The 53314-nt window shown below is 60.9% G+C and carries 62 protein-coding genes, 1 tRNA gene and 1 riboswitch (2 of these 64 running past the window's edge); of the genes, 21 read left to right on the top strand and 42 right to left on the bottom strand.

The features are described 5' to 3' along the window. A protein-coding gene (ispH, locus tag ACTS1Z_RS15105) for a 4-hydroxy-3-methylbut-2-enyl diphosphate reductase (protein ID WP_442625295.1) crosses the window boundary here: on the bottom strand, positions 1–597 show its 5' portion. Its footprint begins 354 nt before the window's first position; only the first 597 of its 951 coding nucleotides appear in the window; its start codon is at positions 595–597; the stop codon falls past the left edge of the window. 110 nt (positions 598–707) lie between these two features. Here ispH and ACTS1Z_RS15100 point away from each other — a divergent pair, with 110 nt between their 5' ends. The 8 genes from ACTS1Z_RS15100 to ACTS1Z_RS15065 all read left to right on the top strand — a co-directional run bounded on the left by ACTS1Z_RS15100 (position 708) and on the right by ACTS1Z_RS15065 (position 8014). Then, on the top strand, positions 708–1361 hold the full coding sequence (locus ACTS1Z_RS15100) for a hypothetical protein (RefSeq protein ID WP_442625294.1): 654 nt from the start codon (positions 708–710) through the stop codon (positions 1359–1361). Between the two features lie 5 nt (positions 1362–1366). Continuing rightward, positions 1367–2017 (top strand): MOSC domain-containing protein, encoded by a 651-nt coding sequence (locus ACTS1Z_RS15095; protein ID WP_442625293.1) that lies wholly within the window; start codon positions 1367–1369, stop codon positions 2015–2017. A 98-nt stretch (positions 2018–2115) separates the two neighbouring features. Next, a riboswitch (glycine riboswitch) is annotated at positions 2116–2204 on the top strand. Between the two features lie 145 nt (positions 2205–2349). Beyond that, entirely contained in the window at positions 2350–3480 is a 1131-nt protein-coding gene (gene gcvT / locus ACTS1Z_RS15090; RefSeq protein WP_442625292.1) for a glycine cleavage system aminomethyltransferase GcvT, read from the top strand. Positions 3481–3491: 11 nt separating this feature from the next. Next, entirely contained in the window at positions 3492–3863 is a 372-nt protein-coding gene (gene gcvH / locus ACTS1Z_RS15085) for a glycine cleavage system protein GcvH (protein ID WP_442625291.1), read from the top strand. Positions 3864–3895: 32 nt separating this feature from the next. Beyond that, complete coding sequence (gcvPA, locus tag ACTS1Z_RS15080; RefSeq protein WP_442625290.1) at positions 3896–5278, top strand: aminomethyl-transferring glycine dehydrogenase subunit GcvPA; 1383 nt, start codon at positions 3896–3898, stop codon at positions 5276–5278. Further along, positions 5275–6837: an aminomethyl-transferring glycine dehydrogenase subunit GcvPB gene (gcvPB, locus tag ACTS1Z_RS15075; RefSeq protein ID WP_442625289.1), complete on the top strand. Its 1563-nt coding sequence runs from the start codon at positions 5275–5277 to the stop codon at positions 6835–6837. The genes gcvPA and gcvPB overlap by 4 nt, the downstream gene beginning before the upstream one ends. A 58-nt stretch (positions 6838–6895) precedes the next feature. Further along, entirely contained in the window at positions 6896–7519 is a 624-nt protein-coding gene (locus ACTS1Z_RS15070) for a DUF938 domain-containing protein (protein ID WP_442625288.1), read from the top strand. A gap of 159 nt (positions 7520–7678) precedes the next feature. After that, on the top strand, positions 7679–8014 hold the full coding sequence (locus ACTS1Z_RS15065) for a PilZ domain-containing protein (protein ID WP_442625287.1): 336 nt from the start codon (positions 7679–7681) through the stop codon (positions 8012–8014). A gap of 65 nt (positions 8015–8079) precedes the next feature. Here the strand turns inward: ACTS1Z_RS15065 and ACTS1Z_RS15060 are convergent, their stop codons facing one another. After that, entirely contained in the window at positions 8080–8289 is a 210-nt protein-coding gene (locus ACTS1Z_RS15060; protein WP_442625286.1) for a hypothetical protein, read from the bottom strand. Positions 8290–8540: 251 nt separating this feature from the next. On the opposite strand from ACTS1Z_RS15060, the gene ACTS1Z_RS15055 reads away from it, so the two are divergent. From ACTS1Z_RS15055 to ACTS1Z_RS15040, 4 genes are all read left to right on the top strand, one after another. Continuing rightward, positions 8541–9704 carry a tyrosine-type recombinase/integrase gene (locus ACTS1Z_RS15055; RefSeq protein WP_442625285.1) on the top strand — a complete coding sequence of 388 codons (1164 nt, stop codon included), beginning with the start codon at positions 8541–8543 and terminating at the stop codon, positions 9702–9704. Positions 9705–9965: 261 nt separating this feature from the next. Continuing rightward, complete coding sequence (locus ACTS1Z_RS15050; RefSeq protein WP_442625284.1) at positions 9966–10418, top strand: hypothetical protein; 453 nt, start codon at positions 9966–9968, stop codon at positions 10416–10418. Positions 10419–10473: 55 nt separating this feature from the next. Then, entirely contained in the window at positions 10474–10677 is a 204-nt protein-coding gene (locus ACTS1Z_RS15045) for a helix-turn-helix transcriptional regulator (RefSeq protein WP_442625283.1), read from the top strand. After that, entirely contained in the window at positions 10670–12397 is a 1728-nt protein-coding gene (locus ACTS1Z_RS15040; RefSeq protein WP_442625282.1) for an AAA family ATPase, read from the top strand. The genes ACTS1Z_RS15045 and ACTS1Z_RS15040 overlap by 8 nt, the downstream gene beginning before the upstream one ends. Before the next feature lie 25 nt (positions 12398–12422). Here the strand turns inward: ACTS1Z_RS15040 and ACTS1Z_RS15035 are convergent, their stop codons facing one another. Continuing rightward, positions 12423–12650, bottom strand: coding sequence for a hypothetical protein (locus ACTS1Z_RS15035; RefSeq protein ID WP_442625281.1), 228 nt, complete (start codon positions 12648–12650; stop codon positions 12423–12425). Between the two features lie 42 nt (positions 12651–12692). Next, positions 12693–12911, bottom strand: a complete 219-nt coding sequence (locus tag ACTS1Z_RS15030) for a hypothetical protein (RefSeq protein ID WP_442625280.1) — start codon at positions 12909–12911, stop codon at positions 12693–12695. 152 nt (positions 12912–13063) lie between these two features. On the opposite strand from ACTS1Z_RS15030, the gene ACTS1Z_RS15025 reads away from it, so the two are divergent. Continuing rightward, positions 13064–13363, top strand: coding sequence for a hypothetical protein (locus ACTS1Z_RS15025; protein ID WP_442625279.1), 300 nt, complete (start codon positions 13064–13066; stop codon positions 13361–13363). Positions 13364–13546: 183 nt separating this feature from the next. On the opposite strand, the gene ACTS1Z_RS15020 is transcribed toward ACTS1Z_RS15025, so the two are convergent. Then, positions 13547–13936: a hypothetical protein gene (locus ACTS1Z_RS15020; RefSeq protein WP_442625278.1), complete on the bottom strand. Its 390-nt coding sequence runs from the start codon at positions 13934–13936 to the stop codon at positions 13547–13549. 350 nt (positions 13937–14286) lie between these two features. Further along, positions 14287–14589 carry a hypothetical protein gene (locus tag ACTS1Z_RS15015; RefSeq protein WP_442625277.1) on the bottom strand — a complete coding sequence of 101 codons (303 nt, stop codon included), beginning with the start codon at positions 14587–14589 and terminating at the stop codon, positions 14287–14289. A gap of 209 nt (positions 14590–14798) precedes the next feature. Here ACTS1Z_RS15015 and ACTS1Z_RS15010 point away from each other — a divergent pair, with 209 nt between their 5' ends. Further along, positions 14799–15182 carry a DUF5818 domain-containing protein gene (locus ACTS1Z_RS15010; RefSeq protein ID WP_442625276.1) on the top strand — a complete coding sequence of 128 codons (384 nt, stop codon included), beginning with the start codon at positions 14799–14801 and terminating at the stop codon, positions 15180–15182. 32 nt (positions 15183–15214) lie between these two features. On the opposite strand, the gene ACTS1Z_RS15005 is transcribed toward ACTS1Z_RS15010, so the two are convergent. From ACTS1Z_RS15005 to folK, 10 genes are all read right to left on the bottom strand, one after another. Continuing rightward, positions 15215–15991, bottom strand: a complete 777-nt coding sequence (locus ACTS1Z_RS15005) for a hypothetical protein (protein ID WP_442625275.1) — start codon at positions 15989–15991, stop codon at positions 15215–15217. Beyond that, positions 15975–16718 (bottom strand): DUF6339 family protein, encoded by a 744-nt coding sequence (locus tag ACTS1Z_RS15000; RefSeq protein WP_442625274.1) that lies wholly within the window; start codon positions 16716–16718, stop codon positions 15975–15977. Before ACTS1Z_RS15000 ends, ACTS1Z_RS15005 begins: the two co-directional genes overlap by 17 nt. Beyond that, on the bottom strand, positions 16715–17548 hold the full coding sequence (locus ACTS1Z_RS14995) for a hypothetical protein (protein WP_442625273.1): 834 nt from the start codon (positions 17546–17548) through the stop codon (positions 16715–16717). The genes ACTS1Z_RS15000 and ACTS1Z_RS14995 overlap by 4 nt, the downstream gene beginning before the upstream one ends. Then, positions 17545–19458 (bottom strand): hypothetical protein, encoded by a 1914-nt coding sequence (locus ACTS1Z_RS14990; protein WP_442625272.1) that lies wholly within the window; start codon positions 19456–19458, stop codon positions 17545–17547. Before ACTS1Z_RS14990 ends, ACTS1Z_RS14995 begins: the two co-directional genes overlap by 4 nt. Beyond that, positions 19455–19685 (bottom strand): hypothetical protein, encoded by a 231-nt coding sequence (locus ACTS1Z_RS14985; protein ID WP_442625271.1) that lies wholly within the window; start codon positions 19683–19685, stop codon positions 19455–19457. The genes ACTS1Z_RS14990 and ACTS1Z_RS14985 overlap by 4 nt, the downstream gene beginning before the upstream one ends. A gap of 82 nt (positions 19686–19767) precedes the next feature. Beyond that, positions 19768–20199 carry a very short patch repair endonuclease gene (locus ACTS1Z_RS14980; protein ID WP_442625270.1) on the bottom strand — a complete coding sequence of 144 codons (432 nt, stop codon included), beginning with the start codon at positions 20197–20199 and terminating at the stop codon, positions 19768–19770. After that, on the bottom strand, positions 20196–21752 hold the full coding sequence (locus ACTS1Z_RS14975; protein WP_442625269.1) for a DNA cytosine methyltransferase: 1557 nt from the start codon (positions 21750–21752) through the stop codon (positions 20196–20198). The genes ACTS1Z_RS14980 and ACTS1Z_RS14975 overlap by 4 nt, the downstream gene beginning before the upstream one ends. Further along, positions 21749–21919, bottom strand: coding sequence for a type II toxin-antitoxin system Phd/YefM family antitoxin (locus ACTS1Z_RS14970; RefSeq protein ID WP_442625268.1), 171 nt, complete (start codon positions 21917–21919; stop codon positions 21749–21751). Before ACTS1Z_RS14970 ends, ACTS1Z_RS14975 begins: the two co-directional genes overlap by 4 nt. A 183-nt stretch (positions 21920–22102) precedes the next feature. Next, positions 22103–22178 (bottom strand) — tRNA-Lys (locus ACTS1Z_RS14965). Positions 22179–22194: 16 nt separating this feature from the next. Beyond that, a complete protein-coding gene (gene folK, locus ACTS1Z_RS14960; protein WP_442625445.1) occupies positions 22195–22710 on the bottom strand; it encodes a 2-amino-4-hydroxy-6-hydroxymethyldihydropteridine diphosphokinase in 516 nt (171 codons plus the stop codon). A gap of 26 nt (positions 22711–22736) precedes the next feature. Between folK and ACTS1Z_RS14955 the strand changes: the two genes are divergently transcribed. Next, entirely contained in the window at positions 22737–23378 is a 642-nt protein-coding gene (locus tag ACTS1Z_RS14955; RefSeq protein ID WP_442625267.1) for a uracil-DNA glycosylase, read from the top strand. Here the strand turns inward: ACTS1Z_RS14955 and ACTS1Z_RS14950 are convergent. The 3 genes from ACTS1Z_RS14950 to ACTS1Z_RS14940 all read right to left on the bottom strand — a co-directional run bounded on the left by ACTS1Z_RS14950 (position 23375) and on the right by ACTS1Z_RS14940 (position 26500). Then, entirely contained in the window at positions 23375–24316 is a 942-nt protein-coding gene (locus ACTS1Z_RS14950) for a class I SAM-dependent methyltransferase (protein ID WP_442625266.1), read from the bottom strand. The genes ACTS1Z_RS14955 and ACTS1Z_RS14950 overlap by 4 nt on opposite strands. A gap of 24 nt (positions 24317–24340) precedes the next feature. Next, on the bottom strand, positions 24341–26008 hold the full coding sequence (locus tag ACTS1Z_RS14945) for a M28 family metallopeptidase (RefSeq protein ID WP_442625265.1): 1668 nt from the start codon (positions 26006–26008) through the stop codon (positions 24341–24343). A 114-nt stretch (positions 26009–26122) separates the two neighbouring features. Continuing rightward, positions 26123–26500: a YbaN family protein gene (locus tag ACTS1Z_RS14940; RefSeq protein WP_442625264.1), complete on the bottom strand. Its 378-nt coding sequence runs from the start codon at positions 26498–26500 to the stop codon at positions 26123–26125. A 118-nt stretch (positions 26501–26618) separates the two neighbouring features. On the opposite strand from ACTS1Z_RS14940, the gene ACTS1Z_RS14935 reads away from it, so the two are divergent. Continuing rightward, entirely contained in the window at positions 26619–28595 is a 1977-nt protein-coding gene (locus tag ACTS1Z_RS14935; RefSeq protein ID WP_442625263.1) for an alpha/beta hydrolase family protein, read from the top strand. A 1-nt stretch (position 28596) separates the two neighbouring features. Here ACTS1Z_RS14935 and ACTS1Z_RS14930 read toward each other — a convergent pair whose 3' ends face one another. The 7 genes from ACTS1Z_RS14930 to ACTS1Z_RS14900 all read right to left on the bottom strand — a co-directional run bounded on the left by ACTS1Z_RS14930 (position 28597) and on the right by ACTS1Z_RS14900 (position 36267). After that, positions 28597–30738, bottom strand: coding sequence for an acylase (locus ACTS1Z_RS14930; protein ID WP_442625262.1), 2142 nt, complete (start codon positions 30736–30738; stop codon positions 28597–28599). Between the two features lie 73 nt (positions 30739–30811). After that, entirely contained in the window at positions 30812–31696 is an 885-nt protein-coding gene (locus ACTS1Z_RS14925; RefSeq protein WP_442625261.1) for a fatty acid desaturase, read from the bottom strand. Continuing rightward, a complete protein-coding gene (locus tag ACTS1Z_RS14920; RefSeq protein ID WP_442625260.1) occupies positions 31684–31893 on the bottom strand; it encodes a hypothetical protein in 210 nt (69 codons plus the stop codon). The genes ACTS1Z_RS14925 and ACTS1Z_RS14920 overlap by 13 nt, the downstream gene beginning before the upstream one ends. Before the next feature lie 92 nt (positions 31894–31985). Then, on the bottom strand, positions 31986–32789 hold the full coding sequence (locus tag ACTS1Z_RS14915) for an acyl-CoA thioesterase (RefSeq protein ID WP_442625259.1): 804 nt from the start codon (positions 32787–32789) through the stop codon (positions 31986–31988). A gap of 168 nt (positions 32790–32957) precedes the next feature. Then, a complete protein-coding gene (gene rpsD, locus ACTS1Z_RS14910; RefSeq protein WP_442625258.1) occupies positions 32958–33572 on the bottom strand; it encodes a 30S ribosomal protein S4 in 615 nt (204 codons plus the stop codon). 185 nt (positions 33573–33757) lie between these two features. Continuing rightward, on the bottom strand, positions 33758–34567 hold the full coding sequence (locus tag ACTS1Z_RS14905; RefSeq protein ID WP_442625257.1) for a universal stress protein: 810 nt from the start codon (positions 34565–34567) through the stop codon (positions 33758–33760). Continuing rightward, positions 34564–36267 carry a cation:proton antiporter domain-containing protein gene (locus ACTS1Z_RS14900; RefSeq protein WP_442625256.1) on the bottom strand — a complete coding sequence of 568 codons (1704 nt, stop codon included), beginning with the start codon at positions 36265–36267 and terminating at the stop codon, positions 34564–34566. Before ACTS1Z_RS14900 ends, ACTS1Z_RS14905 begins: the two co-directional genes overlap by 4 nt. A gap of 87 nt (positions 36268–36354) precedes the next feature. Here ACTS1Z_RS14900 and ACTS1Z_RS14895 point away from each other — a divergent pair, with 87 nt between their 5' ends. Then, entirely contained in the window at positions 36355–36681 is a 327-nt protein-coding gene (locus ACTS1Z_RS14895) for a chorismate mutase (RefSeq protein ID WP_442625255.1), read from the top strand. A gap of 17 nt (positions 36682–36698) precedes the next feature. Here ACTS1Z_RS14895 and ACTS1Z_RS14890 read toward each other — a convergent pair whose 3' ends face one another. Both ACTS1Z_RS14890 and ACTS1Z_RS14885 read right to left on the bottom strand, forming a co-directional pair. Continuing rightward, a complete protein-coding gene (locus ACTS1Z_RS14890; RefSeq protein WP_442625254.1) occupies positions 36699–37280 on the bottom strand; it encodes a dihydrofolate reductase family protein in 582 nt (193 codons plus the stop codon). 29 nt (positions 37281–37309) lie between these two features. Then, on the bottom strand, positions 37310–37627 hold the full coding sequence (locus tag ACTS1Z_RS14885) for a YciI family protein (RefSeq protein WP_442625253.1): 318 nt from the start codon (positions 37625–37627) through the stop codon (positions 37310–37312). Positions 37628–37744: 117 nt separating this feature from the next. Between ACTS1Z_RS14885 and ACTS1Z_RS14880 the strand changes: the two genes are divergently transcribed. Further along, positions 37745–38347: a TetR/AcrR family transcriptional regulator gene (locus tag ACTS1Z_RS14880; RefSeq protein WP_442625252.1), complete on the top strand. Its 603-nt coding sequence runs from the start codon at positions 37745–37747 to the stop codon at positions 38345–38347. Here the strand turns inward: ACTS1Z_RS14880 and ACTS1Z_RS14875 are convergent. The 7 genes from ACTS1Z_RS14875 to murI form a co-directional block, all read right to left on the bottom strand. Continuing rightward, positions 38344–39066, bottom strand: coding sequence for an RNA methyltransferase (locus tag ACTS1Z_RS14875; protein WP_442625251.1), 723 nt, complete (start codon positions 39064–39066; stop codon positions 38344–38346). The genes ACTS1Z_RS14880 and ACTS1Z_RS14875 overlap by 4 nt on opposite strands. Then, positions 39063–39524, bottom strand: a complete 462-nt coding sequence (gene nrdR, locus ACTS1Z_RS14870; protein WP_442625250.1) for a transcriptional regulator NrdR — start codon at positions 39522–39524, stop codon at positions 39063–39065. Before nrdR ends, ACTS1Z_RS14875 begins: the two co-directional genes overlap by 4 nt. Before the next feature lie 9 nt (positions 39525–39533). After that, positions 39534–40847 (bottom strand): serine hydroxymethyltransferase, encoded by a 1314-nt coding sequence (gene glyA / locus ACTS1Z_RS14865; protein ID WP_442625249.1) that lies wholly within the window; start codon positions 40845–40847, stop codon positions 39534–39536. A gap of 10 nt (positions 40848–40857) precedes the next feature. Next, a complete protein-coding gene (gene rpiB, locus ACTS1Z_RS14860) occupies positions 40858–41316 on the bottom strand; it encodes a ribose 5-phosphate isomerase B (RefSeq protein WP_442625248.1) in 459 nt (152 codons plus the stop codon). 104 nt (positions 41317–41420) lie between these two features. Next, the gene (locus ACTS1Z_RS14855; RefSeq protein WP_442625247.1) at positions 41421–42113 is read right to left on the bottom strand and encodes a nitroreductase; all 693 of its coding nucleotides are present in this window, start codon (positions 42111–42113) and stop codon (positions 41421–41423) included. A gap of 7 nt (positions 42114–42120) precedes the next feature. Continuing rightward, positions 42121–43335: a 5-aminolevulinate synthase gene (gene hemA / locus ACTS1Z_RS14850; protein WP_442625246.1), complete on the bottom strand. Its 1215-nt coding sequence runs from the start codon at positions 43333–43335 to the stop codon at positions 42121–42123. Positions 43336–43415: 80 nt separating this feature from the next. Beyond that, positions 43416–44213, bottom strand: coding sequence for a glutamate racemase (gene murI / locus ACTS1Z_RS14845; protein WP_442625245.1), 798 nt, complete (start codon positions 44211–44213; stop codon positions 43416–43418). Positions 44214–44329: 116 nt separating this feature from the next. Here murI and plsY point away from each other — a divergent pair, with 116 nt between their 5' ends. From plsY to topA, 3 genes are all read left to right on the top strand, one after another. Continuing rightward, entirely contained in the window at positions 44330–44938 is a 609-nt protein-coding gene (plsY, locus tag ACTS1Z_RS14840) for a glycerol-3-phosphate 1-O-acyltransferase PlsY (RefSeq protein ID WP_442625444.1), read from the top strand. After that, complete coding sequence (dprA, locus tag ACTS1Z_RS14835; protein ID WP_442625244.1) at positions 44931–46025, top strand: DNA-processing protein DprA; 1095 nt, start codon at positions 44931–44933, stop codon at positions 46023–46025. Before plsY ends, dprA begins: the two co-directional genes overlap by 8 nt. A gap of 70 nt (positions 46026–46095) precedes the next feature. Further along, positions 46096–48639: a type I DNA topoisomerase gene (gene topA / locus ACTS1Z_RS14830; protein WP_442625243.1), complete on the top strand. Its 2544-nt coding sequence runs from the start codon at positions 46096–46098 to the stop codon at positions 48637–48639. Here the strand turns inward: topA and ACTS1Z_RS14825 are convergent. The 7 genes in view from ACTS1Z_RS14825 to ubiB are tightly spaced (at most 37 nt apart) and all read right to left on the bottom strand, a layout consistent with a single transcriptional unit that may run on beyond the window. Continuing rightward, complete coding sequence (locus ACTS1Z_RS14825; protein ID WP_442625242.1) at positions 48636–49049, bottom strand: MAPEG family protein; 414 nt, start codon at positions 49047–49049, stop codon at positions 48636–48638. The genes topA and ACTS1Z_RS14825 overlap by 4 nt on opposite strands. Before the next feature lie 21 nt (positions 49050–49070). Beyond that, entirely contained in the window at positions 49071–49433 is a 363-nt protein-coding gene (locus tag ACTS1Z_RS14820) for a DsrE family protein (RefSeq protein WP_442625241.1), read from the bottom strand. Further along, on the bottom strand, positions 49421–50173 hold the full coding sequence (locus ACTS1Z_RS14815; protein WP_442625240.1) for a HesA/MoeB/ThiF family protein: 753 nt from the start codon (positions 50171–50173) through the stop codon (positions 49421–49423). Before ACTS1Z_RS14815 ends, ACTS1Z_RS14820 begins: the two co-directional genes overlap by 13 nt. After that, positions 50170–50619, bottom strand: a complete 450-nt coding sequence (gene dut, locus ACTS1Z_RS14810; RefSeq protein ID WP_442625239.1) for a dUTP diphosphatase — start codon at positions 50617–50619, stop codon at positions 50170–50172. The genes ACTS1Z_RS14815 and dut overlap by 4 nt, the downstream gene beginning before the upstream one ends. Next, the gene (coaBC, locus tag ACTS1Z_RS14805) at positions 50606–51805 is read right to left on the bottom strand and encodes a bifunctional phosphopantothenoylcysteine decarboxylase/phosphopantothenate--cysteine ligase CoaBC (RefSeq protein ID WP_442625443.1); all 1200 of its coding nucleotides are present in this window, start codon (positions 51803–51805) and stop codon (positions 50606–50608) included. The genes dut and coaBC overlap by 14 nt, the downstream gene beginning before the upstream one ends. Before the next feature lie 37 nt (positions 51806–51842). Continuing rightward, positions 51843–52688 carry a class I SAM-dependent methyltransferase gene (locus ACTS1Z_RS14800; protein WP_442625238.1) on the bottom strand — a complete coding sequence of 282 codons (846 nt, stop codon included), beginning with the start codon at positions 52686–52688 and terminating at the stop codon, positions 51843–51845. After that, positions 52667–53314, bottom strand: the end of a protein-coding gene (gene ubiB, locus ACTS1Z_RS14795; protein WP_442625237.1) for a 2-polyprenylphenol 6-hydroxylase. 891 nt of this gene lie beyond the right edge of the window; only the last 648 of its 1539 coding nucleotides appear in the window; the start codon falls outside the window, past its right edge — the gene reads right to left on this strand; the stop codon is at positions 52667–52669. Before ubiB ends, ACTS1Z_RS14800 begins: the two co-directional genes overlap by 22 nt.

Genomic DNA, 53314 nt, shown 5'->3' with positions numbered 1-53314 from the left:
CTCGCTGCGCGGCGCGTTGATGTTGGGAAAGCGGCGCTGCAGTACTTCGATCATATCCGCCGTATCGTCGACCGAAAGCGTCGTCTGCGTCAGGAAGCCCAGATTGTCGGGATCGTCCACTTCGACATTTTCCGCGTCTTCATGGGTTTCGATCAGCGTCATGGCGCCGGCCGGGACCTGTCCGAACGTCCCGACGACTTCGGGATGATCGCGATGGCCGATAAAGAGGATGTGCTGGCCTTTCTCGACGAGCCGTTCGGCCTGCCGATGGACTTTCGAGACCAGCGGGCAGGTGGCGTCCAGATATTCAAGGCCGCGCTCTTCGGCTTTTGCAGGGACCGCCTTCGGCACGCCGTGCGCGGAGAAGACGACCGGCACGCCGTCCGGCACCTCGTCCAGCTCCTCGACGAAGATTGCGCCCTGTTCCTTCAGTGCATCGACGACATAGCGGTTGTGGACGATCTCGTGCCGGACATAGACCGGCGCGCCATATTTCTCGATCGCGAGCTCGACGATGCGGATGGCGCGATCGACGCCTGCGCAAAAGCCGCGCGGCGCGGCGATCAGGAGCGTCAAAGGCGTTTTGCTGTCATTCATGCGGATCGTCTTACGCGATTGCTTGCAGCGACGGAAGCCGCTTCCTATGAGGGAGCCCGCGTTTTCGCGCGCTGTGCATCGGCGCGGATATTTGAGTAAGGATTTCGTTTGTGCGGAAATATGGAAATATCGCTCTTGCCGCCGCTATCGGGCTAGTTCTGGTGTCCTGCGGACGCCGCGATGTGATTACCGCGGGCGAGTCGGGGATCGGGCTGCTCGTGAACAGAACGGCCTGCCCGGCGGTCGCAACGCCCGTCCACACCAATGAAATCACCCTGTTCGATCCGCGCTCCAGCCGCGAGGCGAGCGCCATCGATGCGACGGCCGTTATTACCAATATTCGCAGCACCTGCGGCGATGCGGCCGACTCCGTCGAGACGATTGCAAGCTTCGAGGTGCACGCGCGGCGTACCAACCCGCGCGGCGAACGGCAGATAGTGCTTCCCTATTTTGCCACCGTGCTGCGCGGAAACGGGCAGATCGTGTCGAAGGAAATCGGTCGTGTCGGTCTGACTTTCGCCGACGGCCAGTATCGCACCACGACCAGCGGCCAGGCCACGGCCCGCGTGTCCCGTGCGGCGCTGACCCTGCCGCCCGATATCGAGGAGCGGCTCACCCGCCGCCGTCGTCCGGGCGATGCCGATGCCGCGCTAGATCCGATGGCCGATCCTGCGGTGCGCACGGCCGTCAATAACATAACCTATGAACTGCTGATCGGATTTCAGCTAGAGCCTGACCAACTCGAATATAACGCGACGCGCTGACGGCGATGGCGGCCTACACGGTCGAAGCCGTTCTCACGGGCCGCGCGCAGCCGCTTCGCGGCGAGGAACTCAGCGCCATCCGCAAAGAGGCCGAAGCCGGGCCGGTGGAAATCGGCGTGCTCGGCCTGATCGGCGACGAGCAGGCGGATCTGCGCGTCCATGGCGGCCCCGAAAAGGCGATCCACCATTATCCGCGCGATCATTATGCCTTCTGGGAATCGCTGCATTTCATGCATCCGAAGCTGGAGAAGCCGGGGGCGTTCGGCGAGAACATATCGACATCGGGTCTTGTCGAGGGTGAAGCCTGTATCGGTGATCGCTATCGGCTGGGAACCGCTCTCGTGGAGCTCTGCCAGGGCCGGCAACCGTGCTGGAAACAGGCGCATGTTATGGACTGGCCGGAGCTGCTCGCGCTGATGGTCAAGCATCGCCGGACCGGCTGGTATTACCGGGTTCTTGAGCCCGGTGCCGTTGCCGCAGGCGACAGCCTCGAATTGCTTGAGCGCCCGCACCCGGAATGGAATGTCGAACGCGTTTTCGGACTCTTGGTCGCCGGCGATGCCAAGGAGGATCCGGCTGCGGTGAAGGCGCTGGCCACATTATCGGTGTTAGCCGAAAGCTGGCGTGCGAAGGCGGAAAAGCTCGCCGCGCGCTGATTTCGGCCCATCCGCCACCGGCTTCGCCGTGTTACCCGTTGACTCTGCTTCGCGCGCGCGCCAATCTTCGCTGCACCGCCGCTGCCGGGAAACCGGCGGATGGCCGCGCGGGAGAGGGTGCGCCTGCCGCACCGCCGAAGGAGCAACCGCCCCGGAATCTCTCAGGCTAAAGGACCGCGCAGCCAATCGGTGCTCTGGAAAGTGGCCATGGTGCAATCCATGTCCCGCCGAAGGGGTAAGCCGTGCACCTAGGTACATGGTGAAAGCTCTCAGGCTTCCGTGACAGAGGGGGCAGGTCGGCGCGGTCCGGCCGTTCTGGTCACGGAGTATATATGGGCGACGACGCGAAACTTCCTCTCGATAGCTGGCACAGGGCCCAGGGCGCGCGCATGGTCGGCTTCGCCGGCTATGAAATGCCGATCCAGTATGAAGGGATCATGGCCGAGCATCTGTGGACGCGCGAGGCCGCCGGTCTGTTCGACGTCAGCCATATGGGACAGCTGCAGCTGATCGGGGAGGGTGCGGCCGAAGCGCTCGAAGCCGTCGTGCCGGGCGATATTTCGGCGCTGAAGCCCGGGCGGATGCGCTACACTTTGCTGCTGGCGCCGGACGGTGGGATCCTCGACGATCTGATGGTGACCAATGCGGACGAGCATCTGTATCTGGTCGTCAACGGCGCGACGAAACATGACGACATCGCCTATCTGCAGGCAAACCTGTCGGACGCGGTCGAACTCAGGCATCTCGAAGGCGAGGGGCTGCTTGCCCTACAGGGGCCTAAGGCGGCGGAAGCGCTGTCGCAGATCGATATCCGCGGTGCGCAGGATACCGAAATGAAGCCGGACGGCCTCTATTTCATGCAAGGGGCGCCTTTCCTCTGGGGCGATGTCCCGCTCGGGGTCAGCCGCTCCGGCTATACCGGCGAAGACGGGTTCGAGATCAGCGTGCCCGGCGAGCATATCGAAGCGCTGGCCGATGCATTGGTCGCACTCGACGCGGTCAAGCCGATCGGCCTTGGCGCGCGCGACAGCTTGCGGCTTGAGGCTGGGTTGCCGCTCTACGGGCACGATCTCACCCCGGAAACGCTCGCCGTCGAAGCCGGCCTCAATTTCGCGCTGAGCAAGAAGCGTCGGGAAACAGCCGATTTCGCCGGCGCCGAGCGGGTGCTCGCCCAGTATCCGGATAAGGCGGATCGCCTGCGCGTGGGCCTCGTTGTCGAGGGCCGCCAGCCGGTGCGGGAGGGCGCGATCGTCGTCGACGATAGCGGCGCGGAGATCGGGCAGGTGACGAGCGGCGGCTTCTCGCCGACGCTGCAACAGCCGATCGCCATGGCCTATGTGCCCGCCAGCCTTGCCGCGCCCGGCACGCAGATCGCGCTGCAGCAGCGCGGCAAGCCGTTTTCCGGCACGGTGACGCCGATGCCGTTCGTTCCGCAAAACTATCACAGACCGCCAAAAAGCTAGGGGAGACCGCGATGGCCCGATATTTCACCGAAGAGCATGAATGGATCGACGTCGATGGCGACCATGCGACGATCGGTATCACCGATTATGCGCAGGAACAGCTCGGCGACATCGTGTTCGTCGAAGTGCCGGAAAGCGGCACAATGCTGGAGAAGGGCGGCGAAGCGGCGGTAGTCGAATCGGTCAAGGCCGCCAGCGACGTCTATGCGCCGGTTTCCGGCGAGGTGAGCGAAGGCAATGACGCGCTCGCCGACGAACCGGCACTGGTGAATAGCTCGCCCGAAGAAGAAGGCTGGTTCTTCCGGATGACCCTGTCGGACGCGAGCGAGCTCGAAGGGCTGATGGACGCGACGGCCTACAAGGCGTTCGTAGACAGCCTGTAAGCGCGGACCGCTGTCCGCGACGGAGAATAGACATGCGATATCTTCCCCTCGAACCTTCTGACCGGGCCGCGATGCTGGCCAAGATCGGCGCGCCGGATATCGATGCGCTGTTCGCCGACGTACCGGAGGAAGCGCGGCTCGACGGGCCAATCCGCGATCTGCCCAATCATGCATCGGAAATGGCCGTCGATGCGGCCTTCCGGAAGATGGCACGGAAGAATAGCGCGGCCGCCGACATGCCCTTCTTCCTGGGCTGCGGCGCCTATCGCCATCATGTCCCGGCGAGCGTCGATCATCTGATTCAGCGCGGCGAATTCCTGACCGCCTATACGCCCTACCAGCCGGAAATCGCGCAGGGCACGCTGCAGATGCTGTTCGAGTTCCAGACGCAGGTCGCGCGCCTGTTCGGGACCGATGTCGCCAACGCCTCCATGTATGACGGCTCGACCGCATGTTGGGAGGCGATCGTCATGGCGCGGCGGATCACCAAGCGGGGCAAGGCGATTCTCTCGTCCGGCTTGCATCCGCATTATGTGTCCGTGGCTAAGACCATGGCGCGTTTCACGCGGGACCAGATCGTGCATTCCGCACCGGAGCTCGTGGCGCAGGGCGATACGGACGGCTTGCTCGACCAGATCGACGACGACACGAGCTGCGTCGTCGTGCAATATCCCGACATTCTCGGCCGGATCGCCGATATGAGCGCGCTTGCCGACAAGGCGCATGCGCACAAGGTGTTGTTGATTGCGGTCGTCACCGAACCGGTTGCGCTGGGCGCGCTCACGCCTCCGGGTGAGATGGGCGCGGATATCGTTGTTGGCGAGGGGCAGTCGATCGGCGTCGGCCTGAACTTTGGCGGGCCCTATGTCGGGCTGTTCGGCTGCAACCAGAAATATGTGCGCCAGATGCCGGGCCGGCTGTGCGGGGAAACCGTCGATGCCGAAGGCAAGCGCGGCTATGTGCTGACGCTGTCGACCCGTGAGCAGCATATCCGGCGCGAAAAGGCGACGTCCAATATTTGTACGAATTCAGGGCTTTGTGCTCTGGCCTTTTCAATTCACATGACATTGCTCGGCGAGGCGGGTTTGCGAAAACTCGCGGCAATCAATCACGCGAAAGCGGTGCGCGCGGCGGATCGTCTGGCCGAAATCCCCGGCGTAGACGTGATCAACGACGCGTTCTTCAACGAGTTCACGGTAACGCTCCCGGAGCGGGCACGGCGGATCGTTCGTACGCTGGCCGATCAGCGGATCTTGGCGGGCGTGGCTTTGAACCGGATGTATCCGGACGAGGAAGCTCTGGCGCACGGCCTCGTCGTTGCCGTCACCGAAACGACGAGCGACGAGGATATCGAGACGCTGGCGGAGGCGCTTGAAGCCGCACTGGCGTCCGCGCGCGAGGAGGTGCCGGCATGAGCATGAACAATCAGGGCCGCCCGACGCAGCCGCACATAACAGAAGGTGCAGCCGAAACCTTCACCGGCAATCGCGCATTGATGCTGGAAGAACCGCTGATCTTCGAGATCGGCGCGGCGGAAGAAACCGGGGTCGATTTCGAGGACGTCCCGGAGGCCGATAGCCGGTTAGGCGGTCTGGACCGTAATCAGCCGATCGGCTTGGTCGGACTGTCCGAACCCGAAACCGTGCGGCATTACACCCGCCTTTCGCGGATGAACTATGCCATCGATCTGGGCCTCTTTCCGCTCGGCTCGTGCACGATGAAGCATAATCCGCGATTGAACGAACGCGTGGCGCGGATGAAAGGCTTTGCCGATATCCATCCGCTCCAGCCGGTCGATTCGGTGCAGGGCGCACTGGAAGTCATTCACGAACTCGGCGAGTGGCTGTGCAAGCTCACCGGCATGCCGGCCGTCGCGATGAGCCCCAAGGCGGGCGCGCATGGGGAGCTGTGCGGGATTCTCGCGATCCGCTCGGCGCTCGAAGCGCGCGGCGATGCCCGCGAAGTCATCTTGGTGCCGGAAAGCGCGCACGGTACGAATCCGGCGACCGCTGCCTTTGCCGGCTACCGGGTCGAAGACATCCCGGCGACCCCCGAGGGCCGCGTCGATCTGGCGGCGCTCGAAGAGCGGTTGGGTCCGGACGTTGCGGGTGTCATGATCACCAACCCGAATACCTGCGGCCTGTTCGAACCGGATATGAAGCGCATTTCGGACGCCGTGCATGAAGCTGGCGGCCTTGTTTATTGCGATGGCGCGAATTTCAACGCGATCGTTGGGCGCGTCCGGCCTGGCGACCTTGGCATCGATGCCATGCACATCAATCTGCACAAAACCTTCTCGACGCCGCATGGCGGGGGCGGGCCGGGCTCCGGACCAGTCGTCTTCTCAGAGGCGCTGGCGCCGTACGCCCCGCTGCCGTTCGTCGAGAAGCAGGGCGATCATTATGTCCTGATCGAGGAGGAAACGGCCGAGGACCATCACGAATCGAGCTTCGGCCGCATGGTCGCCTTTCATGGCCAGATGGGCATGTTCACGCGCGCGCTTGCCTACATGATGAGTCATGGCGCGGACGGGCTGAAACAGGTGGCCGAGGACGCCGTGCTCAACGCCAACTATTTGCTGCGCAGTCTCGAAGACGTGCTCGATGCGCCCTTCGCGGCAAGCGGTCCGTGCATGCATGAGGCGCTGTTCTCGGACAAAGGCTTTGCCGAGGGCTTCACGACGCTCGATCTCGCCAAGGCGCTGATCGACGAGGGCTATCATCCGATGACGATGTATTTCCCTCTGGTCGTCCATGGCGCGATGCTGGTCGAACCGACGGAGACGGAATCGAAAGAGGCGCTCGATCAGTTCATCGGGGCGCTGCGTTCGGTCGTCGAACGGGCCAAGGCCGGGGACGAGACGATGCACGGCGCGCCCTATCACGCGCCGCGACGACGTCTCGACGAGACCGCGGCGGCGCGGAAGCCTATACTGGTGTGGACCGAACCGGAGCATGCCGAAGCCGCGGAATAGTCTTGGGCGCGAAGTCCGCTGAACATGTTTCTCATGCCGATGAGCCTGGACCGAAAGAATGTCGATAGATGACGGCGGCCGAACCGACGCGAAACGGCACGCGCCGGCGACGTTGCGTAATCGCGACGCCATAGCGGCAATTCTCGAACGCATATTGCCGGCTGAAGGCCGGGTGCTCGAGGTCGCAAGCGGGTCGGGCGAGCATATCGTCTATTTCGCGAAACGCTTCCCCAGGCTGGAATGGCAACCGAGCGATCCCGATCCGGCGAGCCGGGCGTCCGTCGACGCCTGGGTATCGGATGCGCAACTGACCAATGTCTATGCGGCTATCGATCTCGATGCTGCGGCCGACGACTGGCCCGTTAGGACTGCCGACGCGATCCTGTGCATCAACATGATCCATATCAGCCCCTGGACGGCAACGGAGGGTTTGTTGCGCGGGGCGGCACAGCTGCTCTCGACCGGTGCCCCGCTTTATCTCTACGGCCCGTTTCATGTACCCGGACGCGAAACCGCACCCAGCAACTTGGATTTCGACCGCAGTCTCAAGTCGCGCAATCCGGAATGGGGATTACGCAGTGTTGGCGATATAGAGGCGGCGACCATGCATTGCGGGATCTTCGTAGAAGAAATTGTCGATATGCCCGCCAATAATCTGTCCGTGATTTTGAGAAAGCGGTAACCGGCTGGCAAAATACGACTTTTCGCGACCTTTCCATTTTCTTTACCTTCTTGGGCTATCTCCGGAAATTCCTGAAATCGCTAAGATTTTCCGCCGTAAGGATTGGATATGCAAAGCGCATCTCAGGGGGGCCAAGAAGACCGGGCAAAGCGCACGTCTTTGCTCACCAAAACCGCGCTTCGCGACGATGCTGGCGGCAGCGGCGACGCGCGCATTCGCAACCTGTCCGAAAAAGGCCTTGGCGGCGTCAGCGAGATGACGCTCGATCCCGGCCAGCGCGTGACAGTTACGTTGAAAGGCATTGGATCGGTGCCCGGCCGGATCGTCTGGACCAGCGGTAAATCCTTCGGCATGGAATTCGCCGATCCCATCGATCTCGATCAGCTCTATGTGCCGACCGGCGATATCGTCCAGGTCAAGCCGAAATTCTCCGTCGCGTCGCGCTATAAACCCGTGCAAGACTATAAGCGCCCCGGCTTCACGCATCGGCGCTGACGCAACTCGCGAACATGTTTGAAAAGGTGGTGAGCCCTGCTGGGTTCGAACCAGCGACCTACTGATTAAAAGCGCGGCTGGAAATCTCGCTGGATCGCTTCCGATTGACCGAGATCGTCCACAAATTGCTGGTCGTAAAAATCTTTGGCTTTGCAGATCGTTTCAGGCTCTTTCAGGCCGGTGCGAATAAACAAGGTCGCCTGATTCCCCGCGGATGCCCCGCGGGCATCATGAAATTTATTGAAACCGACTTTCCAGAAAATGTTGCGCGGCATCTGGTGCTACTGATCGATCCGGGCTTCGGTCTAAAGGACCGGCGGGTTTGTCCCAACATATCGCTCGACCATTGATGCGTCAGGGAAAATCCCACCATGTCTGACGAATTTCGATCCCCGCTATCGAGCTTGGTTCCGTTGCAGATCGTTTCAGATTGCACTTTGCCGTTTCAGGCTCTCCGCATTCTGGGAATTTCTTTGAGATTTGGCCAAATGCATGATTATTAGGTTGCCATCATTCGAGATGGCACATGCGAAAACCTCTTACGAACAAGACGATAGAAGCGCTTAAACCCAAAGCGAAGCGGTATGAGGTGCGGGACACCTATTGCCCCGGCTTCGGTCTTCGCGTCACACCCAAGGGGCGAAAGACGTTCTTCGTCGCGTATCGGTACGGCATCGATCAACGCCGTCCCGCACTCGGCACTTTTCCCATAACGTCGCTTGCCAAAGCGCGGAACGAAGCAATCTCGATCCTTCGAGATGTTGTCGATGGTATCGACCCGCAGCAGTCGAGAGGTCGCGATGATCTGACTCTTCGGGAAGGCGTTGAAGCTTTCGTTGAGCAATATGCGAAGCCCCGCAACAAAAGCTGGCGCGAGTCCGAACGGGTTCTCACCCGCGAGCTGGTCAGCCGTTTTGGGGAACGCGAAATTGCGAAGATGACCCGCGCGGACATTTTGGTAGCGTCCGATGCTGCTATGGCGCGCGGCGCGAAGTATCAGGCGAACAGGATTGTCTCCAACGCGCGCAAACTGTTCAACTGGTTCGTTGAGAGGGGTATGATCGACGCCAACCCCTTGACCGGCATCCGGGCACCTGCGCGTGAAAAATCACGAGATCGCATACTGACCGACGACGAACTTGCTCGCGTCATCGCGGCCTGTCGTGACATGCCTTACCCGTTCGGGCCCTATACGCTCATGCTACTGGCGACTGCACAACGCAGGAGCGAGGTTGCCAACATGCGTTGGTCTGAAATCAATTTCGAGAAACGGACTTGGGAGATACCGGCCGAGCGGTCGAAGAATGGCAAGGCGCACAATGTGCCGCTAAGCGACTTCGCTATCAAAATCTTCGACAATGTTTTGCAGTTTTCCGATTGCGATTTCGCTTTCACTACTACCCGGCGATCTCCTATCAGCGGCATCACGAAGATGCATCGCCGCATATATGAGATTTCGGAAACGTCCGGCTGGCGCCTTCACGATTTGCGGCGCACGGCGTCTTCGAAGATGGCTGAGGCGGGAATTCAACTGCAAGTCGCCGAAAAGGTGTTGAACCATATTTCAGGGAGCCTGGGTGGCATTGCAGGCGTCTATAACCGCTATCATTACGAACCCGAAAAGCGTGCTGCGCTTGAAGCCTGGGCGCATGTTCTCGCCGAAATAGAAGCGAAGGGTTTTGATCGATAATTCAACGAAATTCGCTGCGCTTTTTAGCGGTTCATGTTATTAGGGGGATCGGAGGGACATTCTGCTAAACGATGGAGGTAGTCTATGCACTATCACAGCAACCTTGTCCCTTTGCGTGAAGCCTTTGAGCATATAGGCGAATGTCAATTTCCTGATGAATGGACGGGCGATGAGGCAGCCGCAACCCTTCCCGGGAGGCGGTCGTTGGTTGGTTTAGACGCGTGGAAGCGAGCGTGTCGGGCACGGTCCATTATGATCAGTATGATCGACAATGAGCAGCTTGGAATAGTGATCGATATGCCAGGTTTGCGGGTCCGTTATGGGGCCACAGCCACCCCTCGTATCACCAACATGTATCTGTCTCCAACTAATGATGCTGATGCTGGCTTCGTCGAGCTTGAGGATCAGGACATTTATTTCGCCCGAGCTGACATGCGCGCTCTGCCTAAGCCGAACTCGAGGGCGAAGGCACGACCGGGTCCGAAAAAGAGCTTCGATCACGTGTTCGCAGTATGTGTGGACTACTTCCGGCAATTCGGATTCACACAAAGCAATTCCGAGGTCAGGGCAGCGCTTGAGGCCATGCGCCCCGAGATCGAGCCCCTGCCGAAAAAGACGCGAGAACGAGAGCTGATCAATGAAGCCCGCGATCTCGTAAGGAATGAGCCGATCGCAATTAGAAATAGCGACTTAACAGCGACCGACGCGCTGTAGCCGCGTGTTTGAATATGCATAGGATGTCGAGCCTCCAGTAACTCGGAGGCTCGACATGGATAAAATGCTTTATGACCGCACCGACCTGTTCCGGCGTGGGATAAGATTATCAAACACAACGCTGCTGAGACTTGAAGGCGAGGGCGTTTTCCCCCGCCGGAAGTATCTGACACCGAGAAATGTCGTCTGGCCAGCAGAGGCCGTCGAGGCGTATCTGCTCGGCCTGATCGAAGTCGGCGGGGAGGAGGCCAATGGCTAATTCTCCTCGTCTCTCGAAGCGTGCTCGTGCCAAATTGCGCGTCGCTCGCCGCATGGTGTTCGACAAGATCGGCGTCATTGCGGTCAAGCGCCGTTCGAAAGCGCCCGATCCGAGATTCTGCCCGAATGGTAGTCACGATGCGACGCTTGACCTCGATCAGATCAAGAGTTGGTTATTGCAAGATGACCGCATCAACATTGCGGCGGTAATGCGGGAAACCCAATTCTTGGTGGTGGATGTTGACGGCCCGAAGGGAGCAAAAGCGGCCAAGAAGCTCGGTCCTTTGCCGCGAACTCTCACGGTCAAAACCCGCAATGGGTCTCACCGATACTATCGGCATTATGGCAAAATCGCAGGCAGTCGGATCAAGCTGGGTCCCGACCTCGATATCATAGCGTCGGGCTATGTGCTTCTCCCTGAAAGCGAACACCCCGATGGCGGGCGATATGAGACGGAGAAGCTAAGCCAGAACATCGTCAGGTTGCCGGAAAAGACCATCGAGGCGATCAACCGGGACCGCCACGCCGAAACCGCCGATGATGAGCGTGACACCAATATGATCTCCAAGGGGCGACGGAATTCTGCGCTGGCCAGCATCGCGGGTTCGCTGCGGCATCACGGCTACGGTCCGGACTTCATGTTTACTGCCTTAGCCGCAATCAACGAAGGTCATTGCAAGCCATCGCTCCCGGCCAAGGAAGTGCGCCAGATCGCCCAAAGCGTCGGACGTTACACCGCTGCTGACGCAGACCTGTTTGCAGAGATGGCCGATGTCGAGCCACGCGATGTCGAATTCTCGTGGTTTCCCTATCTGGTGCGCGGGGCGGTCAATCTGCTCGAAGGTGATCCCGGAACCGGAAAGACCTACCTGCTGTGCACCGTCGCTGCATGCTTCTCGGCGGGGATCGCCCTGCCGGGACAGGACGAGGCGCGACCGATGAATGTGCTCTTCATGAGCGCAGAGGACGACCCGGACACTACTCTGGTCAGACGGCTTTCCCGAATGGGGGCAGACCTTGATCGGATCACTTACACCACCCGCTATTTCCAGCTCGAAGACGAAGCCTTGGGGTGGATCGAGAAGCACGTGACAGAGAAGGGGGTCGAGTTGGTCATTCTTGACCCGCTGCTAGCCTACATGCGCGGTGGTATCGATATGAACAAGGCCAACGAGACCCGCCCATTCATGGCGCGCCTCGCTGAGTTGGCCAAGCGGACGAACATTACGATCATCGGTCTGCGCCACCTCACCAAGGGCAGCAAGGACAAGGCCATCTATCGGGGTCTCGGATCAATCGACATCACCGCCGCCGCCCGGTCGGCCATGATGCTCGGCTTGCATCCGGAGGACGAGGATGTGCGGGTGATGATGCATATCAAGCACAACCTCTCCGAGCGCGGCGGATCGCTCGCGTATGAGCTTCTGGACGGCGATTACAGGCGGGGCAAAGTGCCGAAGCTCAAGTGGCTAGGGGAGGTGGACATCCGGCCCGAGGATCTTGCTCCTAGGTCGGGGGAGGCTGGTCGCCCCGACGATGCGAGGAAGGCCGCTATCACCTTCCTTCGTCAGATGCTGGCCAATGGCCCCAGGCCAGTGAAAGACGTCCTTGCCGCAGGCGAAAAGCGGTCATTCTCGGAACGGACATTGCGCCGTGCCGCGAAAGACATTGGTGTGGTCAAGGAGGATGGATGCTGGAAAATTGCCAAAACCGACCTGTAGGATGATTTTGGCAACTTCCGGTGTGTCAGGCGTTTTGATGGGCCGTCAGCGCCTTCTTCGCCTCCGTGAGCGCCTTCGATCCCTTGGCCCACTGCCAAGGTTGCCGGGGGACGTGCTCTTCGGTCAGGGCGGGATATTCGCCTTTCTGGGAGACGGCGAGCCGCAGCATCATTCGTGCTTCGCGGGGCTTGATTTTCAACTCGGTGCAGAGGTCAGCCAGTGTGACAGTCTTCGTTGGTGTGCTGGTGGGCATGGTTTTCTCCTTCTGGTGATGCAGGAGTTGATCGTCGCGCCTTCACTCCCAATCCATCAGCGGGATGGCGAAAGTTCCGGCGCGGCCAACGAACAGATATTCGTCGTCGTCACTCCCAATGTCGAAGGCGTAGCGGTCGGCGTCCACGTCGATATAAATGCGTTCGTCGTCCGTGTAGGAAATCGTCACCGACGCATTCGGAAACCGTGTCCGAGCGTGACGCATGAGGTGGTCATAATCGGCAGGTTTTGCATGAGTCATGATGATCGCCTTTTTTCTTCGACGACCAGTTCAATAAGATTGGGTTCCGGCGCTTGTCAGGGAAAAGCCTCAGACGCGTGAGGATTTTTTGGAAACGGGATTTCTTGTTAACATTTGCAGGTAGCGTCGAGTCGCATTGAAGGAGACTCGATATGTGGAAGACGCCCATTCAAGAGACAGTTGTGTGCGCAGACTTTGTTCAGGTCCGGGGCACGCGCACCAAATTTCGACCCGCGCGATTATACCTCTGCAAGCTCGGCGATCCGGAAGTTTGGAGATCGAGCTACAGCTTCGGCGCGGACTTTGTCGCAATGCGCGGCGGTGTCGGGGAAATGTTGGAGCACATTCGCGAGGGGCGACGAACCCTGATCGAAATTGGATTTAGGCGGTCAGCAGTAGACAGGCAGCTTACCCGCATTCCCGAATACCGCTCGGCCTACGGTGGCTCGTAGCTGGGTAGTTGCGACCTACTGATTCTAAATGAGTCTATCGAGCAGTCATCAGTTGCGATTTAGCGTGCCTTTCGACCACCAATTCGAGACGCCGGGTCACCAGCGGGTACCAGATCGTTATTCTACTGCACTCTGCGCTCAATAAGATAATTGCCCCGTAATTGCAGATTGTTTTCAGAGTGCTTAAGCGACGCCCGGCGTGTCCTCTTTGGGTATTGCGGCTTCGCCAATTCGCCATTCAACTGGCCTAAACACAACACGCCGGCGCCGAAACTGTTCGAATGGGAGCATCGGTTTATCGTCGTTAAAATATCGAGCGATCTGTTCGGCGAAAGCGTCACCATCGGCCCAAATACCGACCGTCACGTATGATCGAAAGTTTCCCAAAGACTGTTCATCGAGATGCCATGTGATGAACGGCAGATCACTTGGCTTAAGTGAATCACTCAGGAATTCCGCAATCAAACCTGAGCGATCCTCTATTCGATTATTCTCTCGCCAATGTCGCAGAAACTCTTCAACGCCGTCATCCTTAATTCTCCAGTGAATCAGAGCAATCTTGCTATTGGACATTGCTGGTCTCCTTATCCGCCGTATAGCTCATGAGCTTTCAGAAACGAGAGCCATTTGTCAGGAGCTCGCGTCGAACTATTGAAAACTGTCCACCACAACGCTCAACCTAGCACGATAGATGTCTCCGGCATCGCGCTTCGCCTGTCTGAGTTCCTGCACTTTGTTGTATCGTTTCCGGCCGCGTGGACGGGCGAAGCGCGTATCTCCCTCAACTTGCCTATACAGCTTGCGCACCTTGCGGCGGGCACGCGACAGCTCGTCCTCGCTCTGGCTGGCGTAGGCGAGTCTGTGGGCCTTGCGCGAAGCGAAGACACCATCGACGAGGAAAAGCTGCTCGCAGCGTGTGCCGGTCAGCGGACAGAGAAAGTAGCAGCGATAGCCGCCGAAAGGGCAGGGAACGCACTCGATCGCTGCGCGCTGGTCGGAGCATCACCGACAATTCGTATCGACGCGTCGTCCTGGTCGCTCAAATCGACAAAAATTCGAACCTCAAGCGCCTCTAGATCCTGATTTCGCCAGCATAACGTGTCATACGTGCATTCATCGGGCTTCAGTAGCCCAGCGCGTTTCAGCACGCGCATGTCGATGACGGGAAACTGCTCGACTGCGCCGCGATGGACGCTGCGCTTCCGCCCGGAATTGATGCCGCCCATGATGGCCTCTCTATGTCGCTAGTGCTGGGCGATTATACGAAATACTCTGGCGAAGATCAGGCCCAACCCCGGCTATGCAGCTTTCCATTGCCTGAAAGCCGCACCTGTCCCATACAGCTTGGTGATGCCGCCACGCACGGCATTGGGGATTAGTAACCCCGAAGTGACTGGTTGGCGCTGACCACGATAGCGCCAAACTTCTTGACCCTATGGTCGGGGAGCCTGCGACGTATGTCCAGGGCTCCGGCCTAAAGGTCGTAGGGCCGAGTCACTTCGGTTTACTAACTCCCCGATCACCAAGGGATCAGCGTGAAGTCGAAAGCGGGGGCGCACCGCAATCGACTTTCGGGGAGACACCGGAAATGCCGTTGGGAACACGTCACACCGTGACGGGTATGCTGCGCCCGTCGCAACACGGCCTGTACGCGCTTGAAGTGGATGGAGGCGGGGTTTGGCAGCTTGATGTCGGCTGGGGTTGGAAAGCGCGGAAGCTGGCTGGGCAGCGCGTTACAATCGAAGGCATTCGTGCAGGCTTTGACTTATTGGACGTGCAGCGGATTCTCTCTACCTCTCAACCCCCACCACACGAATAGTAGGTATCCGCACGCAGTTAATATGAGGAGGATTACATAAGCCATCCGAATAGTGTGCCGAGCGTTTCCACAATCTCGCGACCGAGACCTGAGATGGCGAGGCCTGTTCCAGTACCTGCTGCTACGGCACCTGCCTTTGCAAAATCCGTGACCCGTTCTCCCATCCACATAGCTATCCTAAGGCCGAATTTCGTCAGCGTTGCGGATGAAAGCCCTATGCGAACTTGATCAGGGTTATCCGAGGTCACATCCTGCTCAATTTTCTGAACAGCCTCCAAGACTACTTGCATATCGCTTTCGGAGATATTGAAGCTCCCCGGCGGGTTGTTGTGACCTATGCCAGCAGATTCGGTGGGCTCAATCTCTTGCAGTTTGTCTTTCAGATGTTTCAGGCGTTTAAGGACTTGGGGCGCAGTTGCGCGGGCATAAGATTGGCTCTTTAACTCGGAGATTGATCGTAGTGTAGCGTGGCGGGCGTCTAGAATCGCATTCAAGCGCTTCTTAACATTGCGCCCGACTTGGGGGGCAGGTGAAAAAGCTGCTAGAGCCTGCTCACCTCTTTCTATGAGGACGTGCGAGATATTGCGCATTCGGTAGCGAACAGAGGCTTCATTTCTTGAATGAAGCGGGCCATCCAGCAGCACCTTTGAATGTTCGGCTGCCGAAAACGAAATTGAACAGACTTCTAGCTGCCGCATGTAAAGATACGCATCCACCGCCGCAGCAAGTTCGGTGTCGTTCCAGAAATTTCCGCTACTGCGTTTGGCCCGTTTTCCTCGGCGGAGCGGTCTACTAAACGGTTTCGGCATATTTCTGGCACTCAGATACAAATGCGTCTGCCTCGGCGGCGTTCAGTGCTTCGAAAACTATGCCTCCTCCATTCCGGTTGATGGCTTTCATTAGCTTCCGGAAACTTTCCTCCGTGGCGGTGGCTGCAGGGGTCCTCTCCATCTCCCGCAAGATTGCAGCAGCAATGTTTCTGCGGCTGCTCATCCATACCCGTTCGACAAAATTCGATCGGATGTCAGCGGATTTGAGGATGAGTCCCAGAGCTTTTTCTACTTCATCCGGGAAACAGCTCTTCGCAATATGATAATTCCACCAAAGCCTGGAAAGCGAATGGTCATCTCGTACGGCCGTTTGCGTTGGGGCAAACATGTGAGTTTGAACCGCAGAAATCAGATCGTCATTGTCTGACTGGCCGAGCCAGCGGGCCTGCGAATATTCGAACCCCTCAATGTGTGACAATCGCGTCCAGATCAGCTCCTCATTCGCTAGAGCAGGTGTAAGGTTCACAAGAGCCTCGCCGACGATCTTGGAGTTCTCGAGATCGATTTCGATGATGTTGCGCTGCTGGGTTTTGTTGAGAGTGCCGAGCAACTTGCCATCATATTCAATCTGAAGGGCGATGTCCCACGATGGTTTGTCGGCTAAGTCACCAAAACCGTCACCTCGATAGCGCTCTAAATTGCCTTCAATGTTCTCCAGCAGATCCGCCAAGGTCTGATTGGAAATGTGCTTGAGCTGCTCTGTCATTCGGCTTTCTCCACCGCTGTGATCGTTCCCAGCAGAGGAGCCGCCAAGAGCTGTTGTGCCAACTGCAGGGGAGAAACCGAGCCATCCGCGGGGTCAATCCCCAGGTCATCGCATTTAGCTTCGAAAACCTGATACCAGCGTTGCGACCTCAACGTTGTATCGCCACCCTGAAGCCGTGCGATAACGTCGATGACCACCGGCATATAGACCGAGCTCAGCATCACGGGTTTGCCGAATGTCACATTACGCATATCGGCGAGGGAGCGATGCGTGTTTTTCTCGGCGGAAATCTCAATCTTCCGCTGATATGGATCGACTTCGATCATACCGGGCGCAACCTTCTCGTTGACTGAAAGGCTGAATATCGTTTCGAAGGGTTTGAATTTTTTTGGGTCCACGGAGAACCTGAATTCCGGACCCATTGCGATCACAGAACCTTTTGGAAGGACTATATCGTCGCCGAACTCGCTGTCGATTGGTGGGCTCTGATAATCCTTGACAGTACCCAATGTCCAAACAACCGGACGTAGCGTCACCAAGCCAAACAGAGAGGAGAGGTCAAAGAACTTTTCTGTTCGTCCGAGAGGAGCTTCTTGCAAGTGATTAAAATAGGTTCGGCGGCAGACTATGAAGTACCCGACAGATGCCCTCTTCTGTTCAATAAGCAAGCGCAGTTCGTCATTAGAAATACCAATTTCTGACTCGATAACCAGATCATTATCATCGGTTTGCCTATGAGTGAACTCGGCTGAAAACTCACCGGATATGTAGTCAGTCGAGTATTCGCTAAGGACGGGATGCGGATAACGCATCTTTTCATCGAGCTTCATGCTGCGCCCCCATTCTCATTTATTTCGTGCGCATACATCTCAATCGGCCCCGCGTATTCGACATCGAACTCAACATCGACGGTGGTTCGATCTCCCTCTTTGCAGGAAATCGCTAGAGCGCCTTCTTCAATGCTACCGACGGTTGTCTTAGCGATCGGCAGGTCTTCTTCAGAGTTCAGGCCGCTTGCTTTCGCGACAATGAGTAAGTCGCCGGTGACGGGCGAGGTGAAAAGTAAACGTCGAAGTGAGAGCCTTGAAGTATCCGGAATCAAAGCGCGTTCGGCAATCAGTTCCACGGGATTTTTCCGGGCACGCGGCCTTGGATTCGGGCCTGGACCGGGGGGAACCGGTCCTGGTCCGGGTGGCGCAGGGCCTGGTCCGGGGCCTGGACCCGGCGGATCATCGGGAGCGCCGAATTGCTCGGGTTCCGGTTGAGGCTTCTTCGGTTTTGACGGCTTGATGACCGTCGGCTTTTTTGCCCTCGGATCCGTCTCGGTTCCTTCGGGGTCCTCGGTTTTGGAGCCGTCCGTTGCGAAAAATTCATTCAGTTCGTCGAGATCGATGCTATCTTCAGGCTCACTCTTGGCGGCGGCCCGGATGCGCGTCCGAATTTCCTTAGCAAGCGTTTCGAACGCCTTTTGCCCCTTCTCTCGCAGCTGAGGGTCTGTGATCCGGTCTGCCGACAACGCATCGTGACGAGGGTTTTCAAGCCTCTTGAACCACTCACTTTCAGTAGAGCCCTCGGGTTCAATGATTACAGCAAAATCGCGATGCAGAGGGAAGCGTTTGAAGGGTTCGTTGAAGTATGCAAGATTATCGGTGATATACATGCCGTTGCGGATAATACCGATCGTATAACCGATGCCATCCCTGAGCAGTATGCTCATCCTGACGTTTCCGAGGTCTGGAACCGTCAGTATCTCAGACGAAGTCTGGTTGCCTGTGAGACATTGATGAAGGGTCCTTGCCGCATCAAAAGAATAGCGCACGTTCAGCTGATCAACTGCCTTATTGACGCTCTCATCGGCAAACAGGCTCTGAATAGTGTTGCGGTTGATGAGAATCGAGGCCTCGTCGATCTCGAATTCCATCTCCTGCCGTTCGATTGCCGCAAAGAAATTTATCAGGAGTTCGGCGGTGATCTCATACCGCCAGTCTGTTCTCGTGTCCCTCAGGCCGATTGAGAAGATCGACGTCCCCTGTTCGTCACGCCTTAGCCAATCGGGCATTTCGTCGAGCTTATCGAGCGGCATATAGCCGTCTGTGATGCCCCAGTAGCCCTTGCGCCGCCTTTCTATCCCGTCGGCATCGGTGTGTGAGATGAACTGAGTCTTCCCCATACAGAGATTATGCTCGGTTTCATCAGCGTCGAGATAACGCGTCGAAATGAAGACCGTTTGCAGATCAGAAAGCGCAAAAGTAGCGTTCTTACCGATACCGAAGGAACCGCCCGAACTGATATCCTCTTTCACGCTCATGCCGTCGGTTTTGGCTAGGGTGTGAAAGGGCCGACCCTCTTCGCACGGCCCGCGAACGCCTTTGGTGTTATAGTCAGCAATCCTCAAAATCCGGATTTCATCAGCGTTTAGAACTGACACTGCGTTACGGAAAAACCCGGTTTCTTTCTCGCGTTCGTTATCCTCGGATTTCGTCAGACAAAGCTGCGCTGCCTCCCTGTATTCCTCCACCGATGGGAACTCGGCGGCAGGAATCGTAATCATGTCAAACTTGAGCAGAACCGGCCGATCGGTGTCCGCCCTTGCATCCCGACTGTTCTGCCCCGTTTCTCGTGCAACTGCGGCAAAGGGATTCTCACGAAAAGTCTCGATGCCGGCGTCACTCAGGCCCTCAGCCTCGCCGCCTTCGTTTGTCAGAAACTCGAGTCCGATATTTTCCATTTCGTTTTTCATTTGCTGCTCAGCCGGAAAGAGTCAGCTCCGGTTCGCCCTCCACCCGTGAACCTGCTTTTTGCGGTATCCAATTCTGTCTGGAGCGCTTTGAAAATCTCCTTCGCGTCACTCTCGCTGTATTCATACGAGTTGGTGTTCGCCAGATTCCCGATCAGGCGCAGATCCTTGATCGCCCGATTGACCCGCGACTCCGCGAGTTCGATGAACTTTTGCCGTTTGTCGCGCATATATATCTCCTATGTGTGAGGACACATATAGCGTATATATACAAAATGTCTAGCCCATGAGGGTGTTCATACAGCGAATATATCAATCTTGTGGAGGCAGCTGCTCCTCTAGGGCGCCTTGAACGCGCGCCAAAACCTGAGATGGGTTGGCCTTCAGCTCACATTCCCAGACTGTGATGACATGCCACCCGGCTTCCGCTAGCGCCCGCACGTTCCGACGGTCCCGCCGTACATTCTCCGCGAATTTCTCGGTCCAGAACTCTACACGCGTTTTGGGAGTTGTTGCAGCGGGACACCCTTCGTGTCGATGCCAGAAGCAACCGTGAACAAAGACCACTGTCCTGTATTTTTTGAGAACGATATCCGGCCGGCCGGGGAGTTTTCGATCGTGCAGCCGAAATCGGTAACCTGCTCTGTGAAGCATCGACCGGACAAGAGTTTCAGGTTTTGTATCTGCCCCTCGAATACGCGACATGTTCCAACTGCGCCGCTCTTGTGAGATTCGATCAGTCACGTCGGTTGCTCGTCTGCCTCATCAAGAAGCTGAGCGATTACATGCGCAATCTGACGAGCCAGGTAAGGAGGGACCGCGTTTCCAACCTGATGGTACTGCGACGTTCTTGGCCCTTCGAATTTGTAGTTGTCCGGAAAGGTCTGCAAACGTGCCGCTTCCCTTACTGTCAGTGACCTGCACTGCGCGGGATCATAGTGTATGTAGTAATGCCCATCCTTAGAGATATGCGAAGTGATTGTTGTGGACGGGCCATCGGGAAGCTGAACTCTGAATCTGTCTGAGAACATCTTCCCTTTAGTTCCCATTTCGACGTTCTTGTGGTTGGGCAAAAGGCTGGTCGGGAAATCGGAGAGCTTAGGGCTATGTCCTGTATGAGACGCGAATGCAGCTGCAAATGCATAACGCCTTAGATCGGAAGGCATATGACTTCTTGCTTCATGCCCGACGAGCGTGGTCAGACGGTCATCGTACAGACCGGTGACAGCCTGGTGCTTCACACGCGGTTTACCGGGATAACTCGAAGAGGTCTTCTCCAATCCAGCCGAAACCTGTTCCAGAGTCTGCTTTACGCGCGTAGCAAGCTCGTCACCGAATAGTCTTGGTCGATCCGGTTGCTCAGTTACGGTGTGTTCGAGCGCTTGTATCTCTCGGCACCACGCATCTGAACTATCCTCGCTTTTGGATATGCCGCTTCTGATCTTCGGCAAGTCTCCAATTGTCTGTCTGACCGTTGGAGGACCATGTGGTGTGAGCCTCTGAGGTGCCAGCGCAATGTCCTCCCGAACCCCTACAATGAACATTCGATGCCTCGCTTGAGGTACACCAAATTCTTCACTGCGAACCAGAAATGACTGTGCTGATGCGGGTTCGTTCTCAGGGGCCTCTCCTGAGAGTGGGAATAGCTTGTATCTCAGGCCGTTCGTATCGTGTTCTAGTGCCTTCACTGGACTAGAAAGGTCGGCGATGATTTTCTCTATGACTAATTCACCGCCGACTCTCGAAGATAGAAGCCCTTTCACGTTTTCCATGACGAAAATAGGGGGTGCGTGGTCCACAATGATCTTGAGATATTCGCGATACAGAAAATGGCGCTCGTCCTTTTCGAAATCCGGGTTCCCCATCATCCGGGACCTTCCTACGAGCGAGTAGGCTTGGCAGGGCGGTCCGCCGACCAGAACCCATTTGTCCTGTCCTGATATCTTGCCTTCGATAAGTGAGCGAACGTGGTCATGGTTTTCGGGTCCCAGCGACACTCGGAAGGCCGAATTATCAGCTGAACGCTTTGCCTCTGGATATAGATCGTGGAGTTCGGGAAGAGTGATACTGCCGTCGAGATAATCGTAATACTCATCTGGAAATTCGTCGCCGGGGCAGGCGCGCAGAAAATGTCTCAGATGCAGCGTATTAAACGAGTTTTCGTCGTGCTCGATCGAAACGACAGACTCAAAAGCGGGTTGTCGGTCGTATCCGCGATAGCTTGCAAACCCTTCGCCAAGCCCACCCGGACCTGCAAAAAGATCGATGACTGGAAATACCAAACCCTCAGCACTCACCGCCTGTGTGCCTCGGGACGGCCGCTTTCCAGGGTTTCATATGTTTCGACGCTAAGCACCACCACGACAGCGCGACCGTGCTTCTCAATCGATACCGGCTCCCGCCTGGCAGTATCGATAAGATAACCGAAGCGATTTTTTGCATCCTTCGCGGAGAGGGTTTTCATGCGGCTAGGTCCATAAAAGCCATTTTGGCTACAATGCACACCAACAGCGTTACGTGCAATATGGTTTGCTGAAAAAACCCCTCGTAGCCGACAGTGTGAAGTAGCTCTGATGCCCCACTGCTGCCCCAGCGGACGTAGACGATGTCCCGCGCCGCTCATCTCGCGCTCAAGTCATTGAAAAGGTGGTGAGCCCTGCTGGGTTCGAACCAGCGACCTACTGATTAAAAGTCAGTTGCTCTACCAACTGAGCTAAGGGCCCGACCACCGCGTGCGACCTAGGGACGGTTGGCCGTCCGGTCAACCGGCATGTTGCGATGCAGCCGATGGTGAAGCTGGCGGATTGTGCGGCCGTTGATCGGGTGGCGCCAGTCCGGCGCGATTTCCGCCAGCGGCGTCAGCACGAATGGGCGCATCGCGAGCGAAGGGTGGGGGATAATCAACCCATCGCCTGCCCAGCACCCGCCTGACCACAGCAATATGTCGATATCGATGATCCGGTCGCCCCAACGCCGGCCTGACCGGCGGCCGAACCGGCCCTCTATGGCCTTGCTCAGCGCGAGCAGGGCGGGCGGATTCCTGTCGGTGCGGACGAGCACGGCCGCATTCGCATAGTTTCGGTGTCCGGGGCCGAGCGGCGGCGTCGTTCGGATCGTAGAGCAACGCTCGATCTCAATTCCTTCGTCTTGCAGGGCGGAAATGGCGTGCACGATCGTCAGACGCGGCGGGCCGCTGCGATAGCGGTTCGAGCCCAAGCCCAGGAGATAGCGCGTCTTGATCCCACTTGTATCCATCACGCGAGCCCGCCTATCGCAGCGCGGTGACCGACGCCAGTATCACCCCATCGCCCGATTGCGATCTGTGCCCGCGGCTGGCGGCGTTCCGCACCGAGCAGCGCGCGGCGCATCCGGATTGGTTCAACGCGCCCGTGCCCGGCTTCGGAGACCCAGACGCGTGGCTCGCCGTCGTCGGTCTCGCGCCGGGCCTGACCGGCGCGAACCGTACGGGGCGGCCCTTTACCGGCGATCATGCCGGTGGATTACTGTACAAGACGCTTGCCAAGGTGGGCATGATGCGCGGCGACTATGCCGGTCATGCGCAGGACGGCGTCACACTTGACGGCGCGATGATCCTCAACGCGGTCCAATGCGTGCCGCCGCAGAACAAGCCGACCGCGGCCGAGATCAATATGTGCCGGCAGTTTCTCGTCGCGGCATTGAGTCGTCTGCCTAACCTAGCCACGATCGTCGCCCTCGGCACGGTGGCGCATGCGTCGGTAGTGCGCGCATATGGAGAAGTTCCCGGGCGGCACAAGTTCGGGCACTTGGCTGAACATGCGCTGCCAGACGGCCCGCTATTGATCGATAGCTATCACTGCTCGCGCTACAACCAAAATACGGGCCGGCTTACCGACGCGATGTTCGAAGCGGTGTTCGCGCGGGCAGTGGAAATGCGAAACTAGCGCGCTTTGCGGAACAGCAGCGTCATCCGGTCGCTTTCGCCGATCGCGACATAGCGGTCGCGATCCTGGTCGCCATGCGTGAGCACGGGCGGCAGGGCCCAGACGCCGGGCTCGTGATTGGCGGGATCGTTCGGATTCGCGTTGATCTCTGACGTCGATACAAGTTCAAACCCATTGAGGCGGAACAGGTCGATGACGTCCTGTTGCTTCAGATAGCCGCGGGTTCCGCGCGAACGTTCCCAGGTCTCGGTTGCTGGCGCGCGGTGCTGGACGACGCCAACCATGCCGTCGTCCGCCAGCATCGCCCGGATGTTGCGGATTTCGCTATCGGCGATCGTGCCGTTGCGCAGGCCGTGGATCGACCGGAAGATCAGCACGCGATCGATCGTACCGGCAAGCGCTTCCGGCACCTCGTCGCTTTCAAAAGCCGTGACCGAGCCGGCGGGCACGCCGGTCCATTCCTCGACGGTTGCCGGGAAACGCTGCGGCCAGCTTTCGACACGGGCGCGCTGTTCTTCGGTGAGTTCGCGGCCGGAGCTGTCAGCGTTTACCGCGAGATAACGGCCCTGCGGCGCGATATAGGGCGCCAGTACGCGCGTATACCATCCGCCGCCCGGCCCGTATTCGGCCACGGTCATAGTGGGCTGCACCTGGAAGAAGTTGAGCGTTTCGGCCGGGTGGCGATAACGATCCCGCGCACGGTCTTCGGCCCGATAGTCAGCGGCCAGCACGCTATAGAGACCGCCCTGTGCGGCCGCCGGTGCTTCGCTAGTAGAGGATTCGGCTTGCGGCTGCTCGGCGGGACCGAGGACGCGATCAAGCACGCGTTCGAGGATGGAAGGTTCGGCTTCCTGCTGCTCGCCCTGCGCCTGGAAGGCGAGGGCGGGCGCGGCAACTGCTGCACTTGCGGCAATCATCATGGCGATGGTGCGGGTCATTTTCACTCTCCTATTGGATTCGGATTAATCGGATGCGGGCCGCGATGCGTCGCGCGCGGCGCGGAATTCGGCATCGGGGTTCCAGTTCGGCCAGTCGTCGGAATCGGCGAGCTCCCGCCCGACGGCGTAATACAGTTCAAGATCCTGGATCGCCCCGTCCCAGTTCCAGTTCGGATCGAACTCGTCCTTGGGCCCGTGATAGCGGTTTGCCCGATAATCGGCGGCGGCGGCGGCGCCCGCTTCGGGGCCGCCATTCACAAGGTCCTCGCCGCCTTCGGCGTAGATCATCGGCACGCCGGGACGGGCGAGTGCGAAATGATCCGAGCGGAAGAAATAGCCGGCCTCGGGCGTCGGCTCGGGTTCCACGACGCGGCCCTGCGCGGCCGCGGCGCGGGCGAGATAGGTTTCGAGCTCCGATTTGCCGTAACCGACTACGACGACATTATTGGTTTCGCCGTTTACGTTCAGCCCATCCATGTTGATGCCGCCAGCCGTCTGCGCGAGCGGGAAGACCGGATTGGCCGCATAGTAAACGGACCCGAGCAGCCCCGATTCCTCGGCTGTCACGGCCAGGAAGACGAGCGAACGCTCCGCCGGCCCGGCCGCCGCATGAGCTTCGGCGAGCGCGACAAGTCCAGCGGTGCCGGTCGCATTGTCGATCGCGCCGTTGCAGATATCGTCGCCATCGGGCGCGGGCGTGCAGCGGCCCAGATGATCCCAATGCGCGGTATGGATCACATATTCGTCGGGACGCGTGCTGCCCGGCAGCACCGCGATGACGTTGCGCGACGATTGACGCTCGATAGCGTTCTCGACACTCGCGCTGCCCGTGATGCCGAGCGGAACGGCGCTAAAGCCGCTTTCGCGAGCTGCCGCGCTCAGCGCATCCAGATCCTGACCGGCTGCGGCAAGCATCGCGCGCGCCGCGTCGTTCGTCATCCAGCCTTCGATCGGCACACGGCTCATATGATTGTCGGCCGCGTCCATATTGAGCTGCGGGCCGGACCAGCTGCTCTCGACGACGTTCCAGCCATAGGACGCCGGTGCGGTGTCATGGACGATGATCGCGCCGGCGGCGCCCTGACGTGTGGCTTCTTCGTATTTGTAGGTCCAGCGGCCATAATAGGTCATCGCGCGGCCATCGAAGAGACCCTCGCTGGCCGGGCTTTCGAAATCGGGATCGTTGACGAGGATCACGGCGATCCGGTTCGTCATGTCGACACCCTCATAATCGTTCCAGCCGCGTTCGGGCGCGTTAATTCCGTAGCCGACGAACACCAGCTCGGCGTCTTCGATCGCGAGCTCGGGCACGACACGCCGCGTGCCGATCACCACTTCGCTGCCATAGGCGAGTTCGGTCGTTTCGCCGTCTGCGGTGTAGGAGAAGGATGCCGTTTCCGGATCGGCTGTGATGCTTACGAGCGGCACCTCCTGGAACCAACTGCCATTGTTGCCTGGTTGCAGCCCCGCAGCCTCGAAACGTTCGGCGAGCAACGCGACAGTCATCTCGCCACCCGCCGTTCCCGGCGCGCGGCCTTCGAATTCGTCCGAGGACATGGTTTCGGTCAGCGTCCGCACCGTTTCGGCTGAGATCGCCGGGGCGGCTTGGTCACTGTGCGCGACGGCCGTGGCCGGCGCCAAAAACAATGCGCTCGCCGTAATGGCCGATGCGGCAGTGGTTCGGAATTTCAAGATCGTCTCTCCCGGGTGTGTACGGCCGCACAGGCGGCCTCTTATGCGCTATTAACTACTCGCGCGGCGACCGGTTCCGCAATCGAAAACCGCGTCCGTGGCCGATAGCGAGTTTCACTCGGGCGCGTCCGGCCGCGTCAGGATGAAAATGGCGACGACACCGAGGACGAGGAGCTGAACGCCGATAATCGAGCCATCGAAACCGAGGGCGAGGCTGACAAGTGGCGTAGCGATTATGACGAGCATCGCTGCCATCTTGGCCCGCCGCCCGATCGCGCGATGCTCGCGCCAGTTTGCGATCAGCGGGCCGAATTGCGGATGGTTTTCTAGCCATGCCGCGAGCCGGGGCGAAGAGCGGGCGAAGCCGAATGCCGCGAGCAGCAGGAAAGGCGTGGTCGGGATAAGCGGCAGGACGGTGCCGATAATGCCGAGGCCGAGCGAAACCAACCCGACCGTGAGCCAGAACAGCCGAATGCCGAACCGTTTGTCCATTCGGCCGTCTACCACACTCGCCCGGATTTCTCCGGCTAATGTGATCGAGGGGGTTTTGTTCCAATGATCGTATACATATAGCGATCCGCATATCGGGGTAGGGATCAGGTTAGGGACAATGAAAATTTGCAGGACAGTCTTCGCTTTTGCGACGGCGCTCGCTGTCGCGACGCCGGCAACAGCGCAACAACTCGATGACCCGGCCGAGGCCTTCGGCAGCCGCGAGGCCGTACGTTCGATCGCGCTGTCGCCGAGCGGCAATCGGGTTGTGTATCTCGGGCCGGGGCCAGGCGAGGAAACGCGCGCCTATGTTGCCGATGTCGGCGCGAGCCGATCACAAATCGTCACGCTGACCGATGGCGATCCGATGGAGCTCGATTGGTGCCGCTTCGTCAGCGAGGAGCGGTTGGTGTGTCAGATCTATGCAATGGTGCAAGATCCGCGACAACTCTATCCGGTCACACGCCTATTTGCGGTCGATGACGACGGTTCCGATGCCAGAACGCTCGGCCAGCGCGACAATATGTATCGCAACAATCGGCAATTCGACGGTTCGATCATCGATTGGCTTCCTGACGAACAGGGTACTGTCATGATGACGCGCGTCTATGTGCCCGAACAATATCGGGGCGCTACGAGAGTCGTTGACGACGATGAAGGACTCGGCGTCGTTCGGATAAACACCGTGGATGGGGATTTGAATCAGGTCGAACGCCCGATCTGGAGGAACGTCCGTTTTCTGAGCGACGGCCACGGCACGGTTCGGATGCGGGCGACAATATCCGTGCGCGGTGCCACTGGCATGGTTGGCGCCACCCGCAATTATTATTACCGGCTGCCCGACAGCGACGAGTGGCACGATTTCGGCGTCTATAATGGGCTAGAGCGAACCGGCTTCCTTCCCATGGCGATCGATCGGGATCTGAATGCCGTTTACGGCTTTGAGCGGCATGACGGTCGTGACGCCTTGTTTCGCGTAGCTCTGGACGGAACATTGCAGCGCGAACTTGTCTATGCGCATCCGGAGGTGGACGTCAGCAGGCTTGTTCGCATCGGCCGAGAACGCCGCGTCATCGGGGTTGGTTACTCGGAAGACGAGAATATCGTCGAATATTTCGATCCCGAGTATGAGGCCTTGCACCAGGCGCTGACCAGCGCGTTACCGGGCAATCCGCAGGTGACCTTTCTGGATGCCAGCGACGATGAAAACCGGCTGCTTGTGCGGGCGGGCGCGGTCGCGGGACCCGGCCGTTATTATGTGTTCGACAGATCGGCGCAGTCATTGAACGAGATTCTGCTCGCCCGGCCACAACTCGAAAACGTCGCTCTCGCCGAGGTGCGGCCGGTGCGCTACCCGGCTGCCGATGGCACGATGATTCCAGCCTATCTGACCATGCCGCCCGCCAGCGACGGTCGAGACCTGCCGGCAATCGTCATGCCGCACGGTGGCCCGGAATCGCGGACAACACTGGGCTTCGATTGGCTGGCGCAGTTCCTCGCACATCAGGGCTTTGCAGTCCTCCAGCCGAACTTCCGCGGCTCTTACGGCTATGGTGAGGGCTGGCTTGTGGAGAACGGGTTTCGCGGCTGGGAAACCGCGATTGGCGACGTTAACGATGGCGCGCGCTGGCTGATCTCGGAAGGCATCGCCAATGCCGACCAAATGGCGGGCGTTGGCTGGTCCTATGGCGGCTATGCCGTTCTTCAGTCGGGTGTTCTCGAACCCGGTTTGCTGAAGGCAATCGTTGCGGTTGCGCCGGTTACAGATCTCCCGGCGCTTCGGGAAGATGCGATGGCCTTTGCCAACGGACGCAATGTTGCGGAATATATCGGATCGGGACCACATCTGACGGCGGGTTCGCCTGCGCGGCACGCTGATCGGATAACGGCTCCTGTATTGTTGTTCCACGGCGATGAGGACATCAATGTCGATATCGGTCAGGCGCGCAGGATGCATGATCGCTTGAACGATGCAGGCCAGGCAAGCGAACTGATTATCTTCGAAGGGCTGGACCACGGACTCCGGGATTCCGACGCGCGGACGCAGATGCTTCGGCAGACTGAAAGCTTCCTGCGCGAGGCGCTCGGGCTCTAGGCTAGTAGCTGCATGCGTCTCCGCCGGGTGTACGCCCTGTTTCGCCGGGGCGGTATTGGCAGACAATGTTGGGCGTCAGATCGTCCGCATGGAACCATGTATCCTTCATTTCCATGGCGACGAAGAGCGGGGCTTGATCGGCATAGTGCGGCGAGTCCGGGCGGGTGGTCGCAGCACCGAACTGATGGACGCTACGCGAATAGACGCGGCCGTCGGAGTCCCAGCCGATCTCCATGATATAGCTGTCGCCGGCCGTCGCTGCATGGGCGCCGTCTTCCGGATCGCTCCAGTAGATCGCCCGTAACGCGTCGGGTCCGCCGGTGAGCGCTAGGTCGGTTTCGCCACGCCGCAGGCGCAGCACGTCGCCCAACGGGACGTCGAGCCGGCCGTGCGTCGTCATCAGAAAGTCGACCGCGCCAGCGAACGTTTCGCGCGGTTCGGGCAGCGGGTCGCCCAGATAGGCGGCGAGCATGATGTGTCGAAGGACCAGGGCCGCAAGCCCATCGGCGCGGCCTTCGCCGTCGAGCGACCAGTCCCATTCGGCGAGCAGTTGCTGCGCGTCGGACAGGTCGCCCGCATCGAAGTTGAGGGCCGCTATCGCCCGAAAATAGGGCCCGGCCGCCGATCGCCGCGAATAGCCGGCATCATATTTGATCCGGCGCAGTTCGGGCCAGCCGATCATGCCCTCGACGGCCGCGAGCAGTTCTGCAGCGCGGTACATGCGGTTGGTCTCGTTGCTTTCGACGCCGAGCAGGGGCGAGAAGGTCGCGCAATCGAGATTGTCGGCCTCGGCGGTCGCGATGCAGGGTGTGCTGTTCGTATCGAAGAGATAGCCCGATGCCGGATCGATCAGAAAGGGCATCGCTTCGAACGGCACGTTGGCCGTCCAAAGTGTCTCGCTCGTATCGCCAGGTAATATGCCGCGCCAGTCGAAACCCTCGGCGCGATCCGGAAAGCGCGCATTGTAGAGCCGTGCAATCCGGCCATCGGCATCGGCATAGATGAAGTTGGTGGCGGGGATCGCCTGCATCCGCATGACGTCGAGCCATTCATCGAAACTCTGCGCGCGCGTAAGCCGATAATATTGTTCGACCTGTCTGATTTCGCCGATCCCGGCATAGCGGATCGCAAAGGCGCCGTTGTCGTTGACCATTACCGGGCCGTGGATCGACCGGTACACGGTTTCGGGAATGGGGAGCACGAACGGACCCATCCGGACGTGCAGCCATATGCGGCGGCTTTCGAGCTCCCGCCATTCGCCATCGAAGCGATAGGCGTCGCCGCTCTCGTTGAGCGTCAGCTCGTAGACATCGACCAGATCGGGGCGGTTGACGGTATTCGCCCAACCGATCCGCTGGTTATGGCCGAGCAGGGGCAGCGGGGCGATCGGGAAAAGGCCGCCCATCATGTCGAGGCCTTCGCGGCTCGTCACATGCGCCTCGTACCAGGCGACGGGACCGGTCCAGGGCTGGTGCGAGTTGACGATCAACTTGGTCTCGCCGTCCGGATCGCGGCTCGGCGCGATGGCGAAGGCGTTCGACCCGCGCTCACTTGACGGCTCGCCGTTACGCGGCGGGTCTTCGCTGGCGGCGAGCGCGCTCAGCGTACGGTCGATCCCGTAGAAGAAAGGCGAGGTGAAGGCGAAACCGGTCGCCACATCCTGACCCGTAACGGGAAACAGACCGCGCAGCCGCAGCTCCTCGGGATGCTCCGAGGCATAAAGGTTCAACCCGTCGGCAAAGGCTTCAATCAGTGCGCGCGTGTCGGGGGAAAGCTCGCGTTCGTAACCCGCTTCGACATCGCTGCGCGCGTCGAAGAGATGGTAGGCATAATCCTGTGCCGCGCCGGCCGCCCCGGTGATCTCGCCGAGCCGGCCACGCGAGCTCGCAATCACCTCCTGCAGCGTTGCGAAATCGTCTTCGGCATGGGCATAGGCGAGGCCGAACGCGGCGTCGGAATCCGTTTCGCCCAATATGTGCGGCACGCCCCAGCTGTCGCGGCGGATGACGACATCATATTGCGTGTCAGGCGCCGCTATCTGCTGCTGCCGCGCATACCATTGGCTGTTGAGCGCCGCGTTGATCGCCGCCGTCACAGCCAGAATCGCCACGATGACCCCAAGGATCTTCGCCAGTTTTCTCATGATAATTGCCCGCTCCACTCCCGCTCGCCGCACCATTGGCGGTCGCGCGCGTCAGATCAAGGCGCTTGGACGGTCAGTGATCGTCCAGTCGGCAGCCGCGTTGTTCGAGAATCGGTCGGAGTTCGCGATAGGCGGCCGCGGTGCGCGTCAGCGGTATCGACGGATGGAGGTGGTGGACGATGTGATACTGCATGCCCATCGATGCGATATTGCCGAGCGAACTGCGCCATGCGCGCGTGTTGCGGTATCGGCCGGTTTCGGTGGCCGGGTGATGCGGTGCCCAGCTCAGGAAGAACTGGATATAGGCCGTGCCGATATGGCGCGGCAGCCACCACAGGATCAGCGCCTCGATACCGTACCCCGCCCAGGCGGCGGTGCATAGCACGCCATAGAAGACGAGCTGATAGAGCATGCCGTCTATGACGACGTCGGGCCGCCCGATCCGGATTAGCGCATCGCGATATCCGCGCAGGCCGCGGTTCGATCCCGGTTGGCGGTTCTTGAGGCTGACCCAGATCATATGCAGCGGGCCGTTCGCGCGCATGCTATAATCCGGATCGCGATCGGGGTCGTTGGTGTGTTTGTGATGTTCGAGATGCGTCAGCTTGGCCGCGCGATAGGGCAGGACGAGCGGGATTGTCGATACATGGCCGACCAGCTCGTTAAGCCAGCGCCATTTCGTGCCTTTGCGGCCGATGATGTCATGCTGCGCCTCGTGCGAGGGCAGATAGCAGAGAATGACGTTGAGCGTGGCAATCGGAAATGCCGCCCAGACTGGCAAGGCGCCAAATATGACGAGCGGCCATAGCGCCAGCCAGATTGCAAAATTGCCCAGTCCCCAAGCGACCGCGAACCAGGGCACACCGCCCATATGCTGCCGCGCGATTACCTGTTCGCGCCGCGCGAGCAGGCGATTGCCTTCTTCGGCGACGGATTTGAGTTCGCTCAGGGCTGCCATGTCAGCCAGCTTCCACGCCACTGTGCGTAGAGCCCCCAAATGCCGCCAAGGACGAAACCGGCGGTCAGCGGCGCAAGACCAAGGGGCGGCGTCCAATCCAACGCCGTCACGACCTGCGCCGTGACGGGCGGGATGAACAAGAGGCCGAACAATAGCGGCCCCAGTTGAAAGCCAGTCTTTAAAACCGCGCTCAGCATCGTGGTCCGTTATTCCGTGTGATTGCCCTATGCGCAGAGACACTAGGCAAGAATGCTAAATAACTGCCTAACAACGCGCGATTTTTGTAGTTCTATCGGAAAAAGGCGATCTGACTCGTCAGCGCGAGTAACGTGCCCTCGCGCGACCAGATCCGCGCATGCTGATCGCTCATGCCGCGCCGGACGCGGTTGCTGTCGCTTTCCACCAGCACATGATCGTTACCGATCGCCGCGAGCTCTTCATCCGTAGCGAACTGAAAGAAGCTGTATGTTACAGTCGAGCTGAAACGCGGTGCATCGGCGAGGAAAAAGGCGCGCGGCATCGGCACGTCGGAAATCGCCGCCAGGCCTTTGCTGTCCAGTGGACGCCCGTCGCCATCGCGTATCCAGACCGCGCTGTGCGGGCGATCCTGTACGGTAAAGGGCGCGCCGATCACGATCCGCTGATCAAAATGCCCGAACCAACGCGGCCCCATGCCGGGCGGAAAGGCGAGGCGTTCGGTGTCTTCCGGCGCATTCACATCGGGCATCCTGGGCTGATAGGCGAGATCGGTTTCCGGACGATCCGAGGTCACGATATCCGCACTGAAGAGCAGGGGACCGTCGGGTACATCCTGACGCAACTCCGCGCGATAAAAATGGGTCCGCTTGCCGTCCCGCAAGGTTTCGACGCGAACGAACACGGTTTCACCCTTGATGGCCGAGACGAACGCAGCATTTATGCTCGCCAGCGTGCCCGCGACGCCGGTTTCCCGCTCCACCGCCTCCAGTGCCAGCGCGATCGCCCAGCCGCCGAAAGCGCTATCCATATTCCAGAAGACATCGGTAATTGCGCGCGAATAGAGACCGTCTTCGATCCGATCGAGACGTGTTTCGATGTCGAGCGCAAATTCCATGAGTGTCTCCGGCTTGTTCTGCGGTGGCACTAGGATGCGTGCTGCGCCGCGGCAATCGTCAAGAACGGTGATCGCGCTTCGAGATGTGCCGATCGCCAAAGAAAAAGGGCGACCCGCGGGCCGCCCTTCTTGAAAATGGGGTCCTCCCTGAACCTCTGGGCAGAACCCTTAACGCGAATAGAATTCGACGACGAGGTTCGGCTCCATTTTGACCGGGTAAGGCACTTCGTCGAGCGTCGGCACGCGGGTGAAGACCACCTTGGACGTGCCGTCGGGCACGACATATTCCGGGATTTCGCGCTCGTTGAGGCTCTGGGCTTCGAGAACCAGCGCCATTTCCTGCGCCTTCTGGCGCAGCGTGACTTCGTCGCCCGGCTTGATCGTACGCGAGGGGATGTTGCACTTGTCACCGTTCACGCGGACATGACCGTGATTGACGAGCTGGCGCGCGGCGAAAATCGTCGGCGCGAACTTGGCGCGGTAGACCACCATGTCGAGCCGCTGCTCGAGAATGCCGATCAGGTTCTGCGACGTATCGCCCTTCATCTTGCTCGCCTCGGTATAGGCGCGCTTGAACTGCTTTTCTGTGATATCGCCGTAATAGCCCTTGAGCTTCTGCTTGGCGCGCAGCTGCACACCGAAGTCGGAAAGCTTGCCCTTGCGGCGCTGGCCGTGCTGGCCGGGTCCGTATTCACGGCGGTTTACGGGGCTTTTCGGTCGGCCCCAGATATTCTCGCCCATCCGGCGATCGAGTTTATACTTGGCGCTCTTGCGCTTCGACATCAGTCGTCTCCAATTTGCTTCTTTCAGAGTCCCGGAACGCACCGCACAGCTCCTTCGACAAGCTCAGGACTGCACGCGGCCACCACTTCACCGGGGTGCGGGGCCAATTGCGAAGGCGCGCATGTGGGCGGTGACGCGCGCAAAGTCAAGGGATTTCGCGGATCCCGCGAAACCGCCGCGCCGTCTCAATGAACGATAAAGAGCGGGAGCGGCGGGTGGCGCAGCATATGACGCGTCACCCCGCCGAAAATGAACTCATTGACCCTGGACCGGCTGTAGCCGCCCATGACGATATAGTCCGCTCCGAGGCTTTCGGCCGACTTGCACAAGGCCTTCGCGGCGTTCTTGCCGCCATCCTCGGCTGTCTCGATCCGGCTCTCTATGCCATGGTCGCGCAGATAATCGGCGGCGTCCTGTGCGGCGAACCGGCGGATGTCCGCGGCGGCAGTCACCAGATGCACATCCGACGCGGCGCGCAATATGGGGAGCGCGAGCCGCATCGCCCGGGCCGATTCGGCGCTGCCATTCCACGCGATCATCGCGGTGCCCGTGCAGTCGAAAGCATCCGTATCGGTCGGTGCGATCATCAGCGGTGCCGGGGCACGCAGCAACAGCAATTCGGCGATCGGCTCGACCATCGAACCGCCGCCACTTTCGATCATCGGACTCGCGACGATCAGGTCGGTCATGGGCGCATGTTCGATGATTGCGTCGACGATGTTCCCGCGATGCGGATGCCAGGTCCACCGGGCAGCATCTTCGGACAGTTGGCTCTCGACCGTGCGGCGCAGCCGAGCCGCCTCGCGGTCTTCTTCCTCAACAAGCCGTTCCATCCCGCCGGCGCTGATCGCCTGTCCGGCACCAGGCGGAACATGCGCGTACACGCATTCGAGCGTGCTCGCGAACTGCTGCGCCAGACATGCCGCTACCGTCAGCCGTGCATCGAGGCCATGATCGCGATGGGAAGGGAGAAGTATGCGTTTCGGGCCATTCATCGATCATCTCCTGCAACCATAAGGCCGCGCCGTTCGTCCACTATCGTGCGTGCCGCGTCGTCCGGAATGCCGATTCCCGTCAACACCTGCTCGCAAAGCTCGAGGCTGGCCTCGACCGTTTCGGGGACCGCGCTGTCCGCGCCCTGCTTTTGTAGGTGATGGGCATGGCCGATATCGCGCGCGCGCGCCATGATGGGAACATGCGGCCATTCGTCATGGACCGCCTTGATCACATGTTCGGCCGATCCGGGCTCGTCCATGGTCGTCGCAAAGGCCGCGGCGCGCTCGATACCCAGGTGCCGGAGCAGATCGGGCTGGCTTGCATCGCCGAAATAGACGCTCGCTCCCTCGGCACGTTCGCGCGCGACGAGCTCCGGGTTGCTGTCGATGGCGACATAGGGAACACGCTGTTCCTCAAGCAGCTGGGCGAGCATTTTCCCGACGCGGCCGAACCCGCCGATGATGACCGGGTGGCCGTCGTCCATTGGCCTGTCATCGGCCGAGAGGCTCGCGTCGCGCTCCCTGAGGGCTTGGCCGGCGCGGCGACCGGCTATGGCGAGCAGCGGCGTTAGGAACATGGTGACGATGACGACCATCAGCATGAACTGCGCGACCGCCGGGTCGAGCAGCGCATAGGTGAGCGCGGCGGCGATGACGACGAACGCGAATTCGCCACCCTGGCTCATCAGGATCGCGGTTTCGGCGGCGACATCCTTCGGCAGCCGCCATAGCCTGGCGAGCGTGAAGATGATCGCACCCTTCAGGCAGAGCAGTCCGACGACCGAAAGAGCCACCCAGCCGATATTTTCGCCCACGGCGACGACATCGAGGCTCATCCCAACCGATATGAAGAACAGGCCCAAGAGCAGGCCTTTGAACGGTTCGATATCGCTCGCGATCTGATGCCGATATTCGGTGCCGGCGAAGAGCAAACCAGCAAGGAATGCGCCAAGCGCCATTGAGAGACCGGCTTCCGCGGTAATCGCTGCAGTGGCCAGCACCAGCAACACTACCGCCGCCATGAAGACTTCGCGGCTCCCCGTTCCGCCAACAAACTGCAGCAGTGGCCGGACGATGACGCGGCCGATGAGGAAAATCACGGCAATTACGAGCACGGCCTCGCCGATGGCCAGGCCCGCGGCGAGGGCGAGCGATCCCTGCACCGATGCGCCGGCGACGCCGACGAAGAAGAGGATCGGCACGACGGCCAGGTCTTGCAGCAGCAATATGCCGAAACTGGACCGACCGGCGGGCGTGCTCAATCGGCGCGTCTCGGTCAGCAATTGCATGACGAGCGCTGTCGAGGAGAGCGCCAGGCACAGTCCGAAGATGGTGGCGGCAACGAGGGAGTTGCCGAACAGATAGGCGATGACGCCGATCGCGATGGCGCTGACCGTTACCTGCGCCGCGCCGAGGCCGAAGACGAGCCGCCGCATCGCCCATAGCTGCGCGACCGATAGTTCGAGCCCGATCGTGAACAGCAGGAAGATCACGCCGAGTTCGGCAACCCGGCTGACCCCCTCGATATCGGCGATCACGAAATATTCGAGGATCGGCGTGTCGCCGACAAATCGCCCGACGCCATAGGGCCCGATAACCAGTCCGACGAACAGAAAACCGAGCACCGGGCTGATGCCCGCGCGGCGCACGAGGGGCACGACCAGCCCGGCCGCGACGAGGAAGATTATGATTTCCCGCAAATACGGAATTTCGGGATGCACTATCGGAACCTTATATCGCTGCCATCGCTCTCGACATTCGAAATAGGCCGTTTAGAGACGCTCGACATGACCGAGATCAAAGCCGTCGAAGAAACCGTGGAACCAAACGACACGACCACTATGGCAGAGGTGCGCGACGGCGTCGATGCCATCGATCGGGCGCTGGTTGCGCTGATCGCGCGCCGGTTCGGCTATATGGACGCGGCAGCGCGGATCAAACCCGATCGCGGCACTGTACGCGACGAGGATCGCAAGGCGCAGGTTATCGCGAATGTGAAAGCCCATGCCGAAGAGCTTGGCGTGCCCGTGCCGCTCGCTGGCGCGCTTTGGGAGATGCTCGTCGAGAGTTCGATTGCCTATGAATTCATCCGCTATGACGAGATGCGCGGTTAGCGCAAACTCGTGAGGGCCTAATGCCGGCGATAGATGAGCATTGTGACGCCACCCGGCGTTTTCGCGGTCTTTACGAGTGACAGATTTCGAGACGCCGTACCGTTTTCGAACAACCGTTTTCCATCACCCAGAACGACCGGGAAAATCCAGAGGCGGAACTCATCGATCAAGTCATAGGCAAGCAGTGTTTGAAAGAGCTGCCAACTGCCGTGAACCTGAAGTAGCGGACCTTTCTCGGCTTTCAGAGCGGCGATCGCGTCAGGAGCGTCGCCCGTCATGGCGCGTGAATTCTGCCAGTCAAGGCCGTCCGGATCGGACGTCACGACATGCTTCGTGGCCATGTTGAGGATGGCCGCGGGGCCCTCTTCAGCGGGCGCCGCCGACCAATGCGGCGCGAACAGATCATAGGTCTTGCGTCCGAGCAGCAGGTCATAAGGCTCGTTCATCGCCTCTTCCGCGACCTGGGTCATGACCTCGTCCCAATGATTTCTGGCCCATCCACCATGCGCGAAGCCGCCTGAATCATCCTCGTCCGGGCTCGATGGCGCCTGCATGACGCCGTCAAGCGTCAGGAAAGTGAGGACTGCAAGCTCGCGCATCGGGATTTCCTTTTGCGTAGATTGCCGGACTACATCGGCAACTCCATATCGGGCGCAACTTCGATTGTTCCCCCAAGCGCGATATGCGGACAGGCGCCGGCGATCTCGATTGCCGCATCGATTGTGTCCGCTTGTATCACCGTGTAGCCAGCCAGCGGATTGGCGCCACCGCCATCTTCCACGCCGTCAGGACCGACCGTCTTGGACGGGCCGACAGCGAGACCCGGATCGACGGCGGCATCGCCCAGCCCTGCCATCCAGGCCTTCCAGTCCTCCATATGTTTGGGTCCGTCCGCAGGCGGATTGAATCGCGGGCCCGTATGATAGGCGAGTACGAATTTGGGCATGATTTTCTCCCTTTTGCCGTCGATTGAATGGACGTTGGCCTGGCTATGCCGGATATTTTAATATGTTAAAGAACATATTTTGGACGGTGTTATGGAGCTTTCGAAAGGTCGACAAACATGCCGTATAGTGCCGCTCACAAACGCGAAACGCGGGCAAAAATCGTCGAGGCTGCGCGGATCCTATTCAATCGTCACGGGTTCGAAGATGTCACAATCGATATGATCATGCGCGATGCGGGGCTCACCCGTGGCGGTTTCTACAATCATTTCGACAGCAAGGAGGCGCTATACGCAGCCGCCGTGTCGAGCTTTCTCATGGGACGCGGGGCTCAATGGCGCGGCGATGCCGGAGTGGATCCGGCCAAGCCCAGCCCGGATATGGCAGAGCGAATGATCGCGGGGTACTTGTCGCCGGATCATCTTGGCGATCTCGATGGCCAATGCCCGATGATCGCGCTGCCGTCCGATATTGCTCGTGCGAATCCACAGGTACGCGAGGCATATCAGCTACTGCTGACCTCCATGGTCGGCTTGTTTGAAAATGGGCTATCGGAAGGTTCGGATTCGATGCGCGAAACAGCCTTGTCCCTTGCGGCATTGTGCGTTGGAGGCATGGTGCTCGCGCGAACCCTGCCCGATTCCGAGCTTGCCGAGGAAATACGGGCAGCCGCCCATCGGACGGCGGTCGCCATGACACGCGGTGTGGCAGAAGCGGCCTAGGCCTTCTTCTCCAGCGCCGAGAGCACTCCCCGCAGTGCCTGCACGTCCGGCGAACTCCATTCGGGCTTGGTGAGAATCGTGCGCAGGTTGCGCTTGGTGGTCGGCGTCCGGTCGGGCGGGAAGAAATAGCCGGTCGGTTCGAGCGCACGTTCGAGATGCGCGATCAGCGCTTCGAGTTCGGCATGCGGGGCAGGGGGTAGTCGGTCCTTTTGGGTCGGGACGGCAAGATCGGCGCCTTTCGACCATTCATAGGCCAGCAGGATCACCGCCTGGGCGAGGTTGAGCGAACCGAATTCCGGGTTGATCGGCACGGTGACGATCGTGTTGGCAAGCGCCACATCTTCGGCGTCGAGCCCTGAGCGCTCCGGGCCGAACAGGATCGCCGACGGCGCGGGCATCGCATGGATCGCGCTCGCGGCGTCGACCGGCGTCACGACCGGTTTATCGAGCCCGCGCTTGCGGACCGTTGTCGCATAGACATGGCTGCAATCGGCAACCGCATCCGCGACCGTGTCGAACATCTCGGCATTCTCGATGACGCTGTCGGCGCCGGACGCCGCGGGCAGGGCGCTCTCGTTCGGCCAGCCGTCGCGCGGCGCGACGATCCGCATTTCGGTCAGCCCGAAATTGAGCATCGCCCGCGCCGCCTTGCCGATATTCTCGCCGAGCTGCGGGCGGACGAGGACGATCTTCGGGGGAGGGGCAACGGGCTCGCTCACTCCTCGAACAGGTCCTTCACGGTGCCGGCAAACTCCTCGAAATCCTTGGCTTCGCGGAAATCCTTGTAGACGCTGGCGAAGCGGATATAGGCGACGCTGTCGAGCTGCTGCAGCCCCTCCATGACCATCTCGCCGATCTGCTTCGACCGGATTTCCGTCTCGCCGCTGGTTTCGAGCCGGCGCTGGATGCCCGAAACAAGCTGGTCGATCTGTTCGGGTTCGACGCCGCGTTTGCGGCAGGCCAATGACACGGACAGATGGATCTTGTCGCGATCGAAGGGTTCGCGCCGGTCCTTGCTTTTCACTACCGTAAGCTCGCGCAACTGAATGCGCTCGAACGTCGTGAAGCGCGCCGCGCAGCTCTCGCACTGCCGCCGCCGCCGGATCGTCGCGCCGTCTTCGGTCGGCCGGCTGTCCTTTACCTGGCTACCGTCATGGGCGCAGAACGGGCAGCGCATGGGCGGCCTTTACAGCTCGGGATAGATCGGGAAACGCGCGCACAGCGCCTCGACGCGCTGGCGGACTTCCGCTTCGATCGCCGGATCACCATCCTCACCCTTTTCGCGCAATCCCTCCAGCACATCGGCGACCATATCGCCGATCTCGCGGAACTCGGCCGGGCCGAAGCCGCGGGTCGTGCCGGCCGGAGAGCCGACGCGAATGCCGCTCGTCTTCGCCGGGGGCAGCGGATCGAAGGGAATGCCGTTCTTGTTGCAGGTGATGCCCGCGCGCTCCAGCGCTTCGTCGGCATCGCGCCCAGTTACGCCCAAGGGGCGCAGATCGATTAGCGCGACATGGGTGTCTGTACCGCCCGCCACGAGATCGGCGCCGCGCTCTTTTAGCCGGCTGGCGAGCACCTTGGCATTCTCGACGACCGCCGCCGCATAGCTTTTGAACTCGGGGCGCAGTGCTTCGCCGAACGCCACGGCCTTGGCGGCAATGACATGCATCAGCGGGCCGCCCTGAAGGCCTGGGAAGACGGCCGAGTTGATCTTCTTCGCGATGGCTTCGTCATCGGTCAGCACCATGCCGCCACGCGGTCCGCGCAGCGTCTTGTGCGTGGTCGTCGTAACGACATGCGCGTGGCCGAACGGTGTCGGATGGACGCCCGCTGCGACGAGCCCGGCGAAATGCGCCATGTCAACGAGCAGATAGGCGCCAACCATGTCCGCGATTTCGCGGAAACGCGCGAAGTCGATGATCCGCGGATAGGCCGACCCGCCGGCAATGATGAGTTTGGGCTGATGTTCTTTCGCAAGCGCCTCGACCTGATCGTAATCGATCAGATGCGTGTCTTCCTTCACGCCGTACTGGATCGCGTTGAACCATTTGCCCGACTGGGCCGGTTTCGCACCATGCGTCAGATGGCCGCCGGCATCGAGCGACATGCCGAGGATCGTATCCCCGGGCGTGGTCAGCGCGAGCATGACGGCGCCGTTCGCCTGCGCGCCGGAATGCGGCTGGACGTTGGCAAAGCCGCAGCCGAACAGCTGTTTCGCCCGCTCGATCGCGAGTGTCTCGACGGAATCGGAGGGCGCGCAACCCTGATAGTAGCGGCGCCCCGGATAGCCTTCCGCATATTTGTTGGTGAGCACCGATCCTTGCGCCTCGAGCACCGCCTTGGAGACGATATTTTCCGATGCGATCAGCTCGATCTGCTTTTGCTGCCGCGTCAGCTCGGCTTTCAGCGCATCGGAGACGTCCGGGTCGGTCTTGCTGACCCGGTCCGAGAAGAAACCGTCGGGCTGGACGTCATTGAGATTGGCAGGGTTGGTGCTCATTGGAATTCCTTCAGGCTGGTTCCCGAACGGGAGCCGGATTGGAAAGCTTGTCGACGCGGCGCTGGTGGCGGTCGCCGCCGAAATCGGTGGAGAGGAACGCGTCGAGACAGTCCTTGGCGGTCTCGATGCCGATCAGCCGCGCGCCCATCGCGATCACGTTCGCGTCATTATGTTCGCGCGACAGCCGGGCGGACAGATTGTCCGAGACCAATGCGCAGCGGCAGGAGGGATTGCGGTTGACGGCGATCGAAATGCCGATTCCCGATCCGCACAACGCTACGCCGAACTCCGCATCGCCGGCCGCAATCGCCTCGGCCAGCGCATAGCCGTAATCGGGATAATCGACGGATTGATGATTGTGCGGCCCGAGATCGGTCACGTCATGGCCGTGCTCGTCCAGCCATTCGGCCAGAGCCGCTTTCAGCTCGATGGCGGCATGATCGGACGCGATGGCAATGCTGTGCGGCATGAAACCCTCCATGGGCGGTGCATGTGCCCATTTAGTCGCGATAGCCGGCTTCCGCCACCACCCATTGTGGTTTTTTCCACATTGGCGGACGGTGTAGGGCGGTATCAGTCCTCGAAACCGACGAAACGCACCGTCTCTTCGAGCGGCTTGCGATTGGAGTAGACAGCGTTGGCCGGAAAGTCCGGATCGGGCCATCCCATCGCGACGGCCTTCATGATGACCTGATCGTCCGGGATATTCGCATGTTCGCGCACGACCGGCGACTGCATGATGCCCTGCGAATTGATGACGCAGCCCAAGCCGCGCGACCAGGCCGCGTTGACGAGCGCCGTCGTCACCGCGCCGCAATCGAAGGCCGTGTCGTCGCTGCCCGATAGCTCGCGGTCATAGGCGACGATCGCGCAGACCGGGGCGTCGAACTGGCGGAAGCCGCGCAGCACCCAGTCCTGCCGGCCCTCCTTATCGTCGCGTTCGATCCCCATCGCACCGAAGAGCTGCTTGGCGACCTCGATCTGGCGCTCGCGGTGAACACCCGCAAAGGGCTCGCCCCGCCGGAATTCGCGGCTGTCGGGCACGCCGGCCAGGATATTTTCGGTGTTGCCCTTGCGGATACGGTCGAGCGGTTCGCCGGTAATGACATGGAAATGCCAGGGCTGAGTGTTCATCGACGTCGGCGAGCGCATCGCGAGGCCGAGTATCTCCTCGATCAGCTCCCGCGGGACGGGCTTGTCGAGATAGCCACGGATCGAGCGGCGTCCCCGCACGACCTCGTCATAGGTGGATGTTTGTTCGTTCAATGTCCCGTCAGGCCGCGAGCCGCAATTCCATCCGGTCCCAGATCTCGACGAGCGCGTCGGTCAGTTCGCGCATCATCTCCTCGTCGTGCGTCGGGCCGGGGGTGAAGCGCAGGCGTTCGGTGCCGCGCGGGACGGTCGGATAATTGATCGGCTGCACATAGACGCCGTACTCGGCGAGCAGGATATCGCTGATCCGCTTGGCCTTGACCGGGTCGCCGACCATCAGCGGCACGATATGGGTCGTCGATTCCATCACCGGCAGTCCGGCTTCGGCGAGCAGGGTCTTCAGGCGTTCCGCAGACGCCTGCTGTGCGTCGCGTTCCGCGCTGGACTCCTTCAGATGCCGGATGCTCGCGAGCGCGCCTGCCACCAGAACCGGCGAGAGGCTCGTCGTGAAGATGAAGCCCGGCGCATAGCTGCGGATGACGTCGACGATCATCTTGTCCGCCGCGATATAGCCGCCCATGACGCCGATCGCCTTGGCGAGCGTGCCCTCGATGATGGTCACCCGGTCGGCGACTTCATCGCGCTCCGTGATCCCGCCGCCGCGTTCTCCATACATGCCGACGGCATGGACTTCGTCGCAATAGGTGAGGGCGTTATACTTGTCCGCCAGATCGCAAATCTCGGCGATCGGCGCGACGTCGCCGTCCATCGAGTAAACGCTTTCGAAGGCGATCAGCTTCGGCGTTTCGGGATCTTCGGCCGCCAGCAATTCTTCGAGATGATCGAGATCGTTGTGCCGCCAGATATGCTTTTCGCAACCGGCGTTGCGGATGCCCGCGATCATCGAGGCGTGGTTGAGTTCGTCCGAGAATACGACGCAGCCGGGCAGCAATTTGCCCAGCGTGGTCAGCGTCGCCTCGTTCGAGATATAGCCCGAGGTAAAGAGCAGCGCGCCTTCCTTGCCATGCAGGTCGGCCAGCTCATGTTCGAGATCGATATGATAATGGGTGTTGCCGCCGATATTGCGCGTCCCGCCCGAACCAGCGCCGACATCGTGCAGCGCCTCTTCCATCGCTTCGATCACTTTCGGATGCTGGCCCATCGAGAGATAGTCGTTCGAACACCAGACGGTGATCGGCTTCGGCCCGTTGTGCCCGGCGAAGCAGCGCGCATTGGGGAAGGCGCCCTTGTTGCGCAGAATGTCGATAAACACCCGGTAGCGGCCCTCCTCATGGAGCCGCTCGATGGCTTTCGAAAACACCCGCTGATAGTCCAAAACTCTTCCCCTGCTTCAGGATTGCAGGTCATGTAAGGGCTGAAATCGGCCATTTCCAGCGAGAACGACTCGCAATAAGCTTAAAGCGTCTCCAATATTTCAAGCCCATAGCTGGAGAGGCCCTGACGGAGCGCTTCGGGATCGCTGCCGTCTGAGATGAAGATCGCGCGGCCCGGCGAAGGGCTGTCCGGCCAGGGCTGCCCTTCGGTCAGATGCGCGACGCGCCGCGCTATGCCGTCGCCGCCATGGACGAAGGTGAGCGGGCGTTCGGCCGCGGCCAACAGCTCCTCCTCGACCAGCGGAAAATGCGTGCAGGCGAGTACGATCGTGTCGATCCGATCGCCGTCCGGTTGGCTGAACAGCCCGTCGAGAATGACCGCATAATCTTCCGAATCCGTCGGCTCGCCGCGCATCTTCCGTTCGGCCAGCGCCACGAGATCGTGCGTGCCGTAACGGATGATCGTGCAGTCGCTGGCGAATTCGCGCGACAGATTGTCGACATAGGGCTGGCGAACCGTAGACTGTGTGCCCAGCACCCCGATCACACGCGATCTGGAGATTTCGGCCGCGGGCTTGATCGCGGGGACGGTGCCGACGATCGGGATGGCGAGTGCGGCGCGCACCGGCTCCAGCGCGATCACCGAAGCGGTATTGCACGCGATCACCGCCAGTCGCGCATCGACATGTTCGGCCAGCCGCCCCAACAGTGCCGGCACGCGCGCCGTCAGCTCGGCTTCGGATTTCTGGCCGTAAGGATAGCCCGCCTGGTCGAGCGCATAGACGATGGGCGCGTTGGGTAGCTTTTCCCGGACAGGTCCGAGTATCGACAGTCCGCCAACACCGGTGTCGAGAAGAAGGATGGGCTGCTCCGCGCGCATGGGCGCTTGCCATATGGCGAAGCGGGCGCGGCTGCAACGGAGCGAATTGGCGGAGGCGATTGCAGCGCGGGGCGGGGACGCTATGACCATGGCTGACCCGAAGAGGAGGATCGGCCATTTTCGACAATCCGCTCTGGCTTGCTCCGGCACTCGCGTTCGGCTTTGCCTTCCTGTTCGGCTCGGTGCCGTTCGGCCTCGTCCTGACCCGCGCTGCTGGGCTTGGCGATGTCCGCAAAATCGGCTCGGGCAGCATCGGCGCGACCAACGTACTGCGCACAGGGAACAAGGGATTGGCGGCGGCGACGGTATTGCTCGATGCCGCGAAGGGCGCGGTGCCGGTGCTGGTCGCCGAACATCTATGGCCCGGTACGGCAGGCATCGCCGCGGTCGGGGCAGTGGCCGGACACTGTTTTACGCCATGGCTCAGATTCAAGGGCGGTAAAGGCTTCGCGACCGCCGCCGGCGTGCTGCTGGCGCTCGCCTGGCCGGTGATGCTCGTCTGCGCCGCCATTTGGGCTGCAACTCTTCTGTTGAGCCGGATTTCCTCGGTCTCTTCGCTAGTGACGGTTGTCGCTGCTCCTCTGGTCGGCTGGGCGATGGGCTATCCGCATACGATCGTTCCCCTGATCGCGATCGCAGCGATCGTCATCGTACAGCATCGTGCCAATATCGGACGCCTGATGCGTGGCGAGGAACCGAAGGTCGGTGCGTCCTCCAATGACTGATCCACGCCACGCCGCGAAATTGCGGCTCGCGCGGTCGCAGAATATCGGCCCGGTCACCTTTGCGCGTTTGCTCGAACGCTTCGGTTCTGCCGAGGCCGCGCTTGAGGCTATTCCCGATCTCGCGCGGCGTGGCGGCGGGCGCGCACCGCAGCTGGCCAACCGGGAGGCGATCGAGGCCGAGATGGCGGAAGTCGAACGGCTGGGCGCCGGCTATATCTTCGCGAACGAGCGGCCCTATCCGCTGGCGCTCGCGCAGATACAGACCGCGCCGCCTGTGTTGATCGTGCGCGGCGATCTGAGCCTGCTCGCCAAGCCCTTGGTTGCGATGGTCGGCGCGCGCAATGCCTCGGCGGCCGCCCGACGCTTCGCACGCGAGCTGTCGTTCAAGCTGGGCGAGGAAGGCTATGTGGTCGTCTCCGGTCTTGCACGCGGCATCGATACGGCCGCGCATAACGGCGCGCTAGACAGTGGCACTATTGCCGTCATCGCGGGCGGAATCGATGTTTTCTACCCGCCCGAAAACGAAGCGCTGCAGCTAGACATTGCCGAACGTGGCGTGCTGATCGCGGAGCAGCCGCCGGGCAGCGAACCCAAGGCGCGGCATTTCCCCTATCGCAACCGGATTATTGCCGGGCTCGGCATGGGTACGATCGTCGTCGAAGCCGCGCCCAAATCGGGATCGCTCATCACCGCGAGGCAGGCCAATGAGTTCGGTCGCGAAGTCATGGCGGTGCCGGGCTCGCCGCTCGATCCGAGAGCGCAGGGGTGCAATCAGCTCATCCGCGACGGCGCGACGTTGATCCAGAATGTCGACGATGTCGTGAGCGCGCTGCGGCCGTTCGATGGGCTGACGGTTTCCGAACCCGACGGCGATTTCGCATCCGAACCGGTATCGCCCGACGTCGAATCGCAAGAGCGGGAGCGCGTCACGGAGTTGCTTGGGCCGGTCTCCGTTTCGGTCGACGAATTGATCCGGCAATCGGGCGTCGCGCCGGCCGTCGTGCAGACGGTGCTGCTCGAACTGGAGCTTGCCGGGCGGCTCGAACGCCATGCCGGCGGAAAGGTCAGCATCGCACTGTCATCTTGACGATGCGGATTTGCATCCCATCCTCGTACGCGTATGAGAGCCCGCCTGACTGGAGAGAATTGGCCGTCTTATGAAACTTGTAGTCGTTGAATCGCCGGCCAAGGCGAAGACCATCGAAAAATATCTGGGAAGCGATTACCGCGTTCTCGCGTCCTACGGCCATGTCCGCGACCTGCCGCCCAAGGACGGTTCGGTCGATCCGGATGACGGGTTTGCGATGAAATGGCAGGCCTATGGCGACAAGACCAAGCAGCTGAAAGCGATCACCGATGCGGCGAAGGAAGCGGAGGAGCTGATCCTTGCCACCGACCCCGATCGCGAGGGCGAGGCGATCAGCTGGCACGTCCAGGAAGTGCTGCAGAAGCGCAAGGCGCTGCCCGAGAAGGTCGAGCGCGTGGCGTTCAACGCCATCACCAAGGATGCCGTGCTCGAGGCGATTGCCCATCCGCGCGGGCTCGATGACGATCTCGTTGACGCCTATCGCGCCCGGCGCGCGCTCGATTATCTGGTCGGCTTCACGCTCTCGCCGGTGCTGTGGCGCAAGCTGCCCGGCGCGCGGTCTGCGGGTCGGGTCCAGTCGGTCGCGCTCAAGCTCGTCGTCGAGCGCGAGCGCGAGATCGAGGCATTCGTGCCGCAGGAATATTGGTCGGTCGCCGCGACCATGGAACAGGACGGGACGGAATTCACCGCGCGGCTCGTGCGCTGGAAAGGCGAGAAGGTCGAGCGGCTGACAATCGGCGCGGAAGGCGATGCGATGGCGGCCAAGGCCGATGTCGAGAACGGTCTCTTCAAGATCGTCTCCATCGAAACGCGCCCGCTGACGCGCAATCCGCCGCCGCCCTTCACGACCTCGACGATGCAGCAGGAAGCCGCGCGCAAGCTCGGCTTTTCCGCCAGCCATACGATGCGGATCGCGCAGCAGCTCTACGAGGACGGTGCGATCACCTATATGCGGACCGACGGCGTGCAGATGGACGGTTCGGCGATCTCCGCCGCGCGCGGCGCGATCGCCAATCGCTACGATGCGAGCTACGTCCCGGACAAGCCGCGCGTCTACAAGAGCAAGGCCAAGAATGCGCAGGAAGCGCATGAAGCGATCCGGCCGACTGAATTTTCCCGCGCCAAGGTCGGCAGTGCGGACCATGCGAAGCTCTACGATCTGATCTACAAGCGTGCGCTGGCGAGCCAGATGGCATCCGCGCGGCTCGAGCGCACGACGGTCGAGATGGAAGAGGGCACGGGCCAGACGGCGCTGCGCGCCACGGGGCAAGTGGTCAAATTCCCCGGCTTCATGGCGCTTTACACCGAGGGCCGCGACGATGACGGGGACGAGGATTCGAAGCTGTTGCCGGTGATGGCCAAGGGCGATGCGCCGGCGAAAAAGGGCGTGGAAGCCGAGCAGCATTTCACCCAGCCGCCGCCCCGCTATTCCGAAGCCAGCCTCGTCAAGAAGATGGAGGAGCTCGGCATCGGCCGGCCGTCCACCTATGCGTCGATCCTCAAGACGCTCAAGGATCGCGAATATGTACGCGTCGAGAAGAACCGTTTCTTCCCGGAGGAAAGCGGGCGGCTCGTCACCTCCTTCCTGCAGCGCTTCTTCGAACGCTATGTGAGCTACGATTTTACGGCGGGTCTCGAGGAAGAGCTCGACGATATTTCGGGCGGCCGTGCGCAGTGGCAGGAAATCCTCCAGGCCTTCTGGCAGGACTTCAAGCCGAAGACCGACGAGGTGATGGAGCAGAAGCCGTCGGACATTACGGCCGAGCTCGACAAGTTTCTCGAGCCGCTGCTGTTCCCGGAGAAAGAAGACGGGTCCGACCCGCGTCTGTGCCCGCGCTGCAACGAGGGTAGGCTGGCGCTGCGCGGGGGGCGCTTCGGCGCATTTATCGCCTGTTCCAACTATCCGGAATGCAAGTATACGCGCCAGTTCGGCCAGCGCGGCGGCGAACAGCAAGACCATGGCGAGGACGAAGTTCTCGGCCAGGATCCCGAAACCGGTGAAGATATCGAGTTCAAGACCGGCCGGTTCGGCCCATATGTGGAGATGGGTCAGGGCGAAGGTGAAAAGCCCAAGCGCGCGTCCATTCCGAAGGACGTCGCGCGTGCCGATGTCGATCTCGAAATGGCGCTCAAGCTCTTGTCATTGCCACGCATCGTCGGCGAGCATCCGGAAACCGGCAAGGAGATCGAGGCGGCGATAGGAAGGTACGGGCCGTATCTGCGCCATGACGGCAAATATGCGAAGCTGGAGACGACGGCGGAAGTCTTCGAAATCGGCATGAACGCCGCCGTGGTGAAGATCGCCGAAGCGAAGAACAGGGGCGGACGCGGGCGGGGCCAGCGCGAGCCGCTCAAAATCCTCGGCAAGCATCCGCGCACCGAGGAAGAGATCAAGCTGATGGACGGCCGCTATGGCCCCTACGTCACCGACGGCACGACCAACGCGACGATCCCCAAAACCGTCGACAAGGACGAACTGACGCTGGAAGAGGCCGCCCAGCTGATCGACGAGCGCGCGGCCAAGGGGCCGGCGAAGAAGCGCAAACGCAAGACAACGGCGAAAAAGAAAAAAGCGCCGTCCAAGAAGAAGGCGGCCGCGAAGAAGAAGGCCTAGCTTCCGAGATTGGCCAGCAGCATCAGCGCCGTCCAAGCGCCCAGCGCCACGATAACCAGCCATGTCAGGATTACCCCTATGGCGCGCGGCCAGGGCGGTCCGCCCTTGGCGGGCGGGTCCATATAGAGGCCCAGGGCGTGTAGCACGCGCGCCACGATAAAGACGCCGGCGACCACCATCAGGCCCATATGATTGGCCCGGCTCATTTCGAGCAATGCCACCAAGATGATTACGATCGGTGCATGTTCGGCGAGGTTGCCGTGCGCGCGGCTGGCGCGCGTGAGCTTCTCGTCGTCGCCTATGCCGAAGGCTTGTTGCGTGCGGAACCGGTTGCGCACCGTGTCGATGGCGAGCAGCAGCAGCAGCGCGGCCATCGCCGCCGCCAGTGCAGCCGTTACGGGTAAGGTCATCGCGTCTCTCCCCCAAACGCCCTAGAGCGCGAAGAGCCTGTCGTCTCCGAGGTCGGTCATCAGCCCGACAAGCCCGCCGGCTTCCACTCCGGGGCCAAGCTGGTCGATTTCCAGTCCTGCCAGCGCCATGCCGCCCTGACAAGCGATCAGCCTGACGCCGAGGTGAGTAGATTCCCGCCGGATTTCGGAGAGTGTCGGCAGTCCGTTCGCGTGCCGGTCGGCATCGCCCGGTGCGGGCGACGCGTCGGTAAGCAGCGTCACCGCGCGGCCTTCGAAGAATATGCGGGTGCCTGAACCCGTTGCGGCATGCGCGGCAGCGATCGACAGTGCGGCATGAAAACGCTCGGCATCGCTGCCGGTGAGGATGATCGTCAGACCCCGCATGCGGCACATCCCGGATCTTTCGGCAGGGTCAGGGTTCGCGCGCGCAAGGCCAGCGCGTCGAACAGCAAGAGCTTGCCCGCGCTGTCCTCGCCGAACGGCACGATTTGCCGGATCGACTCCATCGCCGCCATGCTGCCCATGATACCAGCCAGGGCGCCGAGCACGCCTTGGTCCGCGCAACTCGTATCGGGCCGGTCGGGGTCCGATCCGACGAAACAGTGATAACAGGGTTTGTCCGCCTCCCAGCCGCGGAACACGCCGAGCTGACCCTCGAACTGGCCGATGGCGGCGGAGATGAGCGGCACGTGGCGTTCCTGCGCCGCGTCGGCAACGAGCAACCGTGTTTCAAAATTGTCCGAGCCGTCGACGACGATATCTGCGCCGTCGAGAAGTCTGCCGATGGTGTCTGCTTCAACGCGGCGCGCAACCATTTCCACCGCGCAATCGGGGTTGAGCTGGGCGACGGCTTTCGCTGCCTCCGCGACCTTCGGCATGCCGACCGCGTCGGTTGCATAAAGCGTCTGCCTTTGGAGGTTCGACAGCGCCACCATATCGTCGTCGGCGATCCGAAGCGTTCCGATCCCTGCTGCCGCGAGGTACTGGATCAGCGGCGATCCTATGCCGCCCGCACCGACGATCGCAACCGTCGCGGCGCGCAGCTTCTTCTGACCCTCGCCGCCGATTTCCTTGAGGACGATATGGCGGGCATAGCGTTCGAGCTGGGCGTCGCTGAGCGTCATCGCCCCGTCGAGCCGAACCCGCCCGATCCGCGCTCGGTATCGTCCAGTTCGTCGACTTCGCTCAGCATCGCGCGCTGCACAGGCGCGGGCACCAGTTGCGCGATCCGCTCGCCGCGCAGTGCCGAGAAAGGCTCGCCGCCGAGATTGGCCAGGATGATTTTCACCTCACCGCGATAGTCGCTGTCGATGGTGCCCGGCGTATTCAGGCACGTCACGCCATGCTTGAGAGCGAGGCCGGACCGCGGCCGGACCTGGACTTCATAACCTTCGGGAATGGCGATCGCGAAACCGCTAGGAACAGCCATCCGCTCGCCGGGCTGCAGCGTGAAATCCTCGGCCGTCACTACATCCATCCCGGCCGCGCCTGTGCTCGCATAGGCCGGCATCGGCAGCCCTTCAGCATGGGGCAGGCGCTTGATGCGGATATCGATCTCAGGAAAGGGCATCGGCGATCCTATCGGCGAGTTTGCGCGCGACGTCGCGCTTGGGCATTTGCGGCCAGCTCTCGACGCCGTCGGCGGTGATGACGTGCACGCTGTTGTCCCCGCCGCCCATCACGTCGCCGGACACATCGTTCGCGACGATCCAGTCGCAGCCCTTGCGGTCGAGCTTGGCCTTGGCATAGCCGACCACCTTGTCGGTCTCGGCGGCAAAGCCGATCAGCAGTCCGGGGCGTTTGTCGCTCCGCCCGAGCCCCGCAAGGATGTCCGGATTCTCGATGAGCTCCAGCTCGGGCGGGCCGCCGGTTTCGCCTTTCTTGATCTTGCGGTCCAAGGCTTCGGCGCGCCAATCGGCGACGGCGGCGACGAGGATCGCGGCATCGGCGGGCAGCGCGGCGTCGACTGCGGCCTGCATCTCAACCGCCGTCTCGACATCCACCCGTTTCACACCGCGCGGCGTTTCCAGCGATGTCGGACCGGAGACGAGTGTGACCTCGGCGCCGAGCCGCGCCAGCGCGCCGGCAATGGCATAACCCTGCTTACCCGATGAGCGGTTGGCGATGTAGCGCACCGGGTCGATGGGCTCATGCGTCGGACCGGCCGTCACGACCGCATGCTTACCCGCAAGCGGCCGCGACTGCGCCGCGCCGTTGCCATCCAGCAAATGCTCGATCTCCGCGAACACCGCTTCGGGTTCGGGCAGCCGGCCTTCGCCATATTCGCCGCAGGCCATCGGGCCTTCGTCCGGATGCAGAACGATCACGCCGTCCTCGCGCAATTGCGCGACATTGCGCTGGGTCGCTGCGTGGTCCCACATGCGGACGTTCATCGCGGGCACGGCCATGACCTGCGTATCGGTCGCGAGCAGCAATGTCGTTGCCAGGTCGTCGGCGATGCCGGCCGCCATCTTGGCCATCAGATCCGCCGTGGCCGGGCAGACGACGATCAGGTCCGCTTCGCGCGAGAGCTGGATATGGCCCATCTCCGTCTCGTTCTTGAGATCCCAGAGGCTCGTATAGACCTGCTCTTCCGAAAGGGCGGCGAGGCTCATCGGCGTTACGAACTGCGCGCCGCCGTTCGTGAGTACGCAGGTGACTGCGCCGCCGGCCTTGCGGATCAGGCGGATCAGCTCGCACGACTTGTACGCCGCGATGCCGCCGCCAATGACGAGCAGGATCCGTTTTCCGTTCATGGCAGACGATGTGCGCATTCGGATCGCCGATGTCGAGTCATCGCCGGTTCCACTCCACTGCGTCGATTTCGTCGAGCGTCAGCGGTTTTTCGAGCGTGAAATGCATCGTCGCATATTGCCGGTCGACGCTTGCGCCATGCCGTTCGGCGAGATCGACCAGCGGCCAGAAGAATTCTTCCTTCTCCGTGGGTCCGTCCGACTTGTTGAGACCGATGAAGAGCTCGCCGGGATAATTGAGATGCTCTGCGCACAGATAGCGGATGAAGCCCGCCCATTCCGGCAGTCGCCAGCGGGCCCCGGTCTTGGGCAGTCTGTCGAATACCTGCCCGTTGATGACGATCAGATCGAAGCGCCCTACCGCCGGGGACAGGGGCTTGCGAAACTCGACACCGCCTTCGACCCGTTCGATGCCGAACAGCGCTACAAGGTCCCGATAATGGTCGGGTTCGGGCAAATCGAATGCCATGGTCCGATGGCCGAGCGCCTTGGCGATCGCCAGAAACTGGCCGCCGCCCGATCCGATATCGAGGATCGAACAGGGGGCCCGCCGGTCGAGATCGAGCAGCATGGCGAGGCGCGAATGAATCATGAACCAGGGGGCAAGGTCGATATATTTGGTCGTCGCCCGCTGGCCGCTCTGGCGAATTTCGTCCGCATATTTCTGCTGGATGGCGCGATAGCGGTCTTCATCGACGCTGGCGGCCACGCGATCGTATATCGCGCGCTGGCGATCGTCCTCGATGACGGTGCGCCAGGCGGCGATCCGTTCCTGGAGCGGCTCGAGAGGTTTGTAGGTCTCCGGATCCTTGTCCGGCCGTGACGGTTTGGACTGGCGATCCTTTCGCAACGCGCGGAGCGATTTTACATTGAGAACCACAGCCATGTCCCTGCGATGCCGAGCGCCGCGCCCAGCAAACCGATAAGTCCGTATTTCAGCCCGCCTCCCGGCCGCGCGACCTCTATCTCGCGCAGCGGCGGAGTAGGCGGCGCGCCGCCGCGGTTCGGAACTTCCGCTTCCAGCCGGCGCACGAGTTCGGGAAGCCGCGCCAGCGTCCCGATATCTTCGCGCAGGCGGTCGGCGAGCGCGGCCTCAGGCCCGAGTTCGCTTCGCAGCCATTCGCTGACGAAGGGCTTGGCCGTTTCCCACATATTGATGTCCGGATCGAGGCTCGTGGCGACGCCCTCGACCATAACCATGGTCTTCTGCAGCAGCAGCAGATGGGGTTGCGTCGGCATGTCGAAATCGCGCGTGATGCCGAACAGGCCGTCGAGCATCTGGCCGATCGAAATCTCTTTCACAGGCAGCCCGCGGATCGGTTCGCCGACCGCGCGCAGCGCCGTCGCGAACTCGGCAACATTGTGGTGCGGCGGCACATAGGCGGCCTCGAAATGGATTTCCGCGACGCGCCGGTAATTGCCGGTAATCAGGCCGTAGAGGATCTCGGCCAGCCAGAGCCGTGCGCGCCGGTCGATGCGGCCCATGATGCCGAAATCGATCGCCGCGATCTT

The organism is Parasphingopyxis sp. (assembly GCF_052168295.1).
GTDB lineage: Bacteria > Pseudomonadota > Alphaproteobacteria > Sphingomonadales > Sphingomonadaceae > Parasphingopyxis.
Note: the sequence above shows the minus strand (reverse complement) of the source record. Positions and strands in the feature narration are given on the sequence as shown.

What these genes read in the sequence shown, in the direction of transcription:
- ACTS1Z_RS15005 (WP_442625275.1), bottom strand. Translation starts at nt 15,991, where the DNA reads ATGCCGAAACCGTTTAGTAGACCGCTCCGCCGAGGAAAACGGGCCAAA.
- ACTS1Z_RS14940 (WP_442625264.1), bottom strand. Translation starts at nt 26,500, where the DNA reads ATGGACAAACGGTTCGGCATTCGGCTGTTCTGGCTCACGGTCGGGTTG.
- ACTS1Z_RS14825 (WP_442625242.1), bottom strand. Translation starts at nt 49,049, where the DNA reads ATGACCTTACCCGTAACGGCTGCACTGGCGGCGGCGATGGCCGCGCTG.
- ACTS1Z_RS14885 (WP_442625253.1), bottom strand. Translation starts at nt 37,627, where the DNA reads ATGCCCAAATTCGTACTCGCCTATCATACGGGCCCGCGATTCAATCCG.
- topA (WP_442625243.1), top strand. Translation starts at nt 46,096, where the DNA reads ATGAAACTTGTAGTCGTTGAATCGCCGGCCAAGGCGAAGACCATCGAA.
- glyA (WP_442625249.1), bottom strand. Translation starts at nt 40,847, where the DNA reads ATGAGCACCAACCCTGCCAATCTCAATGACGTCCAGCCCGACGGTTTC.
- ACTS1Z_RS15015 (WP_442625277.1), bottom strand. Translation starts at nt 14,589, where the DNA reads ATGGGCGGCATCAATTCCGGGCGGAAGCGCAGCGTCCATCGCGGCGCA.
- ACTS1Z_RS15000 (WP_442625274.1), bottom strand. Translation starts at nt 16,718, where the DNA reads ATGACAGAGCAGCTCAAGCACATTTCCAATCAGACCTTGGCGGATCTG.
- ACTS1Z_RS14935 (WP_442625263.1), top strand. Translation starts at nt 26,619, where the DNA reads ATGAAAATTTGCAGGACAGTCTTCGCTTTTGCGACGGCGCTCGCTGTC.
- ACTS1Z_RS14895 (WP_442625255.1), top strand. Translation starts at nt 36,355, where the DNA reads ATGACCGAGATCAAAGCCGTCGAAGAAACCGTGGAACCAAACGACACG.
- gcvPB (WP_442625289.1), top strand. Translation starts at nt 5,275, where the DNA reads ATGAGCATGAACAATCAGGGCCGCCCGACGCAGCCGCACATAACAGAA.
- ACTS1Z_RS14950 (WP_442625266.1), bottom strand. Translation starts at nt 24,316, where the DNA reads ATGACCCGCACCATCGCCATGATGATTGCCGCAAGTGCAGCAGTTGCC.
- ACTS1Z_RS14925 (WP_442625261.1), bottom strand. Translation starts at nt 31,696, where the DNA reads ATGGCAGCCCTGAGCGAACTCAAATCCGTCGCCGAAGAAGGCAATCGC.
- ACTS1Z_RS15035 (WP_442625281.1), bottom strand. Translation starts at nt 12,650, where the DNA reads ATGCCCACCAGCACACCAACGAAGACTGTCACACTGGCTGACCTCTGC.
- ACTS1Z_RS15095 (WP_442625293.1), top strand. Translation starts at nt 1,367, where the DNA reads ATGGCGGCCTACACGGTCGAAGCCGTTCTCACGGGCCGCGCGCAGCCG.
- rpsD (WP_442625258.1), bottom strand. Translation starts at nt 33,572, where the DNA reads ATGTCGAAGCGCAAGAGCGCCAAGTATAAACTCGATCGCCGGATGGGC.
- gcvPA (WP_442625290.1), top strand. Translation starts at nt 3,896, where the DNA reads ATGCGATATCTTCCCCTCGAACCTTCTGACCGGGCCGCGATGCTGGCC.
- ACTS1Z_RS14995 (WP_442625273.1), bottom strand. Translation starts at nt 17,548, where the DNA reads ATGAAGCTCGATGAAAAGATGCGTTATCCGCATCCCGTCCTTAGCGAA.
- gcvH (WP_442625291.1), top strand. Translation starts at nt 3,492, where the DNA reads ATGGCCCGATATTTCACCGAAGAGCATGAATGGATCGACGTCGATGGC.
- ACTS1Z_RS14970 (WP_442625268.1), bottom strand. Translation starts at nt 21,919, where the DNA reads ATGAAAACCCTCTCCGCGAAGGATGCAAAAAATCGCTTCGGTTATCTT.
- ACTS1Z_RS14800 (WP_442625238.1), bottom strand. Translation starts at nt 52,688, where the DNA reads ATGGCTGTGGTTCTCAATGTAAAATCGCTCCGCGCGTTGCGAAAGGAT.
- ACTS1Z_RS14815 (WP_442625240.1), bottom strand. Translation starts at nt 50,173, where the DNA reads ATGACGCTCAGCGACGCCCAGCTCGAACGCTATGCCCGCCATATCGTC.
- ACTS1Z_RS14985 (WP_442625271.1), bottom strand. Translation starts at nt 19,685, where the DNA reads ATGCGCGACAAACGGCAAAAGTTCATCGAACTCGCGGAGTCGCGGGTC.
- ACTS1Z_RS15025 (WP_442625279.1), top strand. Translation starts at nt 13,064, where the DNA reads ATGTGGAAGACGCCCATTCAAGAGACAGTTGTGTGCGCAGACTTTGTT.
- ACTS1Z_RS15070 (WP_442625288.1), top strand. Translation starts at nt 6,896, where the DNA reads ATGTCGATAGATGACGGCGGCCGAACCGACGCGAAACGGCACGCGCCG.
- ACTS1Z_RS14920 (WP_442625260.1), bottom strand. Translation starts at nt 31,893, where the DNA reads ATGCTGAGCGCGGTTTTAAAGACTGGCTTTCAACTGGGGCCGCTATTG.
- ACTS1Z_RS15050 (WP_442625284.1), top strand. Translation starts at nt 9,966, where the DNA reads ATGATCGACAATGAGCAGCTTGGAATAGTGATCGATATGCCAGGTTTG.
- ACTS1Z_RS15055 (WP_442625285.1), top strand. Translation starts at nt 8,541, where the DNA reads ATGCGAAAACCTCTTACGAACAAGACGATAGAAGCGCTTAAACCCAAA.
- ACTS1Z_RS15045 (WP_442625283.1), top strand. Translation starts at nt 10,474, where the DNA reads ATGGATAAAATGCTTTATGACCGCACCGACCTGTTCCGGCGTGGGATA.
- coaBC (WP_442625443.1), bottom strand. Translation starts at nt 51,805, where the DNA reads ATGAACGGAAAACGGATCCTGCTCGTCATTGGCGGCGGCATCGCGGCG.
- murI (WP_442625245.1), bottom strand. Translation starts at nt 44,213, where the DNA reads ATGCGCGCGGAGCAGCCCATCCTTCTTCTCGACACCGGTGTTGGCGGA.
- ACTS1Z_RS14990 (WP_442625272.1), bottom strand. Translation starts at nt 19,458, where the DNA reads ATGAAAAACGAAATGGAAAATATCGGACTCGAGTTTCTGACAAACGAA.
- gcvT (WP_442625292.1), top strand. Translation starts at nt 2,350, where the DNA reads ATGGGCGACGACGCGAAACTTCCTCTCGATAGCTGGCACAGGGCCCAG.
- ACTS1Z_RS15020 (WP_442625278.1), bottom strand. Translation starts at nt 13,936, where the DNA reads ATGTCCAATAGCAAGATTGCTCTGATTCACTGGAGAATTAAGGATGAC.
- folK (WP_442625445.1), bottom strand. Translation starts at nt 22,710, where the DNA reads ATGGATACAAGTGGGATCAAGACGCGCTATCTCCTGGGCTTGGGCTCG.
- ACTS1Z_RS15060 (WP_442625286.1), bottom strand. Translation starts at nt 8,289, where the DNA reads ATGCCGCGCAACATTTTCTGGAAAGTCGGTTTCAATAAATTTCATGAT.
- ACTS1Z_RS14905 (WP_442625257.1), bottom strand. Translation starts at nt 34,567, where the DNA reads ATGAATGGCCCGAAACGCATACTTCTCCCTTCCCATCGCGATCATGGC.
- ACTS1Z_RS14880 (WP_442625252.1), top strand. Translation starts at nt 37,745, where the DNA reads ATGCCGTATAGTGCCGCTCACAAACGCGAAACGCGGGCAAAAATCGTC.
- ACTS1Z_RS15010 (WP_442625276.1), top strand. Translation starts at nt 14,799, where the DNA reads ATGGTCGGGGAGCCTGCGACGTATGTCCAGGGCTCCGGCCTAAAGGTC.
- dut (WP_442625239.1), bottom strand. Translation starts at nt 50,619, where the DNA reads ATGCCCTTTCCTGAGATCGATATCCGCATCAAGCGCCTGCCCCATGCT.
- dprA (WP_442625244.1), top strand. Translation starts at nt 44,931, where the DNA reads ATGACTGATCCACGCCACGCCGCGAAATTGCGGCTCGCGCGGTCGCAG.
- nrdR (WP_442625250.1), bottom strand. Translation starts at nt 39,524, where the DNA reads ATGCGCTGCCCGTTCTGCGCCCATGACGGTAGCCAGGTAAAGGACAGC.
- ACTS1Z_RS14930 (WP_442625262.1), bottom strand. Translation starts at nt 30,738, where the DNA reads ATGAGAAAACTGGCGAAGATCCTTGGGGTCATCGTGGCGATTCTGGCT.
- ACTS1Z_RS14820 (WP_442625241.1), bottom strand. Translation starts at nt 49,433, where the DNA reads ATGCGGGGTCTGACGATCATCCTCACCGGCAGCGATGCCGAGCGTTTT.
- ACTS1Z_RS15040 (WP_442625282.1), top strand. Translation starts at nt 10,670, where the DNA reads ATGGCTAATTCTCCTCGTCTCTCGAAGCGTGCTCGTGCCAAATTGCGC.
- ACTS1Z_RS14890 (WP_442625254.1), bottom strand. Translation starts at nt 37,280, where the DNA reads ATGCGCGAGCTTGCAGTCCTCACTTTCCTGACGCTTGACGGCGTCATG.
- rpiB (WP_442625248.1), bottom strand. Translation starts at nt 41,316, where the DNA reads ATGCCGCACAGCATTGCCATCGCGTCCGATCATGCCGCCATCGAGCTG.
- ACTS1Z_RS14915 (WP_442625259.1), bottom strand. Translation starts at nt 32,789, where the DNA reads ATGGAATTTGCGCTCGACATCGAAACACGTCTCGATCGGATCGAAGAC.
- ACTS1Z_RS15030 (WP_442625280.1), bottom strand. Translation starts at nt 12,911, where the DNA reads ATGACTCATGCAAAACCTGCCGATTATGACCACCTCATGCGTCACGCT.